The sequence below is a fragment of the Mariniflexile sp. genome, assembly GCF_041583155.1.
Lineage (GTDB): Bacteria > Bacteroidota > Bacteroidia > Flavobacteriales > Flavobacteriaceae > Mariniflexile.
On record NZ_JBFHGK010000004.1, the window covers coordinates 1 to 57,671 of the forward strand.

50 protein-coding genes (1 of these 50 running past the window's edge) are annotated in these 57,671 nt (G+C 38.2%); 22 read left to right on the forward strand and 28 right to left on the reverse strand.

The window, feature by feature from the left end:
• The 4 genes from ABYI63_RS02190 to ABYI63_RS02205 all read left to right on the forward strand — a co-directional run.
• The coding region (locus ABYI63_RS02190; protein ID WP_372752961.1) for a thioesterase domain-containing protein at positions 1-649 on the forward strand (649 nt) is incomplete at its 5' end.
• Positions 615-1,400, forward strand: coding sequence for a 4'-phosphopantetheinyl transferase superfamily protein (locus ABYI63_RS02195; RefSeq protein ID WP_372752963.1), 786 nt, complete (start codon positions 615-617; stop codon positions 1,398-1,400). The genes ABYI63_RS02190 and ABYI63_RS02195, both read left to right, overlap by 35 nt.
• Before the next feature lie 189 nt (positions 1,401-1,589).
• Positions 1,590-2,696 (forward strand): glycosyltransferase family 61 protein, encoded by a 1,107-nt coding sequence (locus ABYI63_RS02200; protein WP_372752965.1) that lies wholly within the window; start codon positions 1,590-1,592, stop codon positions 2,694-2,696.
• Positions 2,697-2,735: 39 nt separating this feature from the next.
• Positions 2,736-3,815: a glycosyltransferase 61 family protein gene (locus ABYI63_RS02205; protein ID WP_372752967.1), complete on the forward strand. Its 1,080-nt coding sequence runs from the start codon at positions 2,736-2,738 to the stop codon at positions 3,813-3,815.
• 234 nt (positions 3,816-4,049) lie between these two features.
• Here the strand turns inward: ABYI63_RS02205 and ABYI63_RS02210 are convergent, their stop codons facing one another.
• The 4 genes from ABYI63_RS02210 to ABYI63_RS02225 form a co-directional block, all read right to left on the reverse strand.
• A complete protein-coding gene (locus tag ABYI63_RS02210) occupies positions 4,050-5,378 on the reverse strand; it encodes a UDP-glucose/GDP-mannose dehydrogenase family protein (protein WP_372752969.1) in 1,329 nt (442 codons plus the stop codon).
• A 564-nt stretch (positions 5,379-5,942) separates the two neighbouring features.
• Positions 5,943-7,148: a DUF2264 domain-containing protein gene (locus ABYI63_RS02215; protein ID WP_372752971.1), complete on the reverse strand. Its 1,206-nt coding sequence runs from the start codon at positions 7,146-7,148 to the stop codon at positions 5,943-5,945.
• Between the two features lie 7 nt (positions 7,149-7,155).
• On the reverse strand, positions 7,156-7,965 hold the full coding sequence (locus ABYI63_RS02220) for a hypothetical protein (RefSeq protein ID WP_372752973.1): 810 nt from the start codon (positions 7,963-7,965) through the stop codon (positions 7,156-7,158).
• A gap of 6 nt (positions 7,966-7,971) precedes the next feature.
• Positions 7,972-9,501 (reverse strand): lipopolysaccharide biosynthesis protein, encoded by a 1,530-nt coding sequence (locus ABYI63_RS02225; protein WP_372752975.1) that lies wholly within the window; start codon positions 9,499-9,501, stop codon positions 7,972-7,974.
• Positions 9,502-10,480: 979 nt separating this feature from the next.
• Here ABYI63_RS02225 and ABYI63_RS02230 point away from each other — a divergent pair.
• Positions 10,481-10,915 carry an HU family DNA-binding protein gene (locus tag ABYI63_RS02230; RefSeq protein WP_372752977.1) on the forward strand — a complete coding sequence of 145 codons (435 nt, stop codon included), beginning with the start codon at positions 10,481-10,483 and terminating at the stop codon, positions 10,913-10,915.
• A 932-nt stretch (positions 10,916-11,847) separates the two neighbouring features.
• On the opposite strand, the gene ABYI63_RS02235 is transcribed toward ABYI63_RS02230, so the two are convergent.
• Positions 11,848-12,825 carry an acyltransferase family protein gene (locus tag ABYI63_RS02235; protein WP_372752979.1) on the reverse strand — a complete coding sequence of 326 codons (978 nt, stop codon included), beginning with the start codon at positions 12,823-12,825 and terminating at the stop codon, positions 11,848-11,850.
• Between the two features lie 620 nt (positions 12,826-13,445).
• On the opposite strand from ABYI63_RS02235, the gene gmd reads away from it, so the two are divergent.
• The 5 genes from gmd (at position 13,446) to ABYI63_RS02260 (ending at position 19,899) form a co-directional block, all read left to right on the forward strand.
• Complete coding sequence (gene gmd / locus ABYI63_RS02240) at positions 13,446-14,558, forward strand: GDP-mannose 4,6-dehydratase (RefSeq protein WP_372752981.1); 1,113 nt, start codon at positions 13,446-13,448, stop codon at positions 14,556-14,558.
• Positions 14,559-14,644: 86 nt separating this feature from the next.
• The gene (locus ABYI63_RS02245; RefSeq protein ID WP_372752983.1) at positions 14,645-15,736 is read left to right on the forward strand and encodes a GDP-L-fucose synthase family protein; all 1,092 of its coding nucleotides are present in this window, start codon (positions 14,645-14,647) and stop codon (positions 15,734-15,736) included.
• Between the two features lie 413 nt (positions 15,737-16,149).
• Entirely contained in the window at positions 16,150-16,653 is a 504-nt protein-coding gene (locus tag ABYI63_RS02250) for a T9SS type A sorting domain-containing protein (RefSeq protein WP_372752985.1), read from the forward strand.
• Positions 16,654-16,657: 4 nt separating this feature from the next.
• Positions 16,658-17,386 carry a hypothetical protein gene (locus ABYI63_RS02255; RefSeq protein WP_372752987.1) on the forward strand — a complete coding sequence of 243 codons (729 nt, stop codon included), beginning with the start codon at positions 16,658-16,660 and terminating at the stop codon, positions 17,384-17,386.
• A complete protein-coding gene (locus ABYI63_RS02260) occupies positions 17,383-19,899 on the forward strand; it encodes a fibronectin type III domain-containing protein (protein ID WP_372752989.1) in 2,517 nt (838 codons plus the stop codon). The genes ABYI63_RS02255 and ABYI63_RS02260 overlap by 4 nt, the downstream gene beginning before the upstream one ends.
• 669 nt (positions 19,900-20,568) lie before the next feature.
• Here the strand turns inward: ABYI63_RS02260 and ABYI63_RS02265 are convergent.
• From ABYI63_RS02265 to ABYI63_RS02375, 23 genes are all read right to left on the reverse strand, one after another.
• Positions 20,569-21,816, reverse strand: coding sequence for a WcaI family glycosyltransferase (locus tag ABYI63_RS02265; RefSeq protein WP_372752991.1), 1,248 nt, complete (start codon positions 21,814-21,816; stop codon positions 20,569-20,571).
• Between the two features lie 143 nt (positions 21,817-21,959).
• Positions 21,960-22,457 carry a VanZ family protein gene (locus tag ABYI63_RS02270; RefSeq protein ID WP_372752993.1) on the reverse strand — a complete coding sequence of 166 codons (498 nt, stop codon included), beginning with the start codon at positions 22,455-22,457 and terminating at the stop codon, positions 21,960-21,962.
• Complete coding sequence (locus tag ABYI63_RS02275; RefSeq protein ID WP_372752995.1) at positions 22,429-23,004, reverse strand: WcaF family extracellular polysaccharide biosynthesis acetyltransferase; 576 nt, start codon at positions 23,002-23,004, stop codon at positions 22,429-22,431. Before ABYI63_RS02275 ends, ABYI63_RS02270 begins: the two co-directional genes overlap by 29 nt.
• A gap of 14 nt (positions 23,005-23,018) precedes the next feature.
• Positions 23,019-24,221, reverse strand: coding sequence for a glycosyltransferase (locus tag ABYI63_RS02280; protein ID WP_372752997.1), 1,203 nt, complete (start codon positions 24,219-24,221; stop codon positions 23,019-23,021).
• A 77-nt stretch (positions 24,222-24,298) separates the two neighbouring features.
• Positions 24,299-24,829 carry an acyltransferase gene (locus ABYI63_RS02285; RefSeq protein WP_372752999.1) on the reverse strand — a complete coding sequence of 177 codons (531 nt, stop codon included), beginning with the start codon at positions 24,827-24,829 and terminating at the stop codon, positions 24,299-24,301.
• 142 nt (positions 24,830-24,971) lie between these two features.
• Positions 24,972-26,102 carry a glycosyltransferase family 4 protein gene (locus tag ABYI63_RS02290; protein ID WP_372753001.1) on the reverse strand — a complete coding sequence of 377 codons (1,131 nt, stop codon included), beginning with the start codon at positions 26,100-26,102 and terminating at the stop codon, positions 24,972-24,974.
• Between the two features lie 126 nt (positions 26,103-26,228).
• Complete coding sequence (locus ABYI63_RS02295) at positions 26,229-27,539, reverse strand: hypothetical protein (protein WP_372753003.1); 1,311 nt, start codon at positions 27,537-27,539, stop codon at positions 26,229-26,231.
• On the reverse strand, positions 27,540-28,769 hold the full coding sequence (locus tag ABYI63_RS02300; RefSeq protein WP_372753005.1) for a glycosyltransferase family 4 protein: 1,230 nt from the start codon (positions 28,767-28,769) through the stop codon (positions 27,540-27,542).
• Between the two features lie 40 nt (positions 28,770-28,809).
• A complete protein-coding gene (locus ABYI63_RS02305) occupies positions 28,810-29,952 on the reverse strand; it encodes a hypothetical protein (RefSeq protein WP_372753007.1) in 1,143 nt (380 codons plus the stop codon).
• A 50-nt stretch (positions 29,953-30,002) separates the two neighbouring features.
• On the reverse strand, positions 30,003-30,911 hold the full coding sequence (locus ABYI63_RS02310) for a glycosyltransferase family 2 protein (RefSeq protein ID WP_372753009.1): 909 nt from the start codon (positions 30,909-30,911) through the stop codon (positions 30,003-30,005).
• Between the two features lie 22 nt (positions 30,912-30,933).
• Positions 30,934-31,881: a glycosyltransferase family 2 protein gene (locus ABYI63_RS02315; RefSeq protein WP_372753011.1), complete on the reverse strand. Its 948-nt coding sequence runs from the start codon at positions 31,879-31,881 to the stop codon at positions 30,934-30,936.
• Positions 31,882-32,096: 215 nt separating this feature from the next.
• Positions 32,097-32,495 carry a DapH/DapD/GlmU-related protein gene (locus ABYI63_RS02320; RefSeq protein WP_372753013.1) on the reverse strand — a complete coding sequence of 133 codons (399 nt, stop codon included), beginning with the start codon at positions 32,493-32,495 and terminating at the stop codon, positions 32,097-32,099.
• Between the two features lie 155 nt (positions 32,496-32,650).
• Positions 32,651-33,832 (reverse strand): glycosyltransferase family 4 protein, encoded by a 1,182-nt coding sequence (locus tag ABYI63_RS02325; RefSeq protein WP_372753015.1) that lies wholly within the window; start codon positions 33,830-33,832, stop codon positions 32,651-32,653.
• An 84-nt stretch (positions 33,833-33,916) separates the two neighbouring features.
• Positions 33,917-34,741 carry a glycosyltransferase family 32 protein gene (locus tag ABYI63_RS02330; RefSeq protein WP_372753017.1) on the reverse strand — a complete coding sequence of 275 codons (825 nt, stop codon included), beginning with the start codon at positions 34,739-34,741 and terminating at the stop codon, positions 33,917-33,919.
• Positions 34,741-35,697 (reverse strand): glycosyltransferase family 2 protein, encoded by a 957-nt coding sequence (locus ABYI63_RS02335; protein ID WP_372753019.1) that lies wholly within the window; start codon positions 35,695-35,697, stop codon positions 34,741-34,743. The genes ABYI63_RS02330 and ABYI63_RS02335 overlap by 1 nt, the downstream gene beginning before the upstream one ends.
• A gap of 326 nt (positions 35,698-36,023) precedes the next feature.
• Entirely contained in the window at positions 36,024-38,348 is a 2,325-nt protein-coding gene (locus ABYI63_RS02340; RefSeq protein ID WP_372753021.1) for a GumC family protein, read from the reverse strand.
• A 539-nt stretch (positions 38,349-38,887) separates the two neighbouring features.
• Positions 38,888-39,361 (reverse strand): UpxY family transcription antiterminator, encoded by a 474-nt coding sequence (locus tag ABYI63_RS02345; RefSeq protein WP_372753023.1) that lies wholly within the window; start codon positions 39,359-39,361, stop codon positions 38,888-38,890.
• Between the two features lie 71 nt (positions 39,362-39,432).
• Complete coding sequence (locus ABYI63_RS02350; protein WP_372753025.1) at positions 39,433-40,788, reverse strand: undecaprenyl-phosphate glucose phosphotransferase; 1,356 nt, start codon at positions 40,786-40,788, stop codon at positions 39,433-39,435.
• 667 nt (positions 40,789-41,455) lie between these two features.
• Positions 41,456-41,725: a hypothetical protein gene (locus tag ABYI63_RS02355; RefSeq protein ID WP_372753027.1), complete on the reverse strand. Its 270-nt coding sequence runs from the start codon at positions 41,723-41,725 to the stop codon at positions 41,456-41,458.
• A 161-nt stretch (positions 41,726-41,886) separates the two neighbouring features.
• Positions 41,887-42,285 (reverse strand): rhodanese-like domain-containing protein, encoded by a 399-nt coding sequence (locus ABYI63_RS02360; RefSeq protein WP_372753029.1) that lies wholly within the window; start codon positions 42,283-42,285, stop codon positions 41,887-41,889.
• 11 nt (positions 42,286-42,296) lie between these two features.
• Positions 42,297-42,614 carry a rhodanese-like domain-containing protein gene (locus tag ABYI63_RS02365; protein ID WP_372753031.1) on the reverse strand — a complete coding sequence of 106 codons (318 nt, stop codon included), beginning with the start codon at positions 42,612-42,614 and terminating at the stop codon, positions 42,297-42,299.
• 111 nt (positions 42,615-42,725) lie between these two features.
• On the reverse strand, positions 42,726-43,346 hold the full coding sequence (locus ABYI63_RS02370) for a thioredoxin family protein (RefSeq protein ID WP_372753033.1): 621 nt from the start codon (positions 43,344-43,346) through the stop codon (positions 42,726-42,728).
• A gap of 6 nt (positions 43,347-43,352) precedes the next feature.
• Entirely contained in the window at positions 43,353-43,895 is a 543-nt protein-coding gene (locus ABYI63_RS02375) for a TlpA disulfide reductase family protein (RefSeq protein ID WP_372753035.1), read from the reverse strand.
• A 327-nt stretch (positions 43,896-44,222) separates the two neighbouring features.
• Here ABYI63_RS02375 and ABYI63_RS02380 point away from each other — a divergent pair, with 327 nt between their 5' ends.
• From ABYI63_RS02380 to ABYI63_RS02435, 12 genes are all read left to right on the forward strand, one after another.
• Positions 44,223-45,626: an anthranilate synthase component I family protein gene (locus ABYI63_RS02380; protein ID WP_372753037.1), complete on the forward strand. Its 1,404-nt coding sequence runs from the start codon at positions 44,223-44,225 to the stop codon at positions 45,624-45,626.
• A gap of 103 nt (positions 45,627-45,729) precedes the next feature.
• A complete protein-coding gene (locus ABYI63_RS02385; RefSeq protein ID WP_372753039.1) occupies positions 45,730-46,296 on the forward strand; it encodes an aminodeoxychorismate/anthranilate synthase component II in 567 nt (188 codons plus the stop codon).
• 143 nt (positions 46,297-46,439) lie between these two features.
• A complete protein-coding gene (locus ABYI63_RS02390; RefSeq protein WP_372753042.1) occupies positions 46,440-46,796 on the forward strand; it encodes a four helix bundle protein in 357 nt (118 codons plus the stop codon).
• 27 nt (positions 46,797-46,823) lie between these two features.
• Positions 46,824-47,816 carry an anthranilate phosphoribosyltransferase gene (gene trpD, locus ABYI63_RS02395; protein ID WP_372753044.1) on the forward strand — a complete coding sequence of 331 codons (993 nt, stop codon included), beginning with the start codon at positions 46,824-46,826 and terminating at the stop codon, positions 47,814-47,816.
• A complete protein-coding gene (gene trpC, locus ABYI63_RS02400) occupies positions 47,813-48,598 on the forward strand; it encodes an indole-3-glycerol phosphate synthase TrpC (protein WP_372753046.1) in 786 nt (261 codons plus the stop codon). Before trpD ends, trpC begins: the two co-directional genes overlap by 4 nt.
• Positions 48,599-48,622: 24 nt before the next feature.
• Positions 48,623-49,291, forward strand: a complete 669-nt coding sequence (locus tag ABYI63_RS02405; protein ID WP_372753049.1) for a phosphoribosylanthranilate isomerase — start codon at positions 48,623-48,625, stop codon at positions 49,289-49,291.
• A 42-nt stretch (positions 49,292-49,333) separates the two neighbouring features.
• A complete protein-coding gene (trpB, locus tag ABYI63_RS02410) occupies positions 49,334-50,515 on the forward strand; it encodes a tryptophan synthase subunit beta (protein ID WP_372753051.1) in 1,182 nt (393 codons plus the stop codon).
• 77 nt (positions 50,516-50,592) lie between these two features.
• Positions 50,593-51,354, forward strand: coding sequence for a tryptophan synthase subunit alpha (gene trpA / locus ABYI63_RS02415; protein ID WP_372753053.1), 762 nt, complete (start codon positions 50,593-50,595; stop codon positions 51,352-51,354).
• Positions 51,355-51,378: 24 nt separating this feature from the next.
• Positions 51,379-52,110, forward strand: coding sequence for an SIMPL domain-containing protein (locus tag ABYI63_RS02420; protein WP_372753055.1), 732 nt, complete (start codon positions 51,379-51,381; stop codon positions 52,108-52,110).
• A 91-nt stretch (positions 52,111-52,201) separates the two neighbouring features.
• A complete protein-coding gene (locus ABYI63_RS02425) occupies positions 52,202-53,323 on the forward strand; it encodes a T9SS type A sorting domain-containing protein (protein WP_372753057.1) in 1,122 nt (373 codons plus the stop codon).
• 180 nt (positions 53,324-53,503) lie between these two features.
• The gene (locus tag ABYI63_RS02430) at positions 53,504-56,098 is read left to right on the forward strand and encodes a chondroitinase-B domain-containing protein (protein ID WP_372753059.1); all 2,595 of its coding nucleotides are present in this window, start codon (positions 53,504-53,506) and stop codon (positions 56,096-56,098) included.
• Positions 56,099-56,471: 373 nt separating this feature from the next.
• Positions 56,472-57,671: the start of a chondroitinase-B domain-containing protein gene (locus ABYI63_RS02435; RefSeq protein WP_372753061.1), read on the forward strand. 1,401 nt of this gene lie beyond the right edge of the window; 1,200 of the gene's 2,601 nt are visible here — the first part of the coding sequence; its start codon is at positions 56,472-56,474; its stop codon lies beyond the right edge, outside the window.

The following is a 57,671-nucleotide window of genomic DNA, read 5'->3' on the forward strand; positions in this document are numbered from 1 at the left end:
CTATATAGAAGCCATTACTAAAGCAAACCCTAAAGGGCCCTATGCTTTAGCAGGATACTCCTTTGGTGGTATTATTGCCTATGAAATGGCCAAACAAATGCTGGCGCAAAATAAAAAAATAACCATGCTTGGCATGCTCGATACCTATGCCAATCCAATTTTTTCTTACACACCTTCTCTGAAACGAAAATTAGTAGCCTTACAACATCGTTTTAAAAGTAATATCTATGCAACGAAACATCTTTTTAGTAATTCCGAAGCATTTAAAACGCGTCTTAACGCTCAAAAACAAAAAGTTTCAAACCTTATTTTAGGATTAAAAAACGGAAAAGAAAAACATCACCAACTGCGATACCATCAACCTTATCGCTTAGACAAAATGAATCGCTTAGCAATAAGTCGCTATAAATTAACACCAATTGATATGCAGATCAACTTGTTTCGTGTAGAAAAACAAGGCTATTATATGCAGGATCCGGTACTCCTAGGCTGGGAAGGTTTTGCTTTAAAAGGAGTCAAGGTTCACGAGATTCCTGGAGACCATAACTACTTGTTTTCACCCCCAAATGATAAAATATCGGCGCACATATTACAACATGTTTTAGATCGACATCATGACGACTCAGCCCACAATAAAAATACAAAATAACATTGCTGGTGACGTATCAAACCGTCCGTTATCGGGATCCTTTAAAACCAATTTAAATGATGCCAGCGTCTTAATTTATACTGTTTCATTAGCGGACTACATGCCTATCATCTCTGTATTAAAGCGGGCTTTAGACCTTCAAGAAGTAGCACGTGCGCATAGGTATTATCATGACACAGACCAACATCGGTTTATTATTTGCAGAGGACTGCTTAAAGTTGTGTTAGCGCTTCAAACAACATTACATGTTTCTGAAATAAAACTGAGCTACGATGCCAACAAAAAACCTTATCTACCGTCGCATCCCGCCCTATTTTTTAATGTAGCCCATTCCAAAGACAAGGCCATTATTGCCTTATCCCAGCACCCGGTAGGTGTTGATATTGAATACATCAACCCCCATGATGATGTGCTTCATAACCTAAGCGCCATTTTTAGTGAACCCGAAATAGCCTACATTGCAGGATCAGAAGAAAAGCATCGCGCCTTTTACACCCTTTGGACGCGAAAAGAAGCCTTGGTGAAAGCCTTAGGAAAAGGTATTGATAATGATTTCAATAAAATCCCAACCACTAATGGCCTTCATAGAGTGGCTGCAAGTCTTTTAGGCTCTACCGAAAGCTGGAGCGTACAAGACCTTACAATAGCAAGTAACTATGCGGCTGCCATTGCTTTCAAAGACCAAAAAGGGATTTCTGAAACCCTTGTGTTAGGTGCATTACCCACGTCTATAAACGACCTCATTTCATAAGGCCTTTCTTAAAAAAAACATCATATACTACTCAAAAATCATATGTTTTTTAAAAAACCACGTTTAAATTATCAATTTCATATTAATGACCAAACGAAGCCTTCAAAAAGAGATTCGATTTACATATTCTATGAATTTTAGCTAATTTTAGCTTATCATAACCTATTTATAACTTTAACCAAAAATCACGTGATACAACAAAAAACACGATTCACCCTCGCTGGATATACCAAATACTTAAAAGGTATAAAAACGGCTCGCTGGTTATTCCGTCAAGGGAAACTACTCGACAGCCTGTCCATTAAATCATGGGACATCGCTCCCGGGACTAGCAGTATGGTATCTCAGGCCTATTATCTGGAGGGGCAACTCGATCGTGTAACAGCCACTGCCGTTACCGGTGATCCTAACCTTTTAATGTTAGGCGGTAACGAAAGATACCACCCCCCTACCCGTGCTTATTTGTTAAAAGATCTTTGGATGATTAACGGTAATATTTACAAAGGCCTACATCAATTGCTATTGCATCCACGCTATCAACTTCCTAAAAAATTAGATTATATTCCTCCCATTAAAATAGCTACAGAAATAGACCATGCCGCAATTTATAATTCTTACGATGGTTATAAAGCCTTCGGTATCTGGTTAAGCGACGATTGTACCATGTATCCCTTGGCGGCGGCTGAAGGCACCCCTGTGACGTCCGATATTTTTGCAAGCCCGCACATGCGCGATTATAGACGCTTATTACATATGACACCTTTTAAAACCAATGCTGCCTATTTAAAAAACGCTGTGTTTTTTGACGACGACTGGGGGAATAATACCAGCAAGCATGAGCGCTTCATGGCCATTCGGCATCGGTTGTTATCGCAATTTCCAGCATCAAAACATCCTGGCGTGTTCATCATTCGTGGCAATTCAGGTAATAGCAGGGTGATGCTTAATGAAGAAGCCATGGCAGAACAACTTCGCGAGAGTTACGGCTTTAAAATTGTTGATATCAACAAGCATAGTGTCTCTGAGATTCTTGGAGCCTGCGCCGGAGCACAGGTATTGGTTGGTGTGGAAGGCAGTCATCTTATGCATGGCCTCATGGTCTTGGAACCGGGTACGGCGTTATTAACACTACAACCACCCAATCGTTTTTGTGGTGTACTTAAAATGACAACCGACATGGAGCACATCCATTATGGTTTTGTTGTAGGGATACCAAAGGAAGAAGGTTTTTTCGTTAATTTAGAAGAAGTAAAACGAACCCTTGCCTTATTTCCTTCAACGCCATCATACCATTAGCATAAAGTAAAGTAAACTAAAATTAATAATTAAAAAACCATGCGATATACCCCCATAGCCTACACCAAATACCTAAAAGGATTAAATAAAACCTATTTGATGTCGCGTCAAGGTAAAATTTTAGATGCCCTCTCCGTTAAATCATGGGACATGGCTCCAGGAAACACGAGCATAACTCCAAAAGCTTATTTTTTGGATGGACAGCTGGAACGTATAAAAGCTATTATTTTCACCCCAGACGCTGTAGCCATTATGAAGGGCGGGCAGACCATAACCAACCAACCAACACGTGCCTATTTATTAAAAGATGTTTGGATGCTTGATGGGGCCATATACAAAGGTTTGCATCGCTTCGTAATGCATCATCATTCGAAACTAAAACCCAGCATGTATTATTTTCCATCCATGGTTGTGGATACTGAAATAAATGATGCCACCATTTATAATACCTATGATGGTCATTCCTACTTTTTTGACTGGCTAGTTGACGACTGCTGCATGTATCCCTTGGCAGCCTCGGAAGGTGTTCCGGTCACCTCAGACCTATTTTCACATGCCGATGCCCCGCTATATGAGTCTGTTTTTGAAATGAATCCGGTGCGAACCCATCGGGCCTACTTAAAACAAGCTATTTTTTTTGATGACGACTGGGGGAACAATGCTAGTAAACATGAACGCTTTATGCTACATAGATCTAAATTACTAGCTAAATTCCCAAACCCTAAGCATCCAGGGGTGTTTATATTACGAGGTCAAACCGGGGTGTCTCGCAAACTCGTCAACGAATTAGAACTGGCCCAAACACTCCAAGACACCTATGGATTCCGTATTGTAGATGTCGCTAAACAATCTGCAGCCGAAATTATTTCTGCCTGTGTAGGCGCTCAAGTTATTGTCGGTATTGAAGGTAGCCATATGGCACATGGCCTGATGGTTTTAGAACCCGAAACCTCCATATTGATTCTACAACCACCGCATCGGTTTACCGCCGTGCTTAAACTTACCGCCGATATGGCAGGCATACATTATGGGTTTGTAGTGGGCATCCCTAAAGAAGACGGTTTTTATATTGCTGCAGAAGAGGTGCAAAAAACCATCGCACTACTTCCTACAACCTGATACACCCTAAATACAAGACAAGCATTCATCGCATCCCTTGTATTTTCAACAGTTAGAGCAGTTGCCTTAGGATGTGATGCAAGCTTACATCCTAGGGCAACTGCTCTAACTAGTACATATAAGACATCTGTTTTAGTCTATAAAGCGGTAAATACTTGGTACGTAATGGTATAAGAAATCAGCTCGTACCCAAGTGTTATTTCTTTAAATGAGGATTCTAAAACCTACTAGGCTTTAATTTTCATCCGTATTAACACCGATACAGAAATATTTAAAGCCATTTTTTTTCATTTCCTCTGCTTCATAAATATTTCTACCGTCAAAAACCACTGGTGCACTTAATAGTTTTTTCAACAATTTAAAACTTGGAATTTTAAATTCAGGCCACTCTGTAAGTACGGCTAAACAATCCGCATCAATTAAGGCTTCATATTGGTCATCATAATAGGCGATTGCATCACCAAAATGATGTTTCGCTTCTTTCATAGCCACCGGATCATAGGCTTTCACCACAGCACCAGCTTCTAACAGACTATTAATAACATAAAGTGATGGTGCCTCTCGCATATCATCTGTCTGGGGTTTAAAGGATAAGCCCCAAATACATACCGTCTTCCCTTTAATATCATTATTAAAATATTTCATGATTTTATTAAACAGCACCAGCTTTTGGTATGTATTAACAGCCTCTACCGCTTGCAGTACCTTTAAATCATAATTATTTTCACCAGCCGTTTTTATTAATGCCTGTACATCTTTTGGGAAACAAGAACCGCCATATCCAATGCCCGGATAAATAAATTTAGTTCCTATTCTAGAGTCTGAACCTATCCCCTTTCTTACTTTGTTAATATCGGCCCCGACAATTTCACACAAATTAGCGATATCGTTTATAAAACTAATTTTGGTTGCCAGCATGGAATTAGCTGCATATTTTGTCATCTCTGCGGACACAATATCCATAAAAATAATAGGGTGTCCGTTCAACGTGAATGGCTTATATAAGGTGTTCATGATATCTTCAGCTCTCGGGCTTTCTAAACCAACAACAATTCTATCGGGTTTTAAAAAGTCATTGATAGCCGCACCCTCCTTTAAAAATTCCGGATTGGACGCCACATCAAATGAGATAGCGACATTACGTTTATCCAATTCTTCCTGAACTGCTTGTCTAACTTTTTTGGACGTACCAACTGGCACGGTACTTTTGGTTACAATAAGCATATAATCATTCATATACTTACCACAATCTCTCGCAACAGCGACAACATATTTAAGATCTGCACTGCCATCTTCATCGGGTGGTGTCCCTACTGAAATAAACAAAACCTCTGAATCTTCTATGGCTTCTTCAATTTTAGTTGTAAAGCTTAAACGCCCCTTTTGCACGTTTCTGGCTATCATACTTTCTAAGCCAGGTTCATAAATGGGAATAATGCCCTTCTTTAGATTTTCAATTTTGTTTTCATCAATATCAACACAAACAACATTAACACCTACTTCAGAAAAGCAAGCACCAGTTACAAGACCAACATATCCACTTCCAACAATTGTTAATTTCATAGTATCGTAATTTACGAGGTTTTATTTATTTTCTATACTAAAAAAGGCTATTCTGTAGAATAGAGCTTTATCTTAATGCGGCTAAAATAACTGTTTATTTGATAATAAAGAAACCAAATCCAAAATGTTTGATTTTTTTGTCTATCTACCAAAATTGACTGTAAACTATTATACTTTTAATAATAAATTAAAGCCATTTCATATAAGTTAATACCACGTGTTACAGGCTAAACTTTAAACGTTAGAACACCTTAAGGGTTCAGTATTAATAACAAGAGGGCTTATATGTTTGGCTTAGCGGTTACGACCTCCATTAAATAGGCATTCCACGGCTATTTTTACGCAATATTCTATCGTGACCACCAGGCCAAAAACATATTTAATTAAGTTAATAAAGCGGCCATGTTCATTATAAAACCTAATTTATGCTAACCCAACATGCATTAAATTATATATCGTTCTAACAAATTAAATTTAGGTAGGTTTATCTCTGAATGGGGTTAAACACCATGTTACAAGGGCGTTTGGAAACTGAAGGAGGTTTGTGCGCTTTATGATACAAGATCATTTTAACAGTGATTTAAGTTTCCTCCATCCGGATTGGCATTTATATAGCCAGGGCATAAAACGTTCCTTCATGGGATTACTTTCCACATAGGTGGTATCGGCAGGAAACGCATCACCTTTAAAGGCCTTTACAGCCGTCCAGTCCTTATCTTTATCGGCCCAAAACGGATGTGTTTCGGGTAACCCAAGAGGCAAAAACAGGGTACAGCAATGATAGGGACTTCCTGAAGACACATAGCTTTCAGCCATCTGTTCTTGCTCCCCATTAAATCCAATGCTTAAAAACCCCTGTGCATCAAAGTTGCCCGAGGTTTCCATATGGCGTTTGAGTACAGCGTGTAATGCGCATCGCACCTGAGATCCGGCGATGTTATTGGGAATCAGTTCTAAAAAAGCTGCTTGCGCCAAGGCATGAAACGCACCAAACCTACAGATGAGGGTCCTTCCAAAAAGCGGGTAAGCCCCTTCGGGTGAAATCATCCGCTCTTGAATGGCAACATAGCGCTGAAATCTGGGTACTTGCTTTTGGAAATACGCATGGGCGTTATTCAAACCATGCCCCTGCATGACCTGAAGGATGTCTGTAAGCATGGGATGAATGACGTAGCTATTATAATGATCCATCGCAAAATGCGCCCCATCACCATAAAACCCATCCCCAATATAATAGCGATTGATAAAGGTCTTAACACCTTTATACAGTCGTTTCGTATCGCACACATTGTCGTATTTCAATAAAAAAGCCTCTATCATGGATGCAAACAGGAGCCAATTGTTATTGGTCGGTATAATCTGCCGTGTTTTTTTTACTTCTATTAATACGTTTTTTTGAACCTCTTGCTCTAAGGCATCCCATAATCTGGGGGCTCTTATCAGGCCTTGGCATAAGTAAGCTGCATCTACCAAACCTTGCCGTTCTGCAGCAAAATCCATATAGTCACCGGCTTGTGGGTGTACCAGATTCCCGATGGATTTTATGGTTAATCCTTTATACCGTTCCCTAAGTTTTCCCTCTTCAGTAGCATCCATAGGGATCTCCAACCAGGGAGCTATCCCACAAACAATCCTGCCAAGCGCTTCTAAACAGTGACTTTTATCCCGCCCTTTATAAACGGGCATGGTTTCCCTTAAGGCATCCTTTGCCGCTGCCGCTAATACCGGCATTGCAATGGTTTCTAAAGCTGTTAACCAATAAGTACGCATGAATGTATTAGAGTTGATTATCGATTAGTTTCAAATTAGGTTGACTAAACACGGTTTTATTGTCTGCCATGCTTATGTTACTCAGAAGTGTGCCATAGCCCACAACACATTTTTCTCCTAGATGGGTCCCTTTTAACACGGAAACACCTCGACCAAGCCAGCAATCGCTCCCGATAACAATGGGGGCTGTTTTTGGCTTTTCAAATTCCAATCCAAACGCGGGGTATTGTTTATCGGTAATCGTCCTCCGTTCTTCAGCAGTATAGAGGTTGTGTGTATTGGTATCCCAAAACACACAATCATAGGATATCTGATTATAATCGCCTATTGAAATGTGCTCATCACAGCGTATTTCAGTACCTTCGTTAATAGCGTTGCGATTGCCAATAGCAACGACGCCATTAAATCGAATCCAGATGGAACATCGCAAGCGGTTGAAGCCTCCAATAGTCAATGCCCCATCCACCTCAAAACGTGGTTTTTCGGCCTTACTACCTTTTTGAAATATATTGTAATCGCCAATTCTTATTTGCCCCTTAGTAAGGCTTAATTCAAAATCATCTATTACACAATGGTTACCAATATGAAGCTCACTTTTTTCGCCAACAATCATACTTATAGAAGCGTTTGATACCTGTGTATGATCCCCAATACTAAGAGTGTCCCCTTTTTTAACATAGATATGACTATGCCTAATACGCACCTTTTTCCCTAATTTTAAAACCGCACCTTTTTCAACGGTCACTTTGGAGCCCCAAAGGAGGTACCAAAACCGTTTTTCAACCAAAGCAACAAAAAGTCTTTTAATCTTATTCATTAGATCCTATAGTTTCTTTTTAATTTTCGATGTTATCATATTCACCACAAAGGTTTGTTCTGAAGTTGTTAAGCCTATTTTATAGATACTTGCCACACACGACAACGTAGCGACGGTACCTAAAACCAAAAACCTTAAAATTCCTTCTTCCATAAACACATATACCAGTGTTGGTAAACTAAAAGCGACTATGGTAACCTGGAAAATCTTCAGCATCACGCGTTTTACAAAATCCATAAAATCGAGATGTATCATATCTCGTAACATATAGGCACTGGCAAAAACCGCTGCAATCATTATAACGAGCATCACATAGGAGGTGGTTTCGGGGATGCCTCCAAGCTTTAAAATAACATAACTAACGGGCGTTACTAGTAATAAGATTGGCATCACCACAAATTGATATTTTCTTAAATTGCCATTGGCCTGCGCCGATACCACAAGCGGATTTCGTACCGCCACAAACATGGAAATAAAAAGCCCTAAGCGCATAAAATACACCGAATGCGCCGGCACCTCTTTTAACCACAGGTTTAGTAATAAATTGGCTTCAAAAAATAGGGGTACTACAAAAATCAACATTAAAAAATAAGAAAACTTTGCCGACCTATAAACCAAATCGTGCATTTCCTTAAATTGTTCCTTGGCATAATTTTTTGTAATTTGCGGATTCATCGCCATTTGAAAATTACCACTAAATTGATTGATGATATTCCCGGCTTGACTTGCAATAGACGCCGCAGCATTCATAGCAGGCCCAAAAAACAAATTGATTAATAAGGTAACCCCTTGCGAGTACCCAATATAAGCAATGTTTCCCGACATGGACCAAAATGCCAACGACCACATTTCTTTTAAAATTTGCTTATCCCAGCCGAGTTTAAAACGGGCTTCTTCAAACTTTTTATAACAATAGGCACGTTCTATCACAAAAATAAATAAAACTGTTAAAGCCAATAAACTCGCATATACAATCAGCTTATCGAGTAAGGTGACATAAAGCACATAACAAATCACAAGCTTCATGATCACATCAATAAAGGAAAACATGGCAAACGCACCCATTTTTTCATGCGCCATAATCGCTCCTAAAAACGGCACATTCAAAATGCTTAATATCACGGTTAAGGTGGATATCTGAAATACCCAAAAACTGGCATTCATACGGTCTTCGGGTATCACCGCATAATTATAGAGGTACCATAATCCTACGGTTTCAATAATCAAAAACACAATCACAGCGATAAGCACCTGGGCGGTAACGCCTACGGCAAATACTTTTTTTAGATACGCGAGGTCGCCTTTTCCCAAAGCAATGGTTATCCAACGTTGCGTTGCACCGGCCATGGAGCCATTTATAACTGAAAGTGTCGCAACAATACCACCCACCACATTGTAAATACCATAGTCTACAAAACCAAGGGCATCTAAAATGATTCTGGACGTATAAAATCCCACACCCATGGTAAATAGCATCCGCACATATAACAGGGCGGTATTTTTGGCAATGCGTTTGTTACTTTCTGAGGTCGTCATTTGATTCTTAGTTTCAAGTTCAAGACTAAAGCTTTCGCTTTAAGGTTTAGTTAGTTCATGCATCCGCATTAGCCCATGGTAAAAATCGCCTCCCATTCATCGAAATCTCATTAAACCAAAAAGATACCTTCCATCTTGAGCCAGATTTTATGCCTCAAAATAATTGCTTTTTCAATCAATAAACAAACATAGTTTTATTTAATTCCGCTTTTTTAAAAATTTAGCATTATTTAAAACAGATATTATGGTTTTCATAAAAAATCACCTGCCATTTAAGGTTTGTGTGTTAGAGGCGATTTTTTTATAAAACGCATTAAGGTAAAGCAGCTGTCTGCAAGTAGCAGTGATCCGAAGGGCGAGGTCTAACACTTTAAGTTATTCCTAGGTTAAACCCTAAGAGCCTTTCCGCATCCAAACTTTCTTTTTTTTTTGATTAAGACTGGCGCCTTTATAAACAATTAAAAAGCAGCCAAGCACAGGCTGTTTTACCCAAAAACGCCTTATATAGCCGTTTAATGCCCTTTAAGCCCTTAGCATACTTCAATAGCCCCCCCTGTTACCAGTGCGCAAAACAGTAAAAAATTAAGTTTTAAATGTTAATAAGTTTCTTTTAAACATTAACTTGTAGTTCTTAACTTTGACTTATTACAAAAAAAGCCTCAAAGCGTGGTGCTTTAAGACTTTTTTGTAACTCGGCAACACTTTGAGGGTGTGCGTTCGTTTTTTATTTCGCAGTATAAAATTACGCCACCGCTCTTAGCTTGCCAAAAAAAAAGTGTTAATTTTTGAATCCTTAGCCTGGATGTGCCCAGCGCATCGGGTTTGGGAGCTAAAGCAAGCCACCACATTGCACCCCTTAAAACCTATGACTTAGTTAGAAAACCGCTACGCCTGGCAAGGCTGTGCCTGCCAGCCATCTGACAAAACCGTGGCAGATTGGTTGTGTTCTTTAACACCGCGCGTTTAAAAGCGTATGGCAATGAGGTGTCCAGCAACGGCCTCTATAAGCGTTGCTTTATTTAAATATATTCATATGATAACCTATAAAGTGTTACCTAGAAAAAATCCTCAGGACCTGGTAGCCCCTGAGAAATATTATGCTGCGGTAGTGCCTAATGGCGGTGCCGATTTTGAAACCTTAGCGGAGATGATTTCCGAGCAGTCGTCATTATCGTCCACCGATTGTTTGGCAGTGCTTAATATTTTGGAAATAAATATAATTCGAGAACTGCGCCAAGGCCGTATTGTACGTTTGGGCAAACTGGGGAACTTTCAAATTAGCCTGAGTTCTAAAGGTTTTGATTCCGACGAGGAGGTGTCTGCCGATGGGATCACGAAAACACGAATTTTGTTCCGTCCTGCGCCAAAGCTTAGAGCCTTGCTAAAAACGCTGAACTTTAAGCGCATGCGCTAAAAACTGAGTTTTAAGAGGCGCTTATGGCGCCTACCACCTGAAAACCCCGCGATGCTCGCGGGGTTTTTTAGTTAAAACTACTAAAATGCCTACGGACGCAACTTTTACCGGAACCTGAGGCGGCAACAAGCGCGTCCTAATGCGACTAAAATAGGGTCGGGACCGCCCCACACGGCCCTGCATCGTGTTTTTTACACCCGTTTTAGTGCTGATAGGGCTGATTATCATTTTTTTAATTTATTAATTTTCAGTAATTTACATGTTTGTGATTTGAAATAATTTTGCTTGAAATCGCATAAAATCCAGGCCCTGCTTATTAACACGAGTTGTTTACAAGGCCGTTTCAGGGCCTTAAACGCAGAAACACCAGCCAATGGAGGCCTGAGAACAACCTGTACTTAGCATCTGCACAGCGCAAAAGGCGGTCTTTTTAGCACTGCCTTGGTTGTTTTCGGAGGTATTTATTTAATAAAAACTATAAATTAGCATCCTTCTTGCTGCTGTCTACACAATCCTGAAGCCGTAGCATTCAGGCTAAAGGCCTTTGCTATTCTCTACAGCACAGCTTCATATGCACCGATAAAAAACCTGTTTTAAACTCCTAAAAAATCTAAACGGCATTTAACCATTTATCCAAGCGAGACGCTCAACGAGTTTGTAATTTACACCCACTTAGTAAGCATGAGACCATTACTTGGCTCCGAAAACCTTGTTTATTTACAAGAACATAACCACAACCGATTATATTTCCTTTTTAATATTTTACAAGAATCCACACCTCTCCAATACGTATTATAAATTAAATCACTAGGCTTTTTAGAGATGTAAAAAAAAACTGCTTCCTCCCCTCTTCTTTCGTTCTCTATTGTTTTTTTTCAATTAGATTAAACAAACTAAAGGATTAAAGTATTACAGAGTAAAGTTTAATATCTCTATTTTTTGAACTTTAATTCAACGAAATTACCATTGAGAATTGCATACACATTTCCTAAATATCTTTTCATGAAAATTGCAATTCCTAATAAAAGCATAAATCCAATCACAGGAAAAAATATAGTAATGGTATTTTGTTCTTCTGGAAATAGTTTATTTAAAAAAACCGTCAATAAGAAATATAAAAAGGGATGATAGAGGTAAATAAAAAGTGAATGATCTTTCCCCCAAGTAGATATTAAATTCTCTTTTAATTTAATAGTTGTACTAAACACAAAAAGTGCTAAAGCTCCAATCAAGGTACCTAAAGTGAATTCAATTGTATATTTATTAACATCAAACAAGAATTTCAAATAATGAGCCTCCATGAACTGAAGCATGAAGCCTCCTACTATCAAAAACCACAACAATTTAAGTACTCGAAGATTGAATTTTACCTTTGAAATAATTACTCCAATATATAAAAATGGAATTGCAACTAAAAAACGAGCTAAAATAAAATCGAAACTTCTTTCAAAAAGCACATCGTAAGCATCTGATATAATGGCAGATATTAAAATTAAACTGGCAATAAAAGGTAAAATCTTAGACCAACGAATAAAATATATGTACCATAGGAAAATATACCCAAAAAGCAATGCCCCAATAAACCATAAATGGTAATGAATACTAACTAATAAATTTACAATGCTATAGTTTGAGGGACTTATCGGAACATAGACAAGGAAGGTTACTATTAAAATACTAATCAAAACACTAACATTTCTCTCGATTTTTTTGAAATCGAGATTTTGGTCAATTATCTTAGGTCCAATAAAATAGCCTGATGCCATAAAATAGAATGGTACAGCCCACCTAGATAGTAACCTTAAATTTTCTACATATTCAATTTTAGCGTCTCCAAACGTAGTATGTAGCATCATGATAAAAAAAGCTCCTACTAACCTAAATAAATCGATTCCATTTTTTCTCTCCATTTATCAATATTATTTGTTTTTTAATATCCTCTTTATAAACAACAGACGAATCTACAATTAAACTTCAAAAATACTTATTCTTTTTTATGAGGAAATAGCCACAACCGATTCTATTTCTCTTTTTATGATTATAAAAAATTTACCCCATCACTATTGCGTTTTATGGATTGAGTCGCTCAAATTTTTAGAGATGTAAAAAATCACAAACCCTGCTACCTGCTTTTTTGTTTACTGAAATACTATGTTAATTAGAAAACCAGGCGCAAGAGGTGCCTTTATACAGCCAACTCTGCATGTTACCTATTAAACAATCCTATTTTAAGGCAGAAACCAATGGCTAACTACAAATAAAAACGCCTGTGCCTGATGTTCTCAAAAAATAAAATGATGGCAGTTGCCAAATGTTAAAAATTCTTTAAAATTTTTATATAAAAATCATGGATTTATTAACTGCTTAAAGAATTATTGCGAGTTCTATAATTCTTCAAACATATAAAATGTTTAAGGTTTCTCTCACTTATTTTTTCTTAAATTCGCAACGTCATGTATGGGTTGCTTTAAAATTTAAGCACCTTTAGTTACCACATGAAACCATTACATTTTAATATCGTTAAACACATATGAAAGTAGCATTTATTACAGGAGTTACCGGACAAGACGGTGCCTATCTTAGTGAGTTTTTATTAAAAAAAGGATACCAAGTTCATGGTTTAAAAAGACGTTCATCGTTGTTTAACACCGATCGTATTGACCACATATACCAAGACCCGCATGTAGATAACCGCAATTTTTTCTTGCATTACGGCGATATGACCGACAGCACGAATTTAATCCGACTTATCAAAGAAATTCAACCAGATGAAATATACAATCTGGCAGCTATGAGTCACGTGCACGTGTCTTTTGAAATTCCAGAATATACCGGTAATGCCGATGGTTTAGGGACCTTACGAATTTTAGATGCGGTTCGTTTATTGGGCCTTGAGAAAAAAACAAAAATTTATCAGGCCTCAACCTCCGAACTTTACGGCAAGGTACAGGAAGTGCCCCAATCTGAAACTACGCCGTTTTACCCAAGAAGCCCTTACGCTGTGGCTAAAATGTATGCCTTTTGGATTACGGTAAACTACCGTGAAGCCTATGGGATGTATGCCTGCAATGGTATCTTATTCAATCACGAATCCCCTATCAGAGGTGAAACGTTTGTAACCAGAAAAATTACAAGAGCCACCGCCCGAATCGCACTTGGTTTACAAGACAAAGTATATCTTGGAAATTTAGATGCGCAAAGAGACTGGGGCCATGCGAAGGACTACGTTAGAATGATGTGGATGATCCTTCAAGCGGAAGAAGCCGAAGACTGGGTGATTGCAACAGGTAAAACCACCACCGTACGCGATTTTGTTAAAATGGCTTTTGCCGAGGTGGGTATTGAATTAGCATTTAAAGGCGCAGGCGTTGATGAGAAAGGCTATGTCGCCTCCTGCTCCAATCCGGAATTTCAATTAGAAATTGGAAAAGAAGTGTTGGCAGTAGATCCCAAGTATTTTAGACCCACCGAAGTTGAATTACTTATTGGCGACCCTACCAAAGCAAATACCAAACTGGGCTGGACTCCGAAATACGAATTACAGGATTTGGTTAAAGATATGATGGCCAGCGATGTGAAGTTGATGCAAAAAGACCAATATATTAAAGAAGGCGGGTATCAGACGTTTAATTATTATGAATAAAATGTTGAATCGTTTAATCGTTTAATTGTTGAATTGTTTAATTGGTTCATTGGTTAACTGAGTAACGTTTCAAGTTAATAAAGCACATGGAAAAACATTCCAAAATATATATAGCTGGTCACCGTGGTTTGGTAGGCAGTGCCATATTAAAAAATCTAAAAGCCAAAGGCTATAGTCAATTTATAACGCGTACCCATAAGGAACTGGATTTAAAAGACAGTATGGCCGTGGCGGCTTTTTTTGCCAGTGAAAAACCCGATTATGTGTTTTTAGCAGCAGCTAAGGTGGGTGGTATTGTAGCCAATAATACCTATCGTGCGGATTTTATTTATGAAAATCTCATGATACAAAACAACGTGATCCACCAAAGTTATCTGCATGGTGTAAAAAAGTTGCTGTTTTTAGGTAGCACCTGTATTTATCCTAAAAACTGTCCGCAACCCATGAAAGAGGATTACTTGCTAACCGACGTTTTAGAATATACCAATGAGCCCTATGCCATTGCGAAAATAGCCGGTATTAAAATGTGTGAGAGTTATAATATCCAGTATGGCACCAATTTTATTTCGGTGATGCCCACTAATTTATACGGTCCTCATGATAATTTTGATTTAGAGAAATCGCATGTGTTGCCTGCCCTTATCAGAAAAATGCATTTAGGCAAGGCGTTGGAACTGAACGCTTGGGATGTAATCCGTAAAGATTTAAACCACATGCCTATTGAAAGCATTACTGGCAGTGCCTCTGAAGAGCGCATTCTTAGCATCCTTAACAGCTATGGTATTAGCAAAAGTGGTGATGGCATCCAACTGGAAGTTTGGGGCACCGGCACCCCGATGCGTGAATTTTTGTGGAGTGAAGACATGGCAGATGCCTGTGTGTTTATAATGGAAAACCGCAATTTTAAAGAGTGTTATTCCGAAAACACCGCCGAGATACGCAATACACACATCAACATTGGCACCGGCATCGATATATCTATTAAAGATTTAGCCTATTTAATTAAAGACAGCATCGGTTTCAAAGGAAGCCTTTACTTTAATGCTAGCAAGCCAGACGGTACCATGAAAAAATTAACCGACCCATCCAAATTACATGGTTTGGGCTGGAAGCATCAAATCGATTTACAAACCGGTATAAAAAAAGTATATGAGTGGTATTGCAAGGAACGTACTTGATTTTAACAAGAACATCCATTTAAAAACACGAAAGGACTAACGAAATACGAGTATTTCGTTAGTCCTTTGGCTTTATAAATAATCGACAAAAAGATCAAAATAACGATAAAATTAAAAATTATGGCTTTTCAAACATCCAAAACCAAAACACAAACGTACATGGAGGTAATTATCCATTTTTTAACAATTTTAACAACCAAAGTAAGTTGGTACCCAAAAAATATATTGCATTTCATCGAAAATAAAAGATTTTAATCGTTTATTTTTTAATATTTACATATTTTTGGTAGGAAAATAAAATCAAAACAAAGCCCCATTACCCTGTGAAGTCTCTATTATTCAAAATTAACACGCTGCTCTTCATTTCAATGTTATTTTTTTCATTTGAAAGTACGAGTCAAACCCAGCCCTTAATGGCCTCTTTAAATGCTTCTGCTGGTCTGGCTACCGGAAGTTCGGGGTCTATAACGTATTCCATAGGTCAGGTGTTTTATACCTATGAAGCCGATACAGCACATCAACTGCAACAAGGCATACAGCATGCTGACATTATAAAGGCGCCTGAAGAGGACCCAATCCAACCCGAGGATCCGATCATTCCTGATGAAAATACCATCCCGGAAGATAGCGATTCAGGCGAAGCGGTAGACGTGATCACTGAAACACCTGTGCTAAACGTTTTGGTGTATCCGAATCCGGCCAGCGACTTTATTACCATTGCCACGAAAGGCATGTTGTTTGGAAACCAGAGCCACAGCTATCAGCTTTTTAATTTTCAAGGCCAATTAGTAATGCAAAATAACATCCACCAGGATCACACAACCATTCCATTAAACAATTTAGCTACCTCTATTTATATCCTGCGGGTATATGTTAATGAGCAACTTTACAAAACATTTAAAATATTAAAAAAATAATCGCATGAAACACCTATGTACCCTAATACTACTTGTAGCCGTGACTTTTAGTATGTCTGCACAAACCCCAGAAAAAATAAGTTATCAAGCCATCATCAGAGCGAGTGACAATACCCTGGTTACAGACAGCAATGTGAGTTTAAGAATCCTGATCCGCCAAGGCAGTATAACTGGCAACACGATTTATCAAGAAACCCATAGCCTTAAAACCAATGCCAGCGGCCTTGTGAGTTTAATTATAGGTAATGGCACCCCGTCTATAGGCACATTTAGCACCATCAGTTGGGCGCAAAGTACGTATTTTGTAGAAACACAGGTAGATGTTACAGGCGGCGCGAATTATAGCGTTATTGGTGCCAGCCAGTTATTAAGTGTGCCTTACGCCCTGCATGCCAAAACCGCCACAAGCATCACCGGCCCAAACCCTTATAAAGCAGCGATTATTGCTTTAACCAGTTCCAGAACCGTAACGAGTTCCGATATAAACAATACCATTGCCTGTACCAGCAATGCCACACTAACGCTACCCTCCAACTTTACTTCCATGGCCATTGGGGATACCATCAACCTGGAAGCACACAACGGTGCCACCTTAAGCATTCAGGCAGCCACCGGGGTAAGCCTGAATTACACAGCGGCCGGCAGTGGGCAGTATGTGAGTGCTGCAGGTAATGTGCGTTTTGGATTGCTAAGAAAAACAGGCACTAATGCTTATATAATTTCAGGACAATGAAACAAGTACTGCTATTTTTTTTGTTGTTAACAGGTACCGTAGTCTCGCAAAACTACCACTATGCCCTTGAGGAAAAACAACCAGAAGCTACCGAACCCCAAGCCCCTTTGGCTCCTATCGAACTCATTGCCAGCGACATTACCGCAACAACCGTAACACTCAGCTGGACCAAGGCTGCCGATTCCATTGGTATTGCCAGCTATAACATCTATTCTAATGGGGCCTTGCTTGCAGCTACTACTTCGGGAAGTCCCTATGTGTTAACAGGACTCACGGCGGAGACCACTTATAACATGACTGTTCGCGCCGTAAATGCTGCCAATAATGAATCGCCCGATAGTAATGTGGCAACCTTTACAACCTTAGCAGGAGGTTCTAATTTAGCCAATGAAGACGCCTATTTTGACTGCTATTTACTACCTATTGCACAGAAAAACGAGCTACAACAAGCCTTAAACACCTATGGTTGTGTACGGCTAGAGGCAGGTGATTATGGTTGGAGTAATGCCCCAATAACCATAACCAGTAATCAAAAACTATATGGTAACACCTTAATAAGCAGAACACCTACAATTATAGTTGCAGCAGGAAGCACTAATGTAGAGATACACAATATAAACACAGGCTATGGCAACCCTATAGGCATAACATTAGAAGCAGGCGAACCCATTACAAACTGTAAATTTCAAGGTATTGATTTTTCAAGAATTAATGCTACAGGTGCAAAGATTGAAAACTGTGAATTCATAGCAAATAGAAATGTGCAAATTATTTGGGATATGAGCGCTTCGGGTTATTTTAGAAATAATAAATTTATAAAACAGACTTGCCAAAATAACCAAGCTTTTGCTTATGCCCAAAATGACATGAAAGGAAATGATATAACGCCTAGTTATGGCAATGTGTTTGTTTGGACAAATTATTTAACCGCTAGTTATGTTGGCGCAAAAATTGATAATGTTGACGATATAACGTTTATAGGATTAGATGCCGAGTCTTGGAATTGGGCAGACGCAGTGGTGCCAAAAGGCATAGCGAATGTGAATTTAACAAATATTGGACGCATAAGAATACAAAGTTTTCAAGGTGCTGCAAAAGATATTGTTAATGATGTACCTGCGTATAACCTGACTGGTGATAAAATTTTCACAAACGGTATGAGTGTTGGAAGCGCAAGTAATACGACTAACATTATAGAAGGTAACTCTATTAATGTTTCTGGTGGTGGTTCTAATAATTTTACAAGAACAGGAGTGGGTATAGATTTAAGGTCATATTTTGGGAATCAAACAACCTCGCTAAACGGCACTACTGTTACATCGCCTATTACAAATCAAGCGGATATAGATAGTATTAAATCGATTTTATTACCACCCCAATATACTCCCTGGGATAGACCAACACGGGTAAATTTACCAAACCCAACAGGTTCTAATTGGAGAGCCGAAAGGGTAGGAAAACCAGATAGCCATGCTTATATTCAGAATTTAGTAGATAATAACCAAAACACTTATTTACAAGAAGGTATTTATTATATTAGCGAACCTATAAGAATAGGAATAAGCAAATCACTTGTAGGAGCAGGAACAGGCAAAACAGCCATTGTTGCTTTAACCGACGATTTCCCGGTATTAAAATTAACCGATAATCCAAACGGATTAACAACTGCAAGTGGTAATTTTTTATCTGGCTTAACAATACAAGGTGGTAGCGATGGTATTTTATTTACAAGTGACGTTGACCCCGATGCGCCAACCTATCCAGGGTATATTAATTACGCAGGTGGTGTATATAGAAATATTGTTTTAAGGGATAATAAAAAAGGTATACGTACTTATAATATTTACAGTTTAGACAATAACTTTTTTGAAAACATATACTTTATAAATAACGACATAGGTATTCATCAAGAGCCTTTGTATGAAGCTAGTGGAAAAACAAGCCAATGGCAAACACCCTTTTCTAATTTTATAGATAAGGTTGTTTTTTATAAATGTGAATTTATTAATAATAAATTAGGCATGTATTTTAATACGGATAGAGCTAATAACTTAAACTCCTTTATTAATTGCATTTTTGACGGCTGTACAGCTATTTCAGATATGAGAAACCAAAATAATACCATTATGGTAAATTCTGATGTTAAAAATTCTGTAAGTACCCAGCCGCTTACCCTAAGGACTGCGAATTTCTCGTACTACGCTTGTAATTTTGAGAATAATAATGTGCCTTATTTATTTGGACAGGGTGCTACATTTGCCGATTGTAATTTATTAGATGAAAAACCGTTATTTTCATCATCAGGAGCATCTATACTTAATGCCACTAATTCAAAAATATTAGGAACTGTTCCTAACAAGGACGGTGGTGTAATGCTAATTAACACTAGTATCCCTAATGAGCCTACTTACAATAAACTATTTGCGGTAAAAGGCTATATGACGCCGCTTACTGTCGTTATAGACGAAACGCCAGACCCAAACCCGTATCCACAATTATTAGTAACCCATTAACACGTTCTTAAGGGCTCCGTTTCTTAAAAAAACATTATTTAGGATTTAACAATCTTTTTAATTTTAGCAAAAAACAAAATGCCCGTAAGTAACCTTACGGGCATTTTTTATGTTATGATTTGGTGATTTTATTAATCCTAGTATAAAGTAATAGTTGAGGTCTTCCTTTCTTTTTGGCGACTCTTCTAAAGAGGCTGTTTTGTTAATAGCCGGAGCTCAAACCAGTGTTGTTTTTAATTAAAATGGAATCAAATTCGTTCCAATCATTGAAAGATTACTTCTAAACTCCGCTGCCATACCACAATCAAAACTACATATATTTTGATCTTCGGTAAATTTTAAAGGGAGACAGGTTGTTTTTTTTGGGTTCCCTTTAGCTTTTTCACAACGATGGACGAAGTAGCCTATTCCATTGAAATTAAATGGTATTGACTAATTTATATCAAGAGATTGCTTTGCTACCGCGCGCAATGACGGTACTTTTAATGGCTACGTCACTGCGAGGGACGAAGCAGTCTGTTTATTGAGTATTTAATTACACCTCGTCATTGCGAAGAAGCATGACGAAGTAATCTGTTTATTGGGAGGTATGCGTTTCAAGAGATTGCTTTGCTGCCGCGCGCAATGACGGCATTTTTATGGTTTTGTTACATTATAAACTACGCCATACTACCCCTCCAACACCTGCTCCTGGAAGTTACTCATGATGGTATCTATATCCAGATAGGTTTCGGCATACTGCCGTGCATTTTGGCGGGTATTCTCATGGCTTCCAACCTTTAAGGCAGCTTCCAAACCTGTATTTAAGGCTTCCTGACTTTCGGCATCCACCAACAGGCCCATATCGTATTTCTTTACTAAGGCATACAAGCCGGAGTCGCTGTTAGCTGTAATGAGTGCCAACCCACCCACCGATAAGATGGTGGTTAATTTGGATGGCATCACCAAATCGCTGGCCTTGGCTTTTTGAATGACCAGATGTACATCGGCCATGTTTAAAAAGGCATTAAACTGCTCCATGGGTTGTAAGGGGAAAAACAAGACGTTTTCCAGCTTTAAACCATTGGCCAGGTCTTGTAATTTTTCTTTATAAGGGCCCGTTCCGCAAATCACGAACTTGACCTGTGGCTGTGCTTTAAAGGTCTCGGCGGCATATATAATGGCTTCCAAACCTTGTTTTTCACCAATGGCCCCCGAATATAACACCACCTGATCGTTCGGCTGCAATCCAAATTGTGACTTTAAAGCACTGCGGTCTGCCATTGGTTTAAAAGATTTGGTGTCGGACCAATTGGGAAATAAATAGACCTCCTTGCCTGCTTTGGAAGCTACCTTGGCAACCATCGCCTCTGAAATGGTACTAATCACATCTGTTTTTTTGAAAATAAACCGTTCCACCCCATACAAGGCATCCAACACCCTTTTGGACCTAATCATGTTCAAATCCTGCGCCGCCTCAATTTGCATGTCCTGAATGTGATACACCGTTTTAGATCCTTTAAACAATTTGTACACATAACCTAATACCCCAAATTGAAAGGAAGGCACCACCGTAATGACCGTATGGCATTTTTTCTTAAATAATAACAGCACCAATTGTAAAAACGCCGACACCATAAACGAGACATCCAACAACATGCGTTTTTTTCCAGAAGGCGCTGCGGGCACATACATGGGGCAGCGGTAGGTGGAAATGCTGCCGCCCGAAGGAAAGGTATTGACTTCTTTCATGTACCCAAAGCGTTTCTTATCATAAGGTGCTTGTACCTTCCAATAGGGATAATAGGGATAGGTGGTTAGCACGACACACTCATGCCCCTGCCTCGCCAGCCAATCCATCATCTCGCCACTATACTTGCCGATTCCTGTTGGTTCCGGAGCAAAGTTATAGCCGATGAGTAGGATGCGTTGTTTCATTGTTCTTTTTTTGTTTAATTGTTGAATTGTTGAATTGTTTAAGTGTTTAAGTGTTTAAGTGTTTAAGTGAGAAACTGCTGTATTTATTGTTGATTAACAATTAATGATGAACTCCATATGACCTTATACCTATGCACAGCGCACTACCTACAACACCCTTTTCGTTTCCGCTTGATATAGCATTTCACTTCTTTTAGAAAAAAAACAACCTGTAACCCCAGTGCGGCACCTGCTGAACCCCAAAAGATATCTCGGATGTCGAAGCGACGCATCGGCCGGAAGTGTTGACCAAGTTCCGCCAGCAATACCAAAAAACTTAAAAACAGCCAGGCTGCATACCACCAGCGGATGCGTTTCTTTTCATAATTAAGATAAATCCCAGCCATGGCCCCCAATGCTACTAAAGGCACCGCTGTGCGGATGGCACTAAACCGATAACTATCTACCCAACTGGAAATCCATGAGGGCATAAATGGCATATCCGCAATCGCCGGACTGCTTACCCAGCTTAGGTATAATACCAACAACATTCCAATACTAATGATGACATAAAAAAAGACACGCATACGACCGTTTTTAATTATTATAGAAAATATATATTCAAGGTTTTTATCATGAATCAGACCAACGCGGTTTCTCAAAGGCTGCTGCTGTTATGTGGCATACCAAATTAGGAGCTACAGATCTTGTTAGCACAGAGCCAACAGTAACCACCGTATCCTGACCCACGCGCACATCTGGCCCCACAAAAACCCCTGCGCCAATCCAACAGCCCGCCTCTAAATAAATGGGGCCATTGCGATAAGGCATCGTGGGATCTTTATAATTATGGTTACCCCCACATAAAAAAGCGCGCTGCGAGATACAGACATTGTCCTGTACCACAACCGACTCAAAATTAAGAATAAAAACCTCTTCTCCAATCCATACATCATTTCCAATGGTTAATTTCCATGGAAAATGGATATTCACTCTGGGTTTGATCACCACACCGCTGCCCACTCGGGCACCAAACCAGCGTAAGAGCTTTATTTTTAAGGCATTTGGATAGGGTAAGGCCGATAAAAAAAACACGACCTTGATCATATACCATAAGCCTTCCTTTAGTTTACTGGCACCCCGGTTTAAACCTTGTGCCGCATTAAAATCCTTGAGTCTTACCTTACTTTCAACTGTATTTGTATTCATAACCTATGTATTGCCTAAACGTCTTTTTGTGATGTTATCGCAGCGAATAGCTTGGCAGTTGCCGGCCCTACGGCAAAATACTGCTCAAAACACGCCCGGGCGTTGCTTGCCATGGCGGCGCGTTCAGACGCTGGCATTTGTATAAATCCGTGTAACATGCTATGGGTTCCTGCTTCGGTATCTGCATCCACCATACCCCCGCCGGCCTGTGCAATTTCGGTCCAAATATTTACCTGATTCGAAATAAGTACCGGCTTACTACAGGCCAGGGCTTCAACCACGGCGATGCCAAAATTTTCTTGATGACTTGGGAGTATAAAGGCTTCGCAGCCATAAAAACCACCCCACTTCGCCTTGCCTTTCAACATGCCCGGAAAATAGACCTGATCCTTTAAAAGGCTGTTTTGATTTAGCATATCGCCTATTTTTTTACCATAAGGTGTTTCCAAACCGGGTCCTGCGATCACCAATTTAGGACAGGTTTCGATACCAGCACCGGAAGCAGACCGCGCGTTTAAGAGGCGTGCATAGGCTTGTAATAACAGATCGACGCCTTTTTTTTCATGAATGCGACTTAAAAATAAGATATAGGGGCTGCCTTGCAGTTCCGGACATTTTGTTTGAAAGGCGGTAGTCATAGCTGGGGTATAGGCCGGCGGTGCTTCTACCCCCAAACCTACAACGAGTTCGCGCTTCGGTTGGTAAGGTTTGAAAGGCACGCGTGCCAAATCGCGTTCGGCCGCGCAGGTAAATAACAAGCCGTTAGCGCTATTCACCACCTGTTTTTCAATCAGTGCCCAATACAACACATTCCGGATGGCCTTTAACTGTCGGCCGGCCGCCCTTTGAAAATAGGGATCTAACATGCCATGTGGCATCACAAACAGTCTGGGTGCTGATTTAAGTTTTGCAAGGGTTTTATAAACGGCATACGAAGGGTATTGCCAAAGCCCGTGCACTAGGATCACATCAAAAGCCGTCGCATGTTCCTGTAACCAAGGCAGTAAGCGTTTGCTATAGCACCATGGATTTTCGGCAGGCCCCAAGGCATGAATGCTTAAGGCGTCGGTTGCTAAAAAGGAGGCGTCTTTGGGGTCGAGACTCACGATGTTGTTAGTAACGCCAAGGGCTAACAAGCCAGTGGCAATGGTTCTAACAGCCTGACATACCCCCCCCTGTTCGGGATCCATTCTATCTATAACATGTAATACCTTCATTCACGTGATATTTTTTAATATTATTAAATCTTGCTTAACCTATTTTATCCAAAATCTATTTAAGTGCTATTGTCTGGTTAATAAACAAACCCTTCCGTACGGCTAAAATACTGCGCAGATGTATCTATATTTTTTACAGGTTTTGCTGGGACGCCTCCATATAAAACCCACTCATCGTCAAATTTTTTATTAAGTAACGCTTTCGCTCCCAAAACGGAATAATTAGGTAACACAGCACCGCCTAATACGACCACATTGGTACTGATAAAGGTATAATTGCCAATATGGATTGGAGTACTATGTTGTTTATTTCCGTATACATCTATGGAGTGCGTTAAAAACTGGGAACTATAGCCCGCAACCGTTGAAAAAGCACCGATGTGAATACGGTTGGTACAATCTAAATGATGATTTTTGGTAATGGCTGCGTTTTCACCCACATATAGTTTGGATTGGCGGTTTTCTTGATGTTTGAAATGCTTTGAGTCTGTTTTGGTTGAATACCCTGTAATCCAGTTACTTCGGCCTATAGTTGCCTTTGACTTTAGTTCCATCATGTCTAAATTGACCGCAACATTTAAATGCCCGATATAGGAGTCGGCTTCCATGATTAATTGATCTGGAAAAATCCATGACAACCCAATCTTCGCCGTTGGATGTATCTTATATCCGTAAAATGTAATAAGTAGTCGCCGTCTTATAAACCATGGAAAACAACAAGTAAGTAATTTAAAAATCATTTTTTAGCTTTTATAGTTGATGTAAATCAAGGTAATCTCCAATCATTTTTTCTACACCAAAACGTTTTATATTTTGAAAACCTGCATCGATAATTTCAAGTCGTTTATCTTTATTTTGTAGACTTAATAAGGCTTCAGCAAAAGCACTTGTATCTTCGGGGTGCACATGTATAGCGGCGCCACCACTTACCTCAGGCATTGGATTTAAACTACTTGCAATTACTGGTGTGCCACATGCCTGCGCCTCAATCACAGGCCATCCAAAGCCCTCTGATAACGACGGAAACACAAACGCCTGACAACTACTATAAAGCGCAACAAGCTGTTTATGACTTGGATTCACGATGGATATAACACGGTCTTCCAAACTTAAGTCCTTAATCAAATGCTTTAAATCGGGGTCGAGGGCTTCCCCTGCAAAACAAATCATCCCCCTCCATGCATCGCCCAAATGCTTGACCATGAGCAGGAGTTGCTTTCGGTTTTTTCGTTCTAAGGCAGAGCCCACATGTAAAACAAATGCTTCTTTAAAATCAATCCCAAAATCTTTCAACAGTAGCATACTCTCCGCTTTTGATAAAGGGCTAAACGGCGCATTAAATGCATTATGAATAACCACCCATTTTTTCGTATCACTTGAGGCTTCGCTGCTTAATTCTTTTAATTGATTGAGGGTAAATTGAGACACCGCGGCCAGCAATTCTGCTCGACTCAAATATTTCAAAATCCATCGCTGCAAGACTTTCCCCATGCCTGAAGCAGGACAATAAGCATCGGCATACCCAAAGGCACCCCGAATGGCCAGCACATCATGGCAGGTAATGCCTGTGCTATGTTTAGGAAGATAAGCCAGGTAGGGTGCATTTGAATGATCACAGATATGAAACCTAGCTTGTCTATTTGTTTCTTTTAATAATCGAAATTTTAGAATTACAGGAAATAACAGCCATTTATCAATGTAACCCATCCATTTACCCAATCCAGAGGTCGTTTTCTCAAACAGTTGACCAAAACATATAACGGGTAACCATATTTCCGTGTCAATACCTTTCTTCTTAAAACCTTCCTTAAGCATGACGGTAAAACGTTTCATACTTTCTTGTTTATCTAAGGGATAATTACCTATTAATATAATTTTCATCAGCAGTAAATTCTAAATATGTTTGCGGTAAACTTATAATAATCACTTTTAAATATCAAGTGACTCATTTTATATTGTAATGAGGCTATGCTAGCATTTTTTTATGTGTTAATGTTTTGAAGATTTCTAATCCTCATTTAAAGCAGCCAACACCAGACCGCCTATCAGGGTGCTAAACCCGAGGGCTGTAGGTTGTGCCCATTGCCCTTGCGGTATCACGATTAAGGCAAAACTTAATAAAATCCAGGGTAAAAAATCACCTGCCTTCATGCTTTTAAAACTTTCCAGACTTAGCTTTAAGGCAAATGCCAAGCGTATAAAAATGGCTAATATCCCCAGCAAGGGGCCCATTTCCCCGATAAGCCGCCCCCATTCTTCTTCCGCAATTAAAAAGGTGCGTTCCCCCGTAAGCATCTGACTCCCCGCGTTGGTTCCCATCCCGATGCCGTAGCCAAAGAAGGGTTTCTCGGCACTGTTTGAAATGGCTTCCACTAAGCCTCCCAAATAACGGTCTACCAATGTGCCTTCTAAGCCGCCTTCCGCTTCACTAGCACCTTCAAAGCGTGCAGTAAAGGCCTCTGTGGAAGTTTGAAAAAATTCGAACTGGCTTAATCCCAGCAACAGGATAACCAAGACCACAAAGACCCCCATGATTTTATTAAAATAGGTCCTGTTCGTGGACGCAGCTACGGTTGTAAAGCCCATGGTAATGATGATGGAAAACAGCAAGGTGCGACTGATGGAAATGGGGATGGAAGCCAATAGTGCCAAGGTGGCCGCTATTAAAACGATGCGGTTGATTTTGGTTTTACTAATCCAGAAAAAAAACACAAAACAGGCCACCAAACTAAAAAACATGGTGTTGCCGTTGGTAAAGGAAAAGGTGCCTGGTGGGCGAAAAAAGCCCATAGCCCCAGCAAACCCAGCGCCTTCCATATCGCCCCCCACACCGCGGTTCACCCAGGCCGATTGCGGGCTGTAAAACTGCAAGGCCGTTAAAATGATCATAGGAATGGCGATGACTAAAAGCACCCGCCCCATGTTAATCACATCGTCGCGCTGCATGAGGGCGCCCATAACAAACATGAGAGGGAAATGAAATAACAGAATACGGGCACCATAAAGGGCGACAAAGAGACTACCATGCCCCAGCACCAGGGCCGTAATCACAGCAAACAGCCCTACAAAGGTCATGCCCAGCAGCAGCCAGCTGTGCGGCATCAGGTGGTGTTTCCAGGTTTTATAAATAAGCCAGATGGCAATGGGATCGCGTACCAATAAAAGCGGCGTTGCCAAAAAGGGTAAAAACCACTTACGCAGGGCGCCCTCGAAAATTAATAATAAAAAATAGGCCCAAATGCCTTTTTTTAATAACCGAATCGTCGCTTCCGCTTTATCTTGTTGCCTATTATGGGCTGCTATTAGTTTATTTGTCATTTAACCGCGTTGTATGGCCTCGGCCAGTTCTTTACCGTAAACACTCCAGGGGCGTTGCCTTGCCGTTTCGATGGCAGCCTTTCCCGCATCTATAATTTTTTGTGGGTTGGCAATTAAAGTTTCCAGACATGCCTGTAAGGCCAGGGTAGATCCTGCCTCCACCAGCCAGCCGTTGGTATCGTGTTCTATGATGTCGGGGCCTGCCGTTCGGTCGGTGGTTATTACAGGGGTACCCTGTGACATGGCCTCGGTAATTACCAGACCAAAGCCTTCAAACAGCGATGGAAAAAGTAAAACATCGTGCGCCTGCATTTGTTTTAACACTTCACTATGAGGTAAGCTGGGAATCCAATGGTGTTTTGCCAGGGCTTTATTCAGGGGTTCGCAGGCTTCGGTACTCTTATGCCCTATCACGGTAAGCTGCACATGCGGCAGTAAGCTATCTACGGCTGCAAACATGTTCGCCAGACCTTTACGTTGGGATAAGCCCCCGACGAATAATAATTTAATGGGGCTTGCGATGCGATAGGCTCTTTTAGCGACGGGTTTTGGAAATCCATAGGGAATCACCTCGATGGGCGCTAAGGTACCGGGATAGTCTTTTAAGGTTTTTGCGGTAAAACTACTGGCTACTAAAATACGGTCGGCCAAGGCCAGTTCGGTATCTTTGCGTTGTAGTTTGGCTTCGGAATCATCAAAACCGTGTAAGGTCGCTTTCCATTCGGGCCATAAGTCAATTTCCTGTTGTAATAAGCGGCGCGCGGCGCGCCAATAGCCGATAGGGAGATCGTAAAGGCATTGCATCCCCAGTTGTTTTGCCGCTGTAAAGGACTGAAAGGCGCCGTCTTCATAGCCATACACCGCATCCAGCCCCTGTTTTGAAGCTTGTTTGAGATGGCTTGCTACCTGCTTATCCAGGTGTTGATATACCGCATCGACCGAAAACAGGCCGGTTTCATGTCGCACTAAGGATTTTAGGCCCAATCGCGCACTTAATAATCTAGAAAGTTCCATACAGGGTGCCGTCTTGGTATAGGGCTTTAACACCTCTTCAAACTGGCGGCGTGATAATTCTTTTAGAGGTTTGAAATGGCTTAACCGATCCCATATATCGCCTTCAAACACAGCCACAGAGGTTTGAAACTGGTATAATAAATTGGCATTGTATAGCCCTTTAATAACAGCGCGACTGTTTTGATTACTCGTAGGATGACTTATGATTATTTTCATATTATAATAAGGTAAAAATGAAACAATATGCTTCTTATTTTCACTTGTAAATTTTATTGTTTTTCAAATCTTTAACAAACTGGTTTGATACTTCGTTTAAACCTTTACTATTGGAATGACAAGACCTCTTTTCCATTAATTTTGAAAGATTACCAAAGCTGTAATGTAGAAAATCGTCATCCAATTTTATATGAATACCATCCCTAGGCTTGGTTTCTTCGGCCACGATTAGTATGGGTAAGTTATGTTCTCGCATAGCCGCAACCGTACCGCTTTTTTCTAATACAAACACGGGGTTTGTTGTAATTCCAAAGGTTGCCTCTTGCAAAACGAAAGACACCTCTTGACTACTCAACTCTCCTAATACAGACACATTAATCTTTCTTTTTTTAAATTCTTGAACCCATTGCTCCTTTTCATTACCTGATTTGCCCACCAAAACCAAACTGCAGTCCATTCCGGTTTCGTTGTTATAATATTTCACTATTTCATCAGCGAATTCAGTAATAGGCGCTTTGGGATGTATCGTACCGAACATTACAAATTTTTGAGTCTTTGTAATACCAACTTCTTCCGTTCTTTCCATTTTAACATAAGGAATATTGCTAAATATGGGTAAATAAATTGGGTTTAAATTAAGTTTATCTAATTCATTCAAATAAAACCTAGTATGTGTATGAATCGATTGGAAGGAAATAGAAGTCATTAACGATTTAACAAGTAGTTTTTGAATAGTTCCAATACATCGAAATTTTAAAGAATCCTGCTCTCTAAGTCCCAGCCACAACTCATGAAACATGATGTGCCACTTCACCTGAGGCGTGGCTAGCGCTTTAAGTTGTGCTGCCAAACCAAAAGGCAGCCCTTTGTAATGAAAGGAATAAGGCACAAATTGCAGGCTGATCCATTCGGGATTAAATTGGGAAACCCATTGCTTTGCATAGGCAGTCTGCTTCGCCTTGGCCCATAGCGATGGAATTCGTAATACGGGTATGGTGACGCCATCGGCATCCTGTTCTGCTTCCTGAGCTTCGTTGCTATAATAATCGTTTAGGGCGAGTGCCGCCACGGAAGCGCCCTGCCTAATTAATGCGCAACCCAAGCGCCGGGTATAATCGCCCACACCGTCTTTCCCAGGTTCTAAACTGCCACAAATAAATAGAATTTTGATCTTGTTATGCATTACTTGGGTGTTATTATTGGCTATTGTTTATTGTTTGTTAAGTTGTTCACTTATTTTAATAAAAGCATGAAAAAGCGTTTAATACCCCCTACCGTCAGGATGTTTTTTCGGTGCCAGGGGTCGAAATACAGGGTCCACGCTTCCTTTTTATTTTTTAGATGGATTGCCTGCATACACGCCATAGCCGATTGGGTTACCATCCATTTATTTATTAAAGCCTTCGACGATTGTGGCACGTCCGTTGCTTTAGCCAATTGATAGGCTGTTAAAGCAGCATCGTTATCTGTTCCTGTAGTTACCGATTGAGCACTGAGGCGATAATAGGCGGTATAGGTGTTTACAAAATGGATTTTATAACTGTTGATGCCAAGGCGCAGTGCAAACTCAAAATCGCAGGCATCTTTAGCCCCTTCACTGTAACCATGTGCTTTGGCAATATGACTTTTAAGCATATAACAATCATTTGGGAATTGCTGAAGCAGCCCTGCCTCAATGGGTTTTAGCTGATGCGTTTCATAATATGCCGTTCTGTAGCAACCTTTGTTACGCGCTTCAGACTTCTTTATATCCAGTGTACCATCATCGTTGATGATGTATTGTTTTCCAAACACAATATCAATGGCGGGGTCTTTTTCTAAAACCGACTTGAATACGGCAAGGGTTTCTTTATGCAACAAATCGTCATCATGTAATAACACAATATACTCACCTTGTGCCATATCGAACAATTGATTCACATTTTTTACTTGCCTCAAACCCGGTTTGTTTCTTTTATATCGTATAGCAACCTCAAGAGGTTTAGCCTGTAATTCTTTTACCATTGCTTCCGTGTCGTCGGTAGTTGAATCGTCACTGATCACGATTTCAAAGGGTTTATAGGTTTGCGTCAAACAACTATCAATGGCCTGTTTAAGATATTCTAACCTATTGAAAGTAGGAATACCTATCGTTACTTGCATATTGAATATAAAATTTAGTGCATTATTTTGATGTAGTGAACCCATTTTTAAATAAGCCTAGAACTAATAAAAATAATGATTTGTAATATCCTTTGGTCCAAATAAAATTTGTATGATATTTACTAAAAAAAATTCTAAACGCATCTTTTGTTTTGTTTAAAAATAGTGCTTGCCTAATAGCTAACTGTGTTTTTCTTTTTAAGGCTAACTTCTGGATGGGACTATATTTAGGCTCTAAATTTAGACGCTCCAACATAAGATAGGCCTTGAATGCTGAATCGTCTGAATTCTGACTCATAGAAACCTCTGATAAGCGGTAAAGTGCTAGATATTTATTTACGAAATACATTTTTGGTTCAGCTAGACCGATTCGAATACTCCAATCCATTTCAGTGCCATTACCAGTATCCCCTATCTCGCTTGTTTTGCGCCATGGAACACGTCTTGCTAATGCTGTATCCATCATGAACCCATTATTCGGAAACTGCTGTATAAGGCCTGCTTCTATTGGGGATAATTTAGAACCTTCATAGGCTGCTGATCTAAAATACGCCTCATTTAATTGAGGTGATTTGTCATACTTGATTTCTCCAGAGTCTGACATTAAATATTGTTTACCATAAACAACTTCAATCGAAGGATCTTCCTTACATATTCTGACCATAGTCTCAATAGCCTCGGGTAAAAGAAGGTCATCATCATGCAATAACACCACTTTGTCACCTTGTGCATGATTAAATAGAAAATTGGTGTTTTCAGTTTGTTTTAACGAAGGTGTATGATGATGATACGACATCATCACATCTTGACTAATTTGTAAAGACGCCATCATTTCTTCTGTTTTGTCATCATTAGAGTCATCCCCTATAATGATCTCATATGGCAATAATGTTTGACTTAAACAAGAGTCAATAGCCTGTTTTAGAAAATCTGGTCGGTTATAGGTTGGAATACACACCGTTACTTTCATAATACTTATATTTAAATGATGGTATCATGCCTGATAATTAAAAGATTTCGCCTTTAATAACGAAGGCATGATTTATATAGTTTACATTTTATTTTAATTATACTTAATAATAGAGGTAATGGTTCTCACAAAATTTTCTGCATCTAATTCATTCCGTTTTGACTACTATTATACATACGTTTTGATACCTTTTTTAGATGCCATTAATTATTTTTTTATTGCAATAAGCGTTTATAAGTAGGCGTATAGGTTAATACGCGTTGTCGTTCTTTAACAAATTTGGCTGGGATGCCTGCCACTACATGATACGGCGGAACATCCTTGGTAACGATGCTGCCTGCGGCAACGACAGCCCCTTTGCCGATAGTAACCCCCGGCATGATCATGGCACGGGTACCCACCCAAACATAGTCTGCGATGGTAACGCCACGTACTCTGCCTTGAAAATTAGGAGCGTCCATATCATGATCGGCCGTTAGAATCGTTACATCTGAGGAGATGGAAACATTATCGCCTATATGGATACCGCCTCGATTATCTAAGCGGCAACGGGCATTCACAGCAGAATTTTCTCCCATACTTAATCCGTTTTTAAAATCGAATTGACAGCGCATTAAAAAGGTACTGTTCTTACCCATCACAAAGCCCATCATGTTTTTGTAATACCAATTCCGGAACCCATGACTTGGCACAATAGCAATGACATTGTTGCATAGATAAAGCTTCAGTTCAAACAAAAAATTTCTTAGTTTCTTCATGTCCAATGCTGTTAAACCTCCCTTAAATCCTTCAGTTTCTCTTTGTACAATGAAATAAATTCAGATGCTATTCTACTCATTAAAAAATCTTTGGCCCTTTGTTTGCATTTCTTGGAGAGCTCTTGATATGCGTCATCGGGCATATTTAAAATTTCGATTACTTTTTCTGAAAATTTTTCTTTATCCCCTGGTGCTATCAATAAGGTCGGATCAAGGTCTGAAAGGATATCCTTGGGCCCCGGTACCTTATAAGCTACTACAGGAATCCCACAGGCCAATTGCTCGACGATGGCTAAACCAAATCCTTCGATGTAACTTGGAAACATCCCAACCTTGGTATTATTTAATAATTGTGGAAGCTCCATGGCTTTATATCTTGGAATGATATGAAGTAATGTTCTGTTTTCCGTCTGGAAAAAAGATGCTACTTTCTGTGGGTCTTCAACCCCTCCCAATAGTTTTAGTTCCTCAATCGGAGCTGCTGATTTAACCTGATTTACAATCGCATTTAAATCTGTAATGCCTTTTCTTATGGTCCAAGAGGCTACAAATGAAATGACATTGGCCTTTGTATTCGTAGCACTTTCTCCAGCTTTTAAAATAAATTCATCTGAAATACCATTTGGTAAAACAAACATTTTCTCGGCAGAAATGCCCTTATGTAACAAAAAGGTATGCTCTTCAGCATTTAAACAATGTACCAAATCGGCATATTTTATCGAATCATAAAGTTCTTTATCTCCCGGCTTTTTTTGTAAGGATCGGTAGATATTTCCAAGGCGTGTTTTAAATTTTATTTTCTTTCCTTTAGCAAATTCGGTGAGAACAGTATTAAAGGGGTCCTTTTTCTCAAATTTTCGGTACAGTGGTTGTAAGCCATGCGATCGATAGACCAAAAGCCCCTTAAAATGAAAGCTTGCTTTTGGATAGGGAATACAATCAAAGTTAGCATCAATAACATCATAATCTTTAGCAATGTCTTTTAGTCGGTTAAAAATTTTTACCGTAAACAGTGGGCTTGTTATTTTTGAAATGGCACTTTGACCCTTTGGATATAAATCTTCAAAAGCTAAAACATCAACCCTGTGCCCCATGTTTTCAAAAGCAATTTTCAAATCAAAATGTACTTTAGACATGCCAAGCGTGTCCGTAAACGGGCTTTGAAGCACAAACAAAATTTTTAAATGATTCATTACTATGTTGTTATATAAAATTATCAAGCCACTTTAAATTAGTGATAGCTTGAAATTAATACTAGTTTCGTACCAAAATAAACATTAACGCACGTTGAGTATGCTTCCGATTTTTCGTAGACCCCTTACTAAAAAGCTAACATACGGGAATACTTTTGGATAGTTATTCCGGATGGTATACAATACCTGATCCACCCCCTTCTTTTCAGTCCAACTGCCATTAATCAAATGAGTTGCAAAAGATTTATCATCTAGATGTATTCCATTCCCCACTAAAACATTTGACGGCAGAATCAGCATATTTTCGCGTAAGATCTGTTTTTCATCGACATATTTATAACCATATTCTATGGCTACCTTACCTAATATGGCCCCTATGATGATTTCGTTGGTTTTTTTCATACTACCATCTGCATTCAAAAATGTCATGTTGTGGTACACTTCTAAACAATCTTTTATGAAAGGATGTTTGGATTTCGCTGCCATTATTGCTGATAGAATGCTAAAGCCATCTATGTCTTGTTCTTTATCTATGGGAAAAAACTCGTCATTCAATTTTTTAACGCCTTCGGTATAGAATAAACCAGGATGGCACTCGTGTGCACTAAAAAAATCATACTCAAACCAAGCCTCAGGAAATGGTTTTAGCACTTTAACATCGGTATCCATATAGAGGCCTCCTTCTTTATATAGGGCATAAAAACGGACATAATCCGCCACAAAAGCCCATTTTTTAGCTTGGTAGGCCTGCTTTACAAAAGGCACTGAATCCAAATCAAAATCTCTCTCAGACCAACAACTTATTTCAAAATCAGGTAAAAATTTCTCCCAAGTAGCAATGCATTGTTTGATAAAGGGTGACTTTTCGGCGCCTCCAAACCAGCAGTAATGTATTATTTTAGGTATCATTACAGATTATATTTATGGATTAATGTAAGGCTGTTTTTCCATCCCAGCACTTTTCTTAGTATGTTCAGTATTTTTCTGTCAGGTAGTTTTAAACGTAAATCATATTTTTTAAGAATCACATCCACGGAGCTAATCATATTAGTATGATGTATATAATTAGAATAAACAAAAAGTCCCATGTAGTTTTCACAAATGACTTTATGTGCCTTATCATTCTTGTATTGCAGAATGATACCAATAATGATATCATAGGTTATTAAAACCGACTCGATGGCGTTTGGTGTTAGGGCCGCACTGACCCCGGTTCCCGTTTGCCGCCAAACCACATAGGCATCGGTTACAGCTAATGCCTTATCAGCTATATTATAAACGCGAGCAAAATATTCACCATCCTGATTTTTTAAAATGGTTTCGTCCCAGCCACCCGAAAGCTTAACCAGTTCCCTTGGCATTAAATGGCATAAGGGACAATTAAAGCCGCCACCCTCCCATATAGCGATGAGCAAACCGATGGCAGGCTCATAATTCTGATCGATAACCCTTCTAGGCGCTACCATTTCGCCATTAGGAAACAACATTTTAAGCGGCGAAAAAACAACCGATCTATCCGTGCCCAGTGTTTGTAGCATGGCAACCTGCTTTTCTATCAAGTCATTGGAACAATAATCATCGGCGTCCATAAATTTGATATAAGTTCCAGATGCGTTTTCGAAGGCATGATTTCGGGCTGCATTAGCCCCTTTTTTGGGATTATGAAACAGCTTAACCTGCTCGCTTAAAAACGCATTCACGAGGTCCACCGAAGCATCTGTAGAGCCGTCATCCACAACAATAACCTCGATATGCTGGTAGGTTTGATCTTGAAGCTTTTGCAAGGTTTCCTCAATATAAAGCGCCGCATTATACATGGGAATACAAACGGACACTAGTGGCTGATATTTCTCTACGTCGATCATTGTTATTTAAATCGTCTTTTTAACTTCTAAAAAGATTGTATTTCGTTTAAATTTAATATTTCTTTAAGTACGAGCTACTGTATGCACTTATACGTTACCCTTTTGATTTTACTTTTCTGATTTCAATACTCAGCGTCTTCTGGTTTTAATTATCCATAAGCCATTTTATCTAGCTTCTTAACCAAGCTCCAAAAAACCTCGCCCTTGTAACCTAAACACAGATAAAACACCAACATTACCCTTTTCGTAACCTGCCGTTCGCCATTTAAAGTACGGTTACTTTATTGGTAAAGCATCACGATGTTACCGCCAACGCTTTGTGGGCTCTAACGCTTTACGGCCTTTTCTCCATAGCCATAGCCATAGCCGGATGATTTATCCAAGGTCACATCATTTAAAACCAACATCACAGACTCTAATTTTTTGCTTTGAACAATGTCATCAAACAGCTCCAGATCGGCTTTTTCAGTATAATTACTACGCACCACATAGATGGTGGCATCAACATAAGGTACTAACGCAAAAGCATCGGACACTTTCCCAATAGGTGCCGTATCTATGATGATGTAATCAAACTCGGCTTTAAGGTTTTGTAATAAGGTTTCAATACGGTTGCTTAGCATCAATTCCCCTGGATTTGGCGGAATGCTACCCGAACCAATAAAAGACAAATTAGGAGTATTTTGATAAGGCACTATGATGTTATGCATTTGAAGCGTTGGGTCTATTATATAATCTGTTATCCCTATGGTGTTGGGCAGCCCCATGTTACTCATTAATTTTGGCGCGCGTAAGTCGAACCCAAGCACCACTACTTTTTTTCCTGTTATGGCCAAACTTGCTGCTAAATTTATGGAGATAAAGGTTTTACCCTCACCTTGATTGCCAGAGGTAACCATAATCACCTGTTCTGATCTCCCTTGGATACTGAACTTTAAATTATGACGCAATAATCGGAATAATTCGGCTATCGGACTCACGTTGTTTTCGGTAACGACAACTGTGTTTTTTTCGGTGTTTGTGGCAATGGCACCTAAAATAAAACAATCCGTTTTCTCTTCAATATCCTCCTTGGTTTGTATTTTAGTATTCAATAGTTGTTTTGAGAAGATCCATAAAAATGGGACAAAACATCCGAACAAGATGGCTCCTAAATACACGGGCATACTACTCTTACCTGCTGGAAAGGCTCTCGGCGATTCGATAACCCGGGTTTCTGAGAAAGGCACACTGATGGATAGGGCTTCTTCCTCGCGTTTTTGTAACAAATACAGGTATAAGCCCTGTTTTAAACCCTGATCGCGGTTTATTTCCAAAAGGGCCCGTTCTGCTGTTGGCACCGTTGAAATTTTAGATTTGTAACCAATGGCATTATTTAAAATGTTACGCTTGGAATTAAGTAAACTGGATTTAATGCTTTGCACATTCGCCGAAATGGCGTTTTTCAGGTCTGATAGCTGTTTACCGGTTTCAATCACCACGGGATTCCCCACTCCTGCCGACCGAAGCATGCTTTTTCTGGTTTGCACCAGCTCGTTGTATCTGGAAACCAAGCCTGTTAAAGACGGATTTTGAAAGCCAATGGCGGTTATTAATTCGTAAGAATCGCCACTGGACTGTGCCAAATTAGTTTCTAAGGCATTGATCCCGTCAATCTGTGACTTTATAACTTCCAGCTCGCGATCCGATTGACCTGCTAGTTCTATAAAACGCGTAGCATCGGAACTAACATCGGTTAAATTGTTTTCCTTTTTGTAGGTTTCTACATTTTCTTCTACACTGCTTAGTTCTCCAGAGAGCAGTTCCAGACGCTCATCTATTAAACTGAGTGTTGTGTTGGCCAGGATATTTTTATGCTCCGTTGATTTGCGCTCATAAACCTCTATAAGTTTATTTACAATAGCAATACCCCGTTCTGCAATGATATCATTAATACCTATTTCCACAAGCCCACCGCCATTCTGTTGAACTGTTTTTACAAAAAGTCGGGCATTATACATGTTTGCTAAGCCAGCTGTGTTATTGAAGGTTATTAAAATGGGCTTTTGCGCTTTAAAATCGATATTTTCATCGTCTAAAATGACAGTAAATTGTGCAAAAGGCGTTTTAATGGCCTCCCCATAGCTATAGCTTGTTTTTTTGGAATTACCATCTGCATCTTCTACTTCAATTTGAAAGGTATTTTCATTTACCAGCAATATGGTACCATACTCGCCATACTGCGTTACAGGCACACTATCGCTTACAACAATATGAAAGGGCAATTGCGTTTTATATACCTCGGTTTCATTTAACCGCCCTTCATAATAATACCCAACAGCCATGCCTAACTCATCCAAAGTTTCTTTCATTAAATCATAGGACTGTAAGATCCCTAATTCATCCTGAATGTTTTTGGACACCTTTAGCAATCCCAGATCACTCATGGATGCCAAATTGGAAGATTGATCACTTCCTTTTTTGTCGTTCAAAAGTACCTTCGCATAAATATTATAATCCGGCACCACTTTGTAGCGCACATACAAAAAGGCCAGCACCAGGCAAATCGCTGCCCCGATTACAAACAAATACCAGTATTTTAAATAGCTGGCAAGTATTTTAATGATATCCTTTTCCTTATTCGTTTTGGAAACTGTATTCACTTTTGACATAATGGGTATTGAATTTTATTTAATATTCAGGTGCAAGAAACCTTGTATTTAAGTAACCACATGTTGCACCCGTAATCAGTTAGGACACTACAATTTATAATTAGTTTTGTTTGCCAAATGTACACAAATACATGTGTTTTTTACACGGCTCCGCCGTATGAGTCCCATTTTTAAGCCCATAGATTTCATTTTTAAATTTATTGTGAGTTATCGTGAGACAACCCTTAGCATGATACCCGTGGCATGTTGATAAAAAACAAGCCACTTATGCTGCTTTTTTGAGCCGAATAACTTTTCGTTTTTATTCATTTCGACCCAAAGAAACATTTTTTTTTAAATTCTACAAAGTAATCTGATGGTTTGAATAGGGATGGCCATAAAGTTTTATGGTTTCTATATTAACGAGGTACAAATAATACAGAAACCATAATTTTGTCATGTTTAAATTACATTTGATTAACAACTGTAAAATTAACTTTTCAGATTGCTACCGTAATGGGGTTTTAACCATCAGACCAACATGCCAGTGTGAAAGGATCCTAAATAACATCCTTCAATTTGGCCTGAGCTACAGCCCCCATTTCCTTCAGTAAAAAGGTAACATTGTCTTTGTTAACCCAATACACGACGCCCTTATGATCTTTAAGCAAGCCGTTTTGAACCACAATTTCACTGCCTGGAATTAATTCAGTAAGCGCATTTAGGTCTTTAGAACCATCAGCAATCCATCGTTTTATATCCCAGATTTCTTCATCGCGCACCACGGCCGGTTTACCTAAATAAAATAAGTAACGGATAACGCCCGGCGCACCAAACACAATGCCTCGGTAACGTTCTTCCAGGTTTACGAACACATACGATTTAAATAAAGGAACCTCTACGACCTTTTTGCGGTCGCTCCATTCCTTAGTTTCCTGTACCATCGGACAGTAAACCTCTACGTTCATTTTTTCTAATACTTCTGCTACTTTTTTTTCCTGTTGTGCTTTAACACATAATACGAACCAACTCATATACTTATCGATTTATATAAATTAATATTCCTTTAAATAAAATAAAACACTGTTACGCTTTAATATGTTTTTTAATATGCTTTTTCTTCACCCATGACGGCATTTGATATGGTTTTGAAAATAATTTTCAAATCCAACCATAACGACCATTTTTCTACGTATAAAATATCCAGTCGAATTCTATTCAAAATATCGGCTGGTGTACTAATCTCACCGCGATACCCCTGCACTTGTGCCAATCCTGTGATTCCTGGTTTTACAAAATGTCTCACCAAATACTTATCTACAGAGATCTCATAATCTGAGGTATGCTTTTCCATGTGCGGGCGCGGCCCTACAACACTCATATCGCCCATAAAGACATTTAAGAACTGAGGCAGTTCATCAATACTCGTTTTACGCAATATCCTACCTACCTTAGTAACACGCATATCATTTTTTGTGGCCATTTTACTGTCTGAATCGGCATTATTCGCCATCGATCTGAATTTGATACACCAAAATGCCTGACGATTTAAGCCGTGTCTTTTTTGCTTAAAGAACAGGGGCCCAGGCGACTCCAACTTAATGATAACGTATAATAAAGGCACTAACCACGACAATAAAGTAAGGATTGCAAAAGTTGAAAAAATGATGTCAAAAACACGCTTCGCCACGATTGCAAATTCGGTATCCAAAGGCACCGTTCTTAATTTCAGTACCGGGATATTACCGTATTGTTCTATAGACATGGATCTTGTGAATATATCCTTGTTGTCTGGAATGATTTTAAGCTTAATGAGATTGTTATCTGCGAAATTAATAAGGTTTTGCAGTTGCTCCTTGGACAGTTTTGCTGCCGTGCAATACACCTCATCAATGCGATTCTCTAAAATATACTTATAACTTCGCATGATAGGCCCGTGGTACGTAGGACTGGCAGAGGGGCCATCGTCAAAAAAACCACAATACCTATAACCATAATGCGGATTATCAAAAATACGTCTGATTTTTTTAAGGTTTCTATCTCTTCCAATAACCACCACCTTTACATAATTTCCCCCTTTAGACCTGTAATACTTTACAAAGGCATAAAATACATAGCGGAATAGCGTAAGACAGAAACATATAAACAAATAAACAGCAATGTGATAATACACAGAATTTACAACCAACCCCGCTACTGGGAACCAGGCCATGTATGCAAGCCCGTAAACGGCATACAAATAGCACAGTTTCCGGATATTCGTCATAAACTCTTCCCGACGACCCGTAGGATAGAATTTTAATTGGTGGGTAATAAATAACCAAGCGCTGTTATAATAGACGATGGTCCAAAAATTCAAATAGGTTTCGGGTGTAAAAAGCCATAGCAGTCCGTTTATTATAATTAAATGCATAATTATAGTAAACGGTATTATAAAAATAGAATAGCTCTTTGATTCCATATAGTATTTTTAAAAATTTATTACACTGCAATTTTATTAAAATGCAGTTTGTTATCCTAACCAGTGCATTACGACCTGTAAACCTTCACATCTGCGTTACAGCATTCGACCGATTTCTTTACAATGGTAATACAAATAAAAATGCTATTAATCTAACAATTAAAAAAAACTACATTAGGGAGTAATTTCTACTAATTTGAAAGCAAAAAAAAATATAAAATTTGAATAAAAAACATATATTCTTCACACAGCAATTATAATCGTTAAAGTACAATGTTAATCATTTATCGAAGAATTGATGCATTTTAACCCAAGAATTTAGGGGTTAAAATAGTATATTTTTCGGTTAAAAAACCACAGCCAATTACAGCTGTAAAATCTAAAGTTAAACACTACAAAACCAGTAACACCATTGATTTCCAAGCATGTAACGAAAGCCAACAGGATGAATGTATCTGTAATACAAAAAAGTACAAAGTAAATTTTAGGTTGGTAAAACGGGCTGCGTAGGCAGTGTTTAAGTGGCTCCTAAGCCACAAAAAGACAGGGACTGCGTCGTTACTCACTTCATTGGTGGCACGCCAGGAATCATGGCAATGTAACAAAACAGAAAAAGTCCATGTAAACACAGAATTTACATGGACTTTTAAAAAATAGTATCGTGTATTTAGCTGACTTGTTGGCGCTCTTTCATTTTTTCCAGAAGTGTCAATTCACGGCGAATTTCCTCTTTTCGCTCATTGAATTTCCTAACGCGTTCATCAATAAGTTCTTGATTTTTTTTGCGCTGCTCCAGCCTTAGTGCTTCTTTTTCAGCATTGATTTCTTTATTTCTATTTGCTTTTAGTTTTTCCATAAAAACAGAAAAATAAGCAAAGCCATACATACTTAAAAATAAGAGGGCTATGATTCCTAAAATTACGTAACCGTTCATCATGAGGGAGATAATTTAATTGATTAATTACTATAAATATAATTAAATAGGAATTATCCCTAAAATAAAAAGGGTAAAATACCAAAAAAAAAAGACAAAATCACTAAATCTCGACGAACTACATCCCCGAAACTTACTGAAAATCAAAATAAAAAATTATTTTCTTAATCCCTTAGTATCGGTAATTGCGCTGCTTCCCAACCTAAAATTCCTGCCTCTAAATGATATATTTTTGTAAAACCTGCCTTTAAAAAAACAGCAAGGCTTTGTTCGCTACGATTTCCAGAACGGCAATAAATAAGAATCGGTTTTAATGAATCTACTTGTTTTATTTCCTTTGAAAAAGATGAGGCCATAACATCAATATTTATGGCGTTTTTCAGGTAGCCTTCCTCAAACTCGGCAGGTGTTCTTAGGTCAATAATCTGAACTAAAGTGTCTTTCATTACCTGATAAGCTTCGTTAGGCGATACGTGGCTTACTTGGTTTTGAGCGCCCGTTTCTTTACAACTAGTGCCAAAAACACTTATTAAAACCAAAATTAGCAGGAATAAGTGTTTCATGTTACATGGTTTTAGTCTTTATCTACCAAATCGCCTTCCCATTCCAGGATGCCACCTAATAAATTATAAGCGTTCTCAAACCCCAATTGATTCATCACGGCACATGCTTGTCCGCTTCTGTTACCAGAGCGACAATACACGTAGTAATTTTTGGTTTTATCCAATGCTTCTACTTCCTCTAAAAACCCTTGCCCTTTATGTATATCAATATGAATGGCATTTTCTATAATCCCATCGGCCACTTCTGCATCCGTTCTAACATCTAAAATCACTGCATTCGGATCGTTTTGTAATTGAGAAACCCATTCTTCCTGTGTTAAATCTTCCATGTCTATTTTTGTATTTCGTATTTCACAAATTTAATACTTCTTTAATTTACAGACCAAAAAAAATCTAAAGTATTACGCTTTAGATTTTTCAATTTAATTACCTATACCATATTACACTTTAATGGAACAGCCAATAGCTTTGGTTTCTTTTTGCTCCACCTCTTTACCTTGTAGCAGCGCATCCACTGCATTTTCAACGTATTTCGTTTTTACAGCATTCGCATCTTTATAATTATCATCTATGGCCCCAATGTATTTTATAACATTGCCTTTTTTCGTTTTTTGAAGTATAAACATGTGTGGTGTTTTGGTGGCTCCAAATTTAGGATAAACGGTTTGCTCGGCATCTATTAAATAAGGAAAGGTAAACCCCTTTTCTTTAGCCCTTTGTTTCATGGCATCCAAATTATCATCGGGTTTAACCGTTATGTTATTAGGCATGATGGCAATAACGGGATAGCCCTTTGCTGCATACTTTTTATCTAAAGCAACCAGTCGATCTTCATAAGCCACTGCATAAGGGCAGGTATTACAGGTAAATGTAATTATAAAACCCTTCGCATTTTTGTAATCGGCCAAAGACACCATGTTGCCATCAATATTTTTAAGGGAAAAATCTTCGGCAACATCGCCAATTTTATACCCTTCATTCCAGGTCGTTTTATTTACTGTAAACGCACTAATGCCTAATACAATAACAAGTGCAAGAATTAATTTGATTGTGCTTCTCATAGTTTTCTAATTTAAAAATTGATTGATTTCTGTTTCTAGTTCTTCAAAAGTAAATGATTGTTCAAAAAATTTACGTTCCTTATTCTTATAAATGATGGTTGCCGGCAATGACCCAGACCATGTTTTATCCACTTCGGGAATCCAGGAATTCATATCTACATCATCTAAAGCAATGACTTTAGATGTTATGTTTTCATTTTTAATAAAAGGCTTCAACTTGGATTCATATAAGTGAGGAAAATCTAAACTTACTAGTAATACATCCACATTTTTATGGGCATATTCTGCATTTAATTGTTCAAAATACGGCAACTCCTTTACACAAGGCGCACACCAGGTTGCCCAAAAATTTATAACATGTACTTGATCATCCGTCTGGTTCAGGAATTTTTTAAAACCGGCAAAGTCATAAACCTCTAAGTCCAAATCCTCCGACACAACGCTCTCACTATCAGAAATGTGCTTATTCATGCTGATATCATGCTTTTTTGCATGCTCCTTGCAAGACGTGAAAACCAACACGAAAGCGACTATCAATCCAAACCTCATACGCTTAACTTTTTTAACCCAGCTACTTTAATAAATATTCAGTGGAAGCATAAAATTAATTAATACTTGATAGTGAAGGCATAGTTTAACAAACTTTTATGTAAAAAACCCCGTAAAGTATTGTGTAATTCTATTTTCATTTCTATATTTGAACGCATTAAAGCAAAAAAATGAAATCAATTTTAAATAATACTTGGTGGTGGAACTTACAAAACTTACGTTTCGTGAAGTAACCCTAGTATATTTAAAACTTAAAAATATCCAAAAGGCTTGTCGTTCACGACAAGCCTTTTTTTAATACTAAAACACTGAAATACATTCAGAAAAATGAACAAATTCAATTTATACACCCACTACAAAAAAATTCTAGCAGATACCATTACGCCTGTGAGTATTTATTTAAAAATTAGAGATAAATATCCTAACAGCATATTACTAGAAAGTAGTGATTACCACGCTAACGACAACAGTTTTTCGTATATCTGTTTTAACCCAATAGCAACCATTAAGGTTGAAAATGAGCTTATCTCACAAAGCTTTCCTGATGGAAGTCAAACGGAAATACCTATAACCGATACTACCGATGTTGCTGAAGAAATCAACCAATTCACCAAACGTTTTAAAGTCCATTCCGAAGAAGACTTCAAATTTATTAACAACGGAATTTTTGGTTATATTGCTTACGATGCGGTGCGTTACTTTGAAGATATAGCCATTTCAAAAAAAGAAAACTCAGTTAGCATCCCAGATGTGCATTATGCTGTTTTTCAAAACATCATAGCCATCAATCACCAAAAAAATGAAGCCTATATTTTCGCCCATTGTTTTGATTCGGAACCTAATATTGAAGAAATAGATCATTTGATCAAAGTAAAAAACTTTGCATCTTATAACTTTAAATCGGACGGTGCCATTAGCTCTAACTTATCTGATGACGACTACAAGCATCATGTAGACTATGCTAAAAAGCACTGTGGCCGTGGCGATGTGTTTCAACTGGTGTTATCAAAAAGTTTCCAACAAGAATTTAAAGGCGATGAATTTAATGTGTATCGCGCCTTAAGAAGCATCAATCCATCCCCTTACTTATTCTATTTTGATTATGGTAATTTTAAAATTTTTGGAAGTTCACCAGAAGCCCAACTGATTGTAAGCGATGGTAAAGCCGAAATCCACCCCATTGCGGGCACTTTTAAACGTACTGGAAACGACATTCAAGATGTTGAACTGGCACAAAAACTGAAATTAGATCCAAAAGAAAATGCTGAACACGTCATGCTAGTAGATTTAGCCCGAAACGATTTAAGCAGACATGGCAGTCATGTTACCGTAGACACTTACCGCGAGGTTCAGTTTTTTTCGCATGTGATACACTTAGTAAGTAAAGTAACAGGACAAAAACACCCAGAAACTTCCACCATGCAGGTCGTGGCCGATACTTTTCCTGCCGGTACTTTAAGTGGTGCTCCGAAACACCGTGCCATGCAACTGATTGAGCAATATGAAAAGACCAACCGATCCTTTTATGGTGGTGCTATTGGTTTTATGGATTTTGATGGGAACTTTAATCACGCCATCATGATTAGAACCTTTTTAAGTAAAAACCATAAATTGCATTGGCAGGCCGGAGCTGGTATTGTATCAAAATCAAGCCCTGAAAACGAATTACAAGAGGTGTACAATAAATTAGGCGCACTAACAAAAGCTATTGAATTAGCCGAAAAAATTTAGAGTTATATAGATTCCTAGTATTGCTAAAACCACAAAAGCCTTGGTACCAAAACACATAATATTAATTAAAAAACAATTTCTGCTTTCGTAGGAAAAGAAAAAAATGATAAAAGTATTAGTTATAGATAATTACGACAGTTTTACATACAATCTTGTACATTATCTGGAAGATTTAAACTGTGATGTTACTGTTATTAGAAATGACAAATTAACCTTAGATGATGTTGAACCTTTTGATAAAATTGTATTATCTCCAGGTCCAGGCATCCCGGAAGAAGCGGGCTTGCTAAAACCTATTATTGAGCGATTTGCACCAACAAAAAGTATTTTGGGTGTGTGTTTAGGGCAGCAAGCCATTGGCGAAGTATTTGGTGGCTCACTAATTAATTTAGATGATGTTTACCATGGTGTAGCCACTAAAGTAAACATTACGGTTGATGATGAATCTTTATTTACAGACATGGATAAAGAAATTGAAGTGGGGCGTTACCATTCGTGGGTTGTTAATGCCAACCTACCCGATTGCTTAGAAGCCACTTCGGTTGATGCTAACGGACAAATCATGTCTTTACGTCATCGCGAATACGATGTTAAAGGGGTGCAATACCACCCAGAATCGGTATTAACGCCTCACGGCAAACAGATTTTAAAGAATTGGGTAAATAATTAGACTCAAGACTAAAGACTCAAGACTAAAGACTTAAGACTAAAGACTCAAGACTCAAGACTAAAGACTAAAGACTAAAGACTAAAGACTAAAGACTCAAGACTCAAGACTAAAGACTAAAGACTAAAGACTAAAGACTAAAGATAATGAACAACTATAGAGAATTAAAAATTTGGCAAAAATCTATGGACTTGGTTGAAAAAACCTATATTTTAAATTCTACTTTTCCAAGTGAAGAAAAATTTGGGTTAATTAGTCAAATTCAAAGGTGTGCTGTTGCGGTTCCTTCCAATATAGCAGAAGGGGCTGGCAGAAATTCAAATAAAGAATTCCGGAATTTCTTAGGAATCGCTAATGGTTCTTTAAATGAATTAGCAACACAGCTAGAATTATCAGTTAGAATTGGATATTTAAAAGAAACCAATTTACATCATATTTCAAACCTTATCACAGAAATTCAAAAAATGAATTTCACTTTAATTCAGAAACTCTCTAACATCTAATATCTAAAGTCTAACCACTTATTAAAAATGAAACATATATTAAACAGACTAATAAATCACGAAAGCATCTCGAGTGAAGAAGCGAAATTGGTATTGGTAAACATCTCGAAGGGTGATTATAACCAAAGCCAAATTGCAGCATTCCTAACCGTTTATATGATGCGAAGTATTACACTTGAAGAACTGCGCGGCTTTAGAGATGCCCTTTTAGAATTATGTATACCAATTGATTTAAAAGATTTCAATGCCATTGACTTATGCGGTACTGGTGGTGATGGAAAAGATACGTTTAACATTTCAACCCTAGCCTCTTTTGTAACTGCCGGGGCTGGCGTAAACGTGGCGAAACACGGAAATTATGGTGTTTCTTCGGCTTGTGGGTCTTCAAACGTTATGGAATATCTAGGTATTAAATTTTCAAATGATGAAGATTTCTTAAAACGTAGTATGGACAAAGCTGGCATTTGCGTATTGCATGCTCCTTTGTTTCATCCAGCCATGAAAAACGTAGCACCGATTCGTCGTGAATTGGGCGTAAAAACATTTTTCAATATGTTAGGCCCCATGGTAAATCCATCGTTTCCCAAAAATCAAATGGTTGGGGTCTTTAATTTGGAATTGCTGCGTTTGTATGGTTATTTATACCAGAATACCGATAAAAACTATGCGGTTGTGCATGCCTTAGATGGTTATGATGAAATTTCTTTAACTGGGCCCACAAAAGTTATATCTAACCATGCAGAAACCATGTTTGTTCCGGAAGATTTGGGCGTTTCAAAAATTACCCAAGACGCTATTTTTGGTGGAGATACAGTAGCATCATCTGCCAAAATCTTTATGGATGTGATTCAAGGAAACGGAACGGAGGCACAAAACAACGTGGTTTGCGCCAATGCAGGCTTAGCAATTGCCACTACAAACCAAGTTTCTCACAAACAAGGGTTTGAACTTGCAAAAGAATCTTTATTATCCGGAAAGGGATTAAAAGCATTACAAACAATTCAAGAGTTAAGTAAATGAATATATTAGATACCATAGTAGCGGATAAACGCATAGAAGTTAAATTAAGAAAATCGTTAATTCCAATAAAGCAATTGGAACAATCGGTTCTATTTCATAGAAACACCATTTCCTTATCCAGAAAATTAAAAAATAGCGCTACTGGCATTATTGCTGAACATAAGCGCAGATCGCCATCAAAATCGGTTATCAATCAGAACTTAAATGTGTTTGATGTTGCCAAAGGTTACGAAAGCGCTGGAGCCTGTGGTATGTCCGTTTTAACCGACGGGAAATATTTTGGAGGCTCGTTGGACGATTTGCTTACCGCAAGAGCCAGTTGTAAATTGCCGCTTTTACGTAAAGAATTCATTATAGATGAATACCAATTATTAGAAGCCAGAGCTTATGGGGCCGACGTTATTTTACTAATAGCAGCTATTTTAACAAAAGCTGAAATAAAAAAATTATCGGAATTTGCAAAAGGTTTAAATTTGGATGTGTTATTGGAAGTTCACAACGAAGAAGAATTGCATAAATCCATCATGCCAAGTTTAGACATGCTTGGTGTAAACAACCGAAATTTAAAAACTTTCGATGTGAGTTTAGAAACTAGTAAGCGTTTAAGTGCATTAATACCAAACGACTTTATAAAAGTTTCTGAAAGTGGCATTAGTCATATTGAAGCCATTAAGGAATTACAACCTTATGGATACAAAGGATTCTTAATTGGTGAAAACTTTATGAAGACCGATAATGCAGGAGAAAGTGCCACACAATTTATAAATGAATTAACCACCTAACGCCTTGGCGAAAAAGTAAAAACTATGAAACTTAAAGTTTGTGGCATGAAATACCAAACCAATATCGAACAGGTTGCAGCATTACAACCTGACTATCTTGGTTTTATATTTTATGAGAAATCTGCAAGACAATTTGATTCTGAAAAGTGTCCTGAAATACCAAAATCCATAAAAAAAGTAGGAGTCTTTGTTAATGAAGCCATCGATTTTGTAATTGAAAAAATTAATACCGTTAATTTACAAGCAGTACAGTTGCATGGTGAAGAAACGCCCGAGTATTGTTTAGAACTAAAACGTGAATACGAGGAAAGAAATACAATGCCTATGAACACGGTTAAATCGGGCCCCATCGAGATCATTAAAGTATTTTCCATCAAAAACGAATTCGATTTTGAAGTCTTACAACCCTATGAAACTGTTTGTGATTATTTTCTGTTCGACACCAAAGGGGAATTACCAGGAGGCAACGGCTATACGTTTGATTGGACCATTTTAAACAACTATCCTTCCACTAAACCCTTCTTTTTAAGTGGTGGTATTGGTTTAGATGAAGTAGAAAAATTACAAGAATTTATTAAAAGTCCTGCTTCCACATTTTGTTACGCTTTAGACGTGAATAGTAAATTTGAAACAGCACCCGGATTAAAAAATATAGCATTATTAAAATATTTTAGAGAAAAGCTCGAAGAATAGGTCAACTTAAAACTTTGAACTTTTCAACTTTAAACTTATAAGATGAATTACAACGTAAACGAAAAAGGTTATTATGGCGAATTTGGAGGTGCATACATCCCCGAAATGCTGTATCCGAACGTAGAAGCATTACGCCAGAATTATTTAAAAATAATGGCTGAACCCGACTTTAAAAAAGAGTTCGATCAGCTATTAAAAGATTATGTGGGGCGTCCTTCGCCACTCTATTTTGCTAAGCGTCTTTCAGAAAAATACAACACTAAAATTTATTTAAAACGCGAAGATCTAAATCACACCGGAGCGCATAAAATAAACAATACCATTGGTCAGATTTTAATGGCAAAACGTCTTGGGAAACACCGCATCATTGCCGAAACCGGTGCTGGACAGCATGGTGTTGCCACCGCTACAGTTTGTGCATTAATGGGATTGGAATGTATTGTATATATGGGAGAAATTGATATTGCGCGACAAGCACCAAACGTGGCGCGTATGAAAATGTTAGGCGCTACGGTTGTTCCTGCTTTATCCGGCAGTCGTACCTTAAAAGATGCTACGAACGAAGCCATTCGCGACTGGATTAACAATCCCGTAAACACCCATTACATTATTGGTTCGGCTATTGGCCCACACCCCTATCCGGACATGGTAACGCGTTTTCAGTCGGTTATTTCCGAAGAAATAAAATGGCAATTGAAAGAACACGAGAGTAAAGAAAATCCTGATTATGTCGTGGCTTGTATTGGTGGCGGTAGTAACGCCGCTGGAACGTATTACCACTTTTTACATGAACCAGACGTGAATATCATTGCCGTTGAAGCGGCAGGTTTGGGTGTGGATTCTGGTGAAAGCGCTGCTACCTCCGTGTTAGGTAAAGAAGGCATCATTCACGGTTGTAAAACCTTGTTAATGCAAACAGCTGACGGACAAATTACCGAGCCTTATTCCATTTCCGCTGGATTAGATTACCCTGGTGTTGGCCCCATGCACGCGCATTTAGCTAAAACAGGTCGCGCCGAATTTATGTCCATTACCGACGCCGATGCCATGAAAGCTGGTTTGGAATTATGCAAACTAGAAGGTATTATTCCAGCTATTGAAAGCTCGCATGCCTTGGCCATTTTCGAACATAAAACATTCAAACCAACCGATGTGGTGGTGGTGAGTTTATCGGGTCGTGGCGATAAAGATTTAAATACTTATATCGATTATTTTAAATTATAAACGTCATTCCGAACAACGTGAAGGAATCTCATTCTACAGATTGCTTCGTTCCTCGCAATGACGAAAACAATACAACTATGAATCGTATTCAAACTAAATTACAAGAAAACAAAAAGTTACTTTCAATATATTTCACGGCAGGGTATCCAAGCTTAAACGATACCGCCACCATCATTCAAAACCTTGAAAAAAGCGGTGTTGATATGATTGAAATTGGCTTGCCATTTAGCGATCCTTTAGCCGATGGTCCAACCATTCAAGCGAGTTCTACCCAAGCTTTAAAAAATGGTATGACAACCGAAGTGCTTTTCAATCAGATAAAAGACATTCGCAAAACGGTGTCCATTCCATTAATTATCATGGGGTATTTTAACCCGATGCTACAATATGGTGTGGAAGCATTCTGCAAAAAATGTGAAGAAATTGGTATTGATGGCTTAATCATTCCCGATTTACCTGTGGATGTTTATAACGACCAATACAAAGCAACCTTTGAAAAATACGGACTCATCAATGTGTTTTTAATTACACCACAAACCAGTGCAGAACGCATTAATTTTATAGATTCTATTTCAAACGGATTCATTTATATGGTAAGCAGTGCTAGTGTTACGGGTTCTCAATCTGGTTTTGGAGACGAGCAAACGCAATATTTTAAACGTATCGCCGATATGAAATTAAAAAATCCGCAAGTAATAGGTTTCGGTATTTCAGACAGTACAACATTTAATCAGGCTACACAGTATGCTAAAGGCGCCATTATTGGAAGTGCTTTTATAAAATTTCTATCAAATAATTCGGTTAGTGATATTAGTAAATTCATTACATTTATTCGATAAATTAACATGTAACAACTTGTTTCTATGAAGAATAACACAAATGCGATTGTTTTCGCAATAGCCATTATTGTAGCAGCATTCATTTTAGGTAATGCGGTTATTAATAGAAACAAAAAAGAAGGTACCATTTCGGTAACAGGGTTGGGTCAAACCAATTTCACATCCGATTTAATTGTTTGGGAAGCCAAATTTTCGCAGGTCAATAGCGATTTAAAACAAGCCTATTCCGACTTAAAAAAAGACAAGGAAACTATTTCAGAATATCTAAAATCTAAAGGTTTGAGTGACGATGTGATTGTTTTTAACGCCGTAGCAACTAATAAAGAGTTTAAACAAAATTACACCAATGACGGGAAGTATTTGGGTCAGGAATTTATTGGTTATACGTTAAGTCAAACGGTTCAAATAAATTCTAAAGACGTTGAAAAGGTTGAAAAAATTTCGAGAGAAGTTACGGAGCTTTTAAATAAAGGCATTCAACTATACTCTTTAGCACCCAGATATTACTACACGAAGCTGGAAGATTTAAAAATTGAAATGGTGGCACAAGCTACTGATAATGCCCATGTGCGCGCTAAAAGTATTGCCGAAAATTCGGGAGCTCAACTAGGTGAATTATCATTGGCTCAAATGGGAATTTTTCAAATTACTGGGCAAAACTCCAACGAAGATTATTCGTGGGGTGGTGCCTATAATACCACTTCAAAAGAAAAAACAGCCTCTATAACTATGAAGCTTACCTATCAGGTAAAATAATTAATTAGGTCTTAACACAATTAAAATTAGGAAATTCATCTTTTAATTTAGTATTTTTGGTAAACCAATTTGGTAAACCAATAAGCTAAAGATGTTTAAACCACTCCATTATTTATGCATTTTACTTTGTTTACAAAGTCAATTTTCCAGATCTCAGGTTATATTACAAGCCGACGGGCCGGAAGGCATGGGCACTTATGAATTAATAAACTCCGTTTTAGCACCAGGCTATGATGCTATTGAAGTTCCGGACTGTAATCACGGAACGTTCAATAACGGCGCATCAACATACCCAAATAGACACATCGATGAAATTTTCGATGCCACTTTAAATACGCATGTGTTTCGTTTCCACATTCACGTAAGTCCAGATAATGACAGATGCAATGGGGCTACCGATCGTCAACGAAACGAAATCAAAACCTATGACAAATCCCCAGAAAATTTAAAAGGGATTGAAGGCGAAACGGTTGTATATAAATGGAAATTTAAGTTGCCTTTAGGTTTTCAGCCGTCATCAAAATTCACTCACATTCACCAGTTAAAAAGTGTGAATGATGCATATGATAGCATGCCGATGTACACGTTTACTCTGTATTCATCATCTGGAGGTATTTTTACCGTACGTTATGCAGAAGCTGGTTCTCAACAAACGGTGGCCTCTGTCCCACTTTCCAGTTTATTAGGTCATTGGGTTGATGTTACTGAAACAATAACCTATAGTAATCCAGGTGCTTATTCTTTAGTTATTAATAAAGTAAGCGATGGTTCAAATCTTTTAACATACGCTAATACCAATAATAATTGGAGACATGTTGTACCCTCTGGTGGCTCTATAAATGATATATACATCCGTCCAAAATGGGGCATTTACAGAAGCCTGGACTTCGCTGCCGATTTGCGAGATGAGGACGTTTTGTTTGCAGATTTCAGTATTGAAGAAAATCCTACCTTATCAATAAACCAATCAAAAAAAAACAAAAATAAAATAAGCATCTTTCCCAATCCCACAAACCACACGTTTCATATTAATGAAACCATACCCCATAGTTTTAACCAAATTAATATTCTCGACAATTTAGGCAGGCATATTAGTTCACAAACCTTAACTTCCAATACCCTGGATGTTTCCAATTTAAAAAAAGGACTATACTACGTTGAATTTAAGAAAGATACAACCACCGTTAGCATCAAAAAATTTATTATAAATTAAATTTCTGATCCGCTAACAATCAGATTTTAGTCTATTTTTTTCGTTAATTTATCGAAAACCTACATTAAAACGCACATAACTTGTGTTAATTTTCGATTAAGGAGTTGTTTTATTTTACATATTTCCTATATTTGGTTTACCAATTTGGTTTACCAAATTAAAAACTAAACTATATATCTAATGAAATTAAAAACTACTCAAAATTGGCGAGCCTTGTTTCGGGGTCGCAACTTTAAAACATGCATTTTCACATTAATAGTTTTTTGTCACTATAATGTGTTTTCCCAAACCACGCATTACATTTCCAATCCGAATCAGCTAACCGCGGTTTTTTCTTCCACACTTGCGCCAGGAGACACCGTTATTTTTGCAGATGGAACTTATTCAAACTCAGCCACCATGCGATTTAATGGTGTGGGTACTGCCAGCAATCCAATCACCCTAAAAGCAGCAACGCCTGGTGGGGTTAAGTTTACAGGAGGTCAAACCTTAAAAATTGGTGGTGATTATTGTATTATAGATGGATTTCATTGGAAAGGCGGTAATGGCGCTAGTAATTTTATTGAATTTAGAGATAGCTCCAACTATGCTTACAACAGTGTCTTGCAAAATTGTGTGGTTGATGGTTTACAAGTTAGTGGTGGTACCCCTACATTTGATGGCACAAAATATACAAGTGTAAAACATAATTGGGTGGTATTGTACGGCACAAACAACACCGTAATTAATTGTTCTTTCATGAATAAAACAAGTTCAGGAAATATGATATTAGCCGAATATCAATTCAATGCATCACCTGATGGAACGGGCACACCAAATACCCGTTGTGAAAACGTTGGACATATTATAAGTAATAATTACTTCTATAATTACGCAAAAATAAACTCAGATTGGACTAATTCTGGAGATAGTGAAGCCATACGTATTGGAACCAGCGAGTATCAAAATGTAAACAGTAATGTTACGGTTCAGAATAATTATTTTGTTCAGGCTGATGGCGAAAATGAAATCATCACCAATAAAAGCAAAGGAAACAGTTATATTAATAATACCTTTAGAAGATGTAGAGGTTCTTTAGTACTTCGGCATGGTTCTCACACCACGGTTAATGGAAATTACTTTTTAGGTGAAAATATTGAAGGTACTGGTGGTATTAGAATTGTTGATAGTTACCAAACAATTACTAACAATTACATACAAGATTGTGTAAATGTATTAGACCAAGCACAATGGAATAACGGCATCACATTTTTAGGTGGAAGTGCAACTAATGCCTATGCATGTTCCGTTTCTTCTGGTCTTGGTAATGGATATCAAAAAGTTACAGACCTTAACCTAAGCAACAATACCATTGTAAATACAAATTCACCTTTGTATTACAACGTAGCTCAAGGAACAACCGACCCTACAGGAATTGTAAGTAACAATTTAATTTACTTTACTAATGGTAACCAAAATATAACACCTGTGATTAATGCTGATTATTCCGGTCTGGGCACGGCATTAACTTATAGTGGAAATGTTTATGCAGGAACCACCTTAGGTGCTACCAACCCCAACTTTTCTGAGCAGGCAGGCATTACCGCTACTGCTTCTGGAGAAATTTTCACGTTTAGTGGTGCCACAGGTAAAGGGGCCGATATGGGCGCTTACCTACCTATTACAGACGACATGGTTGGGCATACCATCGGTGCTTGTTTTGTAAATAATTTAGGTGTAAACATTACGGATGGTGATTGTAATATTGTAATACCCCAGTCGTTAATTGTGGGCAGTTTATCAACCCTATCAGATGCTGCAGGAAGTTATGATGTTTCGGTTACTGCGAATGTTAGTTGGACAGCAGTTTCTAACAATTCCTGGATTAGTATTACTCCTAATTCAGGTTCTGGCGATGCCACCGTTTCTGTTACCGTTACTGCCAATACAGATAGTATGGAACGAACAGGTAGCGTTACTTTTACACAAGACGCAGGTGGTGATGATATTGTAAGAACCTTAAATATTACACAAGCTGCGCCGCCGCCGCCAGACCCACGTGATGGCTTAAACTTAATTAATAAACTTGCCTCGGACGCTGCTGTAGCTTATTTTTCTAACCAAGAAGTTAACGGTACCAGTAAATTGAATTATGCTGTTAATAGTTTAGATAAAGATTTTGTTACGTATTGGGCTGGAGATCGTAGTCAAGATTCTAGCGGCAAAGCAATTATCATATATGACTTAAAAGGTGCATTTGACTTACAATTAGTTGATATTGCAACGTCCAATGGAAAAACTTATAATTTACAAATTTGGGTTTCTTCAAACGGAATAGCTGATGAAGATTTTACAAACCCATTTCCAGCCGGGGATATGTTAAGTAACTCGGACGCTACCTTCAAAGCTTTTGTACTTCCTGAGACTGCTGTAGGTACTAAATATGTAAAAATAATTGGTAACGGACAGCCTGCGGGTAGTAATTTCACCTCCATTCATGAAATAGAATTTTATGGGACTTCAAGTAGTCTTTCTGTAGACAATAATAACACGAGTTTGGTTAAAATATATCCAAACCCAGTGAAAGACCTGGTTACCCTTAAAAACATTAAAAACAATGTAGATTTAATTCAGGTTTTCGCTATTGACGGTAGAAAGGTTATGGAAAAAACTGTCAATTATAATGAACAAGAAGTTACATTGGATATGACACCTTTTGAAAATGGCGCTTACATTTTAAATATCACTAAGGGTACCCAATTTAAACAGTCTAAAATGATTATGGTTTCTCACTAAACTTTTCAGACAATAACCAATATTAAAAAGTCTTGCAAGAATTATTTCTTAGCAAGACTTTTTCTATTTATTACATCACTTGGCACGTTAGGGGTTATAAAGCTATGCGAAAGTTTTGTGCTTTAAATACACTTTTTGAGTATGTCAGTCTCTTCATAATTTAAATAAAATCATTCTAGTTTTTCAATAAAACATGGTTTTATAAAAGATATTGCTATTAGAAGTTCTCAATTTTGAATAGCTAAATTCTTGTAGTGTTTTTCATCATACGAAAATGCATTTTAACGATATTTTTTACAGGATGCTAATTATTTAATTATATTGGTAAACCAAATTGGATAACCAATATAATTAAACTAAACATAATAATAAGATGAAAAAAATCACCACATTTTTCCTATTACTATTTTCCGTTTCAGTAATAGGACAATCTACGTATTACATTAATGACCCCAAAGACTTAATGGACCAGACCTATGTTCCTGGAGATGAAATTATTTTAGCAAATGGCGTTTATTCTACCGATGGCCGAGTGAATTTTATTGGGAATGGTACTGCTGATAAGCCCATTGTTTTTAGAGCAGAAACACCGGGTGGTGTTAAATTTACAGGGGGTTTGCAAATGAGAATTGGTGGCGATTATGTAGTTGTTGATGGGTTTTATTGGCAAGGCGGTTACGGTTCTAGCAGTGTTGTAGAATTTAGATATGGAAATGATTTTGCCAATCATAGTACCATTCAAAATTGTGCAATGGACGGTTTAGGTATAGACCCGGCCGATATGGAAGTAGGTGTAAGTGAAAAACATAATTGGATTACCCTATATGGCACCTACAATACCGTTATAAACTGTTCCTTTATGAACAAACCTAGCTCTGGGAATATGGTACTTGTGGAACTCGCCTATAATGCATGGGCACCTCCCTATGAAAGTAGCGACCCCGCATATCGTACCATAAACACAAGCTGTAATATTGTAGGCCATACCATTAGCAACAATTATTTTTACAAATTTGAAAAGATTGATGCTGCATTAACGAACAGCGGAGATAGCGAAACAATCCGTATTGGAACTAGTTCTTACCAGAATATAGACAGTAGTTGCATTGTGAGTAATAACTATTTTGTAGAAGCTGATGGGGAAAATGAAATTATAACAAATAAAAGTAAAAACAATACCTATATAAATAACACGTTTAGAAGAAGCAGAGGCTCTTTAGTGCTTCGTCATGGCTCCTATGCCACGGTTGATGGTAATTACTTTTTGGGTGAAAATGTAGAAGGAACTGGTGGTATTAGGATTGTAGATAGCTACCATACGATTACAAACAATTACATTCAAGATTGTATAAATGTTAATGACCAAGCAAAATGGAATAATGGCATTACCTTTTTAGGTGGAAGCGCCAGTAATGATGTTTCTTGTACAGCAAGCAGCATGTCCAGCGATTATCAGAAAGTTGTTAATATCAACTTATCGAATAACACGATTGTAAACACGAATGCCCCTTTGTTTTACAACTTAGATAAAGGATCAACCGACCCAACAGGAACCGTTAGCAATAACCTAATT

What these genes read in the sequence shown, in the direction of transcription:
- ABYI63_RS02195 (WP_372752963.1), top strand. Translation starts at nt 615, where the DNA reads ATGACGACTCAGCCCACAATAAAAATACAAAATAACATTGCTGGTGAC.
- ABYI63_RS02205 (WP_372752967.1), top strand. Translation starts at nt 2,736, where the DNA reads ATGCGATATACCCCCATAGCCTACACCAAATACCTAAAAGGATTAAAT.
- ABYI63_RS02210 (WP_372752969.1), bottom strand. Translation starts at nt 5,378, where the DNA reads ATGAAATTAACAATTGTTGGAAGTGGATATGTTGGTCTTGTAACTGGT.
- ABYI63_RS02215 (WP_372752971.1), bottom strand. Translation starts at nt 7,148, where the DNA reads ATGCGTACTTATTGGTTAACAGCTTTAGAAACCATTGCAATGCCGGTA.
- ABYI63_RS02220 (WP_372752973.1), bottom strand. Translation starts at nt 7,965, where the DNA reads ATGAATAAGATTAAAAGACTTTTTGTTGCTTTGGTTGAAAAACGGTTT.
- ABYI63_RS02225 (WP_372752975.1), bottom strand. Translation starts at nt 9,501, where the DNA reads ATGACGACCTCAGAAAGTAACAAACGCATTGCCAAAAATACCGCCCTG.
- ABYI63_RS02230 (WP_372752977.1), top strand. Translation starts at nt 10,481, where the DNA reads ATGAGGTGTCCAGCAACGGCCTCTATAAGCGTTGCTTTATTTAAATAT.
- ABYI63_RS02235 (WP_372752979.1), bottom strand. Translation starts at nt 12,825, where the DNA reads ATGGAGAGAAAAAATGGAATCGATTTATTTAGGTTAGTAGGAGCTTTT.
- gmd (WP_372752981.1), top strand. Translation starts at nt 13,446, where the DNA reads ATGAAAGTAGCATTTATTACAGGAGTTACCGGACAAGACGGTGCCTAT.
- ABYI63_RS02245 (WP_372752983.1), top strand. Translation starts at nt 14,645, where the DNA reads ATGGAAAAACATTCCAAAATATATATAGCTGGTCACCGTGGTTTGGTA.
- ABYI63_RS02250 (WP_372752985.1), top strand. Translation starts at nt 16,150, where the DNA reads ATGGCCTCTTTAAATGCTTCTGCTGGTCTGGCTACCGGAAGTTCGGGG.
- ABYI63_RS02255 (WP_372752987.1), top strand. Translation starts at nt 16,658, where the DNA reads ATGAAACACCTATGTACCCTAATACTACTTGTAGCCGTGACTTTTAGT.
- ABYI63_RS02260 (WP_372752989.1), top strand. Translation starts at nt 17,383, where the DNA reads ATGAAACAAGTACTGCTATTTTTTTTGTTGTTAACAGGTACCGTAGTC.
- ABYI63_RS02265 (WP_372752991.1), bottom strand. Translation starts at nt 21,816, where the DNA reads ATGAAACAACGCATCCTACTCATCGGCTATAACTTTGCTCCGGAACCA.
- ABYI63_RS02275 (WP_372752995.1), bottom strand. Translation starts at nt 23,004, where the DNA reads ATGAATACAAATACAGTTGAAAGTAAGGTAAGACTCAAGGATTTTAAT.
- ABYI63_RS02280 (WP_372752997.1), bottom strand. Translation starts at nt 24,221, where the DNA reads ATGAAGGTATTACATGTTATAGATAGAATGGATCCCGAACAGGGGGGG.
- ABYI63_RS02285 (WP_372752999.1), bottom strand. Translation starts at nt 24,829, where the DNA reads ATGGAAGCCGACTCCTATATCGGGCATTTAAATGTTGCGGTCAATTTA.
- ABYI63_RS02290 (WP_372753001.1), bottom strand. Translation starts at nt 26,102, where the DNA reads ATGAAAATTATATTAATAGGTAATTATCCCTTAGATAAACAAGAAAGT.
- ABYI63_RS02295 (WP_372753003.1), bottom strand. Translation starts at nt 27,539, where the DNA reads ATGACAAATAAACTAATAGCAGCCCATAATAGGCAACAAGATAAAGCG.
- ABYI63_RS02300 (WP_372753005.1), bottom strand. Translation starts at nt 28,769, where the DNA reads ATGAAAATAATCATAAGTCATCCTACGAGTAATCAAAACAGTCGCGCT.
- ABYI63_RS02305 (WP_372753007.1), bottom strand. Translation starts at nt 29,952, where the DNA reads ATGCATAACAAGATCAAAATTCTATTTATTTGTGGCAGTTTAGAACCT.
- ABYI63_RS02310 (WP_372753009.1), bottom strand. Translation starts at nt 30,911, where the DNA reads ATGCAAGTAACGATAGGTATTCCTACTTTCAATAGGTTAGAATATCTT.
- ABYI63_RS02315 (WP_372753011.1), bottom strand. Translation starts at nt 31,881, where the DNA reads ATGAAAGTAACGGTGTGTATTCCAACCTATAACCGACCAGATTTTCTA.
- ABYI63_RS02320 (WP_372753013.1), bottom strand. Translation starts at nt 32,495, where the DNA reads ATGCGCTGTCAATTCGATTTTAAAAACGGATTAAGTATGGGAGAAAAT.
- ABYI63_RS02325 (WP_372753015.1), bottom strand. Translation starts at nt 33,832, where the DNA reads ATGAATCATTTAAAAATTTTGTTTGTGCTTCAAAGCCCGTTTACGGAC.
- ABYI63_RS02330 (WP_372753017.1), bottom strand. Translation starts at nt 34,741, where the DNA reads ATGATACCTAAAATAATACATTACTGCTGGTTTGGAGGCGCCGAAAAG.
- ABYI63_RS02335 (WP_372753019.1), bottom strand. Translation starts at nt 35,697, where the DNA reads ATGATCGACGTAGAGAAATATCAGCCACTAGTGTCCGTTTGTATTCCC.
- ABYI63_RS02340 (WP_372753021.1), bottom strand. Translation starts at nt 38,348, where the DNA reads ATGTCAAAAGTGAATACAGTTTCCAAAACGAATAAGGAAAAGGATATC.
- ABYI63_RS02345 (WP_372753023.1), bottom strand. Translation starts at nt 39,361, where the DNA reads ATGAGTTGGTTCGTATTATGTGTTAAAGCACAACAGGAAAAAAAAGTA.
- ABYI63_RS02350 (WP_372753025.1), bottom strand. Translation starts at nt 40,788, where the DNA reads ATGGAATCAAAGAGCTATTCTATTTTTATAATACCGTTTACTATAATT.
- ABYI63_RS02355 (WP_372753027.1), bottom strand. Translation starts at nt 41,725, where the DNA reads ATGATGAACGGTTACGTAATTTTAGGAATCATAGCCCTCTTATTTTTA.
- ABYI63_RS02360 (WP_372753029.1), bottom strand. Translation starts at nt 42,285, where the DNA reads ATGAAACACTTATTCCTGCTAATTTTGGTTTTAATAAGTGTTTTTGGC.
- ABYI63_RS02365 (WP_372753031.1), bottom strand. Translation starts at nt 42,614, where the DNA reads ATGGAAGATTTAACACAGGAAGAATGGGTTTCTCAATTACAAAACGAT.
- ABYI63_RS02370 (WP_372753033.1), bottom strand. Translation starts at nt 43,346, where the DNA reads ATGAGAAGCACAATCAAATTAATTCTTGCACTTGTTATTGTATTAGGC.
- ABYI63_RS02375 (WP_372753035.1), bottom strand. Translation starts at nt 43,895, where the DNA reads ATGAGGTTTGGATTGATAGTCGCTTTCGTGTTGGTTTTCACGTCTTGC.
- ABYI63_RS02380 (WP_372753037.1), top strand. Translation starts at nt 44,223, where the DNA reads ATGAACAAATTCAATTTATACACCCACTACAAAAAAATTCTAGCAGAT.
- ABYI63_RS02385 (WP_372753039.1), top strand. Translation starts at nt 45,730, where the DNA reads ATGATAAAAGTATTAGTTATAGATAATTACGACAGTTTTACATACAAT.
- ABYI63_RS02390 (WP_372753042.1), top strand. Translation starts at nt 46,440, where the DNA reads ATGAACAACTATAGAGAATTAAAAATTTGGCAAAAATCTATGGACTTG.
- trpD (WP_372753044.1), top strand. Translation starts at nt 46,824, where the DNA reads ATGAAACATATATTAAACAGACTAATAAATCACGAAAGCATCTCGAGT.
- trpC (WP_372753046.1), top strand. Translation starts at nt 47,813, where the DNA reads ATGAATATATTAGATACCATAGTAGCGGATAAACGCATAGAAGTTAAA.
- ABYI63_RS02405 (WP_372753049.1), top strand. Translation starts at nt 48,623, where the DNA reads ATGAAACTTAAAGTTTGTGGCATGAAATACCAAACCAATATCGAACAG.
- trpB (WP_372753051.1), top strand. Translation starts at nt 49,334, where the DNA reads ATGAATTACAACGTAAACGAAAAAGGTTATTATGGCGAATTTGGAGGT.
- trpA (WP_372753053.1), top strand. Translation starts at nt 50,593, where the DNA reads ATGAATCGTATTCAAACTAAATTACAAGAAAACAAAAAGTTACTTTCA.
- ABYI63_RS02420 (WP_372753055.1), top strand. Translation starts at nt 51,379, where the DNA reads ATGAAGAATAACACAAATGCGATTGTTTTCGCAATAGCCATTATTGTA.
- ABYI63_RS02425 (WP_372753057.1), top strand. Translation starts at nt 52,202, where the DNA reads ATGTTTAAACCACTCCATTATTTATGCATTTTACTTTGTTTACAAAGT.
- ABYI63_RS02430 (WP_372753059.1), top strand. Translation starts at nt 53,504, where the DNA reads ATGAAATTAAAAACTACTCAAAATTGGCGAGCCTTGTTTCGGGGTCGC.